The organism is Verrucosispora sp. WMMC514 (assembly GCF_027497295.1).
Lineage (GTDB): Bacteria > Actinomycetota > Actinomycetes > Mycobacteriales > Micromonosporaceae > Micromonospora > Micromonospora palythoicola.
This window is the reverse complement of sequence record NZ_CP114906.1, coordinates 1,889,776-1,946,295: the sequence shown is the minus strand read 5'-3', so window position 1 is coordinate 1,946,295 and position 56,520 is coordinate 1,889,776. Positions and strand designations below refer to the sequence as shown.

The window sequence follows — 56,520 nt, the reverse complement described above, 5'->3', positions numbered from 1 at the left end:
CGCGAGCGCGGCTACCAGCCCGAACCAGCGCGGGGTCACCACCCGGAGTCGGCGTACGGCTACCAGTCCGAGTACCCGCGCGGCGAACGTCCCGGCGGGGAGCCGTACGGCCGCCGGCACCGCGTGGAGGAGCCCGGATACGGTCCGGCGGGGCGCGACGCCGGCGCTGGCCGCTGGCGCTGATCCGGCGACCGTACGCCCGCCGTAGGCCCGCGCCGGATCGCGCCGTCACTTGTCGATGTCGCCCACCACGAAGAACATCGAGCCGAGGATGGCGATCAGGTCCGGCACCAGGCAGCCGGGCAGCAGGGTGGCCAGGGCCTGCACGTTCGCGTACGAGGCGGTGCGCAACTTGAGTCGCCACGGCGTCTTCTCGCCCCGCGAGACCAGGTAGTACCCGTTGATGCCGAGCGGGTTCTCCGTCCAGGCGTACGTGTGTCCCTCCGGCGCCTTGAGCACCTTCGGCAGCCTGGTGTTGATCGGTCCGGTGAGCCGATCGACCCGGTCCAGGCACTGTGCCGCCAGGTCGAGCGAGGCGTACACCTGGTCGAGCAGCACCTCGAAGCGGGCGTGACAGTCGCCGGCCGTCTTCGTCACCACCGGCACGTCGAGCTGGTCGTAGGCCAGGTACGGCTCGTCCCGGCGCAGGTCCAGGTCGAGCCCGGAGGCCCGGGCGACCGGACCGGACGCCCCGAACGCGGCCGCCTCGGCCGCCGACAGCACCCCCACGCCGACGGTACGGGCCAGGAAGATCTCGTTCCGGCGGATCAGGTTGTCCAGGTCCGGCATCCGGCGGCGTACCTCTCCGATGGCCGCCCGGGCCCGCCCGGTCCAGCCGGCCGGCACCTCCTCCTTCAGGCCGCCGACCCGGTTGAACATGTAGTGGATCCGCCCGCCGGAGACCTCCTCCAGCACCGCCTGGAGCGTCTCCCGTTCCCGGAAGGCGTAGAACATCGGGGTGATCGCCCCGATCTCCAGCGGATACGAACCGAGGAACATCAGGTGGTTGAGCACCCGGTTCAACTCGGCGAGCGCCATCCGCAGCCAGGTGGCCCGCTCGGGCACCTCCATGCCCATCAGCCGTTCCACCGCGAGCACCACGCCCAGCTCGTTGGCGAACGCCGACAGCCAGTCGTGCCGGTTGGCCAGCACGATGATCTGCCGGTAGTCGCGTACCTCGAACAGCTTCTCGGCACCCCGGTGCATGTAGCCGACGACCGGTTCGGCGGCGAGTACCCGCTCGCCGTCGAGCACGAGCTTGAGTCGCAGCACGCCGTGCGTGGAGGGGTGCTGCGGCCCGATGTTCAGCACCATGTCCGCGCCGAGCTGCTCGCCGCCGGTGCCCGCCACCAGCCCGGCGCCGGTGCCGACGGTCAGCTCGCGCAGCTCGCCCGTGGTCATGCCCGCCATCGTGCCATGAACCGCCGGGCCCGGCGGTGGTCGCCCGTCAGCCGTGCTGACCGTCAGGACGGTCGGTAGGGGCCGCGAGGGGTGGCAGCCGGTCGGTCGGTAGTCCGACCGGCTGCCACAGCCACCAGTGGCCGCCGAGGCCGGCCGGGTCGGTCAGCTCGGCCGCTGCCGACGCGGTGGCCAGTGCCCGCAGGTAGCCGGCCGGGTCGCTGGCGGCCAGGCTCAGCGGCGGTCGTCCGCCGTCGGCCCCGAGCGCTCGCAACGCCTCCCGTTGCGAGGTCAGCAGGTACGCACACCGGGCGACCCGCTCACCGGCGGCGGCGACGGAGTCGATGGCGACGTGCGCGGTGACGTCGCAGGAGCCGTCCGGCACCGGCGGCACCTGCCGCCCAGCCCGGTACCCGGTGAGCGACCCGTCGATCGGCCGCTCCGCGTGCAGGTGGCCGTAGTCCACCGCCAACGCCAGCCCCCGGTCGACCCGCCCCACGGCGTCAGCCCACGCCTCGTCCCTGGTCCGCCCGATCTCCGCCCGCCCCATCGGCGGTATGCGCGTGGGGGTGCGGTCCGTGGGGGTGCGGTCCGTGGGGGTGCGGTCCGTGGGGGTTTCCGGGCAGCCCGGCCGGCTCCGGGCGGTCAGGCTTGATCCCTGCGCCGGCCGGGCTGCCCGGAAACCCGACGTGGTCGGGGCCGACCCGTCCGTTGCGGTCTGCTGAGGGAGGTCCGGGTCGTCCGTGCGGGTCCGCGCCCCGGGAGTTCGTTCGGTCGGTGTGGGCCACCAGGTGGTCAGCCAGTCGAGGTCGGCGGGGTTGATCTGTTCGCCTGTCGTCTCCTCGCCCGAGGTGGGGTCGACGAGGAGGTAGTGCCATCGGTCGTTGACTTGGGTGGCCAGGTCGAGGGGGATGTTGTCGAGCCACTCGGTGGCCAGGAGCAGGCCGGTGACGGCGGTGGGGATCTCGTTCGTCCAGGTGATCTGGTCGGGAAGGTGCGCGGGGCGCGGGGCGAGTTCGACGGCGGTGAACCGTACCCGCCGAGCCAGCGGAACCGGCGCGGACCGCGACGGACCGACGGACTCCGACGAGACACCACCCCGGCCGGGGCGGACGGCGGCCGTGGTGGTCAGGGTTGCCGGGGAGCCCGCCCGCGCAGGGATCAAGCCTGACCGCCCGGAGCGGGCGGGCTCCCCGGCAACCCCCACGGAGAGTGCGTTGAGCAGTTCGCCACCCCCAGCCCCCACATCCACCACGTCGAAGCGGTCGGGGAAGCCCAGGGCGGCGTCGAGGTGGTGGATCAGGCGGAGCAGCGCCGAGGTGAAGACCGGTGAGGCGTGCACGCTGGTCCGGAAGTGGGCTGCGGGCCCGGCTCCGGAGACGAAGAAGCCCTCGGGCCCGTAGAGGGCCCGCCGCATCGCCTCGCGCCAGCGCATCGACATGGGGCCCTCCTCACACCGGTGAACGATTTCACACAACCTTGTTTCAGATCCGCTTCAGAGACGCATACTTGCCCCGACCGGTACCCCGTCTCGAGGACTGGATCGTGACATGAGCGCACGGCTGCGCACCCACTCGGCCGCCTCCCGGCGGCCCGCGACCTTGGCGTCGGCCAAGGCTGACACTTCTACCCTGCTCACGGTCGGCGTCATCGGCGCCGGGCGGGTGGGCGCCACCCTGGGTGCCGCGTTGGCCGCCGCGGGTCATCGGGTGGTCGCCGCCAGCGGGACGTCCGGTGCTTCCCGGGCCCGACTGGCGCTGCTGCTGCCGACGGTTTCCCGCCGCCCGGCCGCCGAGGTCGCCCGGGCCGCCACCGACCTGCTGCTGATCGCCGTACCGGACGACGCGTTGGCCGAGGTGGTGGCCGGTCTGGCCGCCGACGGTGCGGTGCGTCCCGGCCAGGTGGTCGCGCACACGTCGGGGGCACACGGCCTGGCCGTGCTGGCGCCGGCCAGCGCGGCCGGTGCCCGTCCACTGGCGCTGCATCCCGCGATGACCTTCGCCGGCACGCCCGACGACCTTGGCCGGCTGCCCGGCATCTCCTACGGGGTGACCGCGCCGGCCGACCTGCGCCCGCTGGCCGCCCGGCTGGTGGTCGACCTCGGTGGGGTGCCGGAGTGGATCGCCGAGGCCGACCGACCGCTGTATCACGCGGCGCTGGCGCACGGCGCGAACCACCTGGTGACCCTGGTCAACGAGGCGGCCGACCGGCTGCGCGACGCCGGGGTGGGCCAGCCCGAGAAGGTGCTCGCCCCGCTGCTGCGTGCCGCGCTGGAGAACGCGCTGCGCCTCGGCGACGACGCGTTGACCGGCCCGGTCTCCCGGGGCGACGCCGGTACGGTGCGGCGGCACCTGGCGCGGCTCGCCGGCACCGCACCCGAGTCGGTCGAGCCCTACCTTGTGCTGGCGCGGCGCACCGCCGACCGGGCCGTCGCGGCCGGCCGGCTGCGTCCGGCCGACGCGGCGGCACTGTTCGGCGTCCTGGACGACTACCGGAGCGGGGTGGCGGCGTGACCATCGGCGGGGAACAGGTGTCGAGCGGGGTGGAGCACGTGACGGGGCTGGTGCACACGCGTGCCGACCTGGCCGAGGCGCGAGCCGCCTGCACCGGGACGGTGGGGGTGGTGATGACCATGGGCGCGCTGCACGAGGGGCACGAGACGCTCCTGCGCGAGGCCCGGGCGCGGGCCGACCACGTGATCGTGACGATCTTCGTGAACCCGCTGCAGTTCGGGCCGAACGAGGACTTCGACCGCTACCCGCGTACCCTCGAAGCCGATCTCGACGTGTGTCGGCGGGCCGGGGCGGACCTGGTCTTCGCTCCCTCGGTGGGTGAGATGTATCCCGGCGGTGAGCCGGCGGTCCGGGTCAACCCGGGGCCGCTCGGCGAGGATCTGGAGGGGCTCAGCCGGCCGGGGTTCTTCCACGGCGTACTCACCGTGGTGCTGAAGCTGCTGCAGCTCACCCGCGCGGACCTGACCTTCTTCGGTGAGAAGGACTACCAGCAGCTGACCCTGGTCCGGCGGATGTGTCGGGACCTGGACGTTCCGGTCGAGGTGATCGGGGTGCCCACCGTCCGGGAACCGGACGGTCTCGCCCTTTCCAGCCGCAACCGCTACCTTTCGCCGGCCGAGCGCTCGGTGGCGCTGAGCCTGTCCCGGGCGTTGCGGGCCGGAGCCGAGGCCGCTTCGGCCGGCGGCGACGCCGCAGCAGTCCTGACGGCGGCACACGTCGCCTTCGGGGCCGGCGAGTCCGGCGCGCGGCTCGACTACCTGGTGCTGACCGATCCGGATCTGGAGCCCGGGCCGGTCCGTGGCCCCGCTCGGCTGCTCGTGGCGGCCTGGGTGGGCGACACACGGCTGATCGACAACGCTCCGCTCCGGCTCGACCCGGCTTCCTGACCACACGTACCCGCGAAAGGCGTCCCGATGTTCCGCACGATGCTCAAGTCCAAGATCCACCGGGCCACGGTGACCCAGGCGGACCTGCACTACGTTGGCTCGGTGACCGTCGACGAGGATCTGCTCGACGCCGCGGACCTGCTCCCCGGCGAGCAGGTGGCGATCGTCGACATCACGAACGGGGCCCGCCTGGAGACGTACGTGATCCCGGGCCGGCGGGGCAGCGGTGTGATCGGTATCAACGGTGCCGCCGCCCGCCTGGTCCAGCCGGGCGACCTGGTCATCCTCATCTCGTACGGGCAGATGGACGATGCCGAGGCCCGCGCGTACCGCCCTCGGGTGGTGCACGTGGACGCGGACAACAAGGTCGTCGACCTCGGCGCCGACCCGTCGACCGCCGCGCCCGGCACGGCCGGCGCGCCGGTGCCCAACCCGCTGTCGGTGTAGGGAACACTCGTCGGCCAGGATTCGCCGCTCGCGGGAGCCTTTCGTGCCGGCCGTGAGCATCGCGCCGCGATTCCGGTCTGTCACCGGAAGGTCATTTCTGGTTACCCTGGAGGCGCCGTCGGGGGACGGCCGCTGACTGGGGGAGGCGGCGCCATGCAGCGTGCGACGAGGACCCTGGTCACGGCCTTCATCATGGCGGCGCTGCTGGCCGGTTGTGGGTCGACCGGCGGGCTGGACGGCGACCTGGTCGACGACTGGGCCGCGTTGCCGCCGCCCGGGCCCTTCACCCCGGCGGTTGGGGTCTGTCACGAGGCCGACTTCGCCGAGGTGGTGCCGCTCGGGGCGTACGCGCCGGTGGACTGTGCCGCACCGCACCGGGTGGAGACGGTGCACGTCGGCGCCTTTCCCGCCGTCCGGAAGGAACCGCCGCCCACCGGTTCCGCCGAGCTGCGCACCGCCTTCGCCGACTGTGACAAGCGGGCCAACGGCCACGTCGGTGACAACTGGCGGGCCGGGCGGCTCCGGTTGGCGGTCGCGGTGCCGTCCGGGCCGGGCTGGGCCGCCGGGTCGCGCTGGTACCGCTGCGACCTGATGGAGGTCGACACGGTCGAGGCCGGTGCCAAGGTGGTGCCGCGGACCGGCTCGCTGCGCGACGTGCTCCGGACGGCGTCGGCGTTGCGACTGAGCTGCCAGCAGACGCGTACCGGTGGGAACGGGGTGGTGCAGACCCTGGTGCCGGTGGCGTGCACCGACCGCCACGACGCCGAGTTCGCCGGGGTCTGGTCGGCTCCGGACCGCCCGTACCCGACCAGCAGTGTGCAGTGGGCACCCTTCTACGCCGGGTGCCGCTCGGTCCTCGCCCGCTTCGCCGGTCTGCCGGACGACAATGCCCTGATCTTCCGGACCGACGTGGTGGTGCGGCCGCCCAGCGCCGGTCGGTGGCGGGTGGGCGACCGGGGGATCCGTTGCTATCTGTGGCTCAGCGACCGTCAGGTGACCGGAACACTCAAGGACGCCGGCCCGGCGGCCCTCCCGGTCCGGACGAAGTAGCCGGAACCACTCGTCCCGCCCCCGCCGCCCGAGTCGAAAGGCATTCGGGTTGACTGAGGGCATGGACCTACCGACCGTCGGCCTGCCGGCGCTGCCGAGCCGGCTGGCCGCCCCGGCACCCGGCTGGGTGGAGACCACCGACGTGATCGTGGTCGGCTCCGGGGTGGCCGGGCTGACCGCCGCGTTGCATCTGCGTAAGGCGGGACTGCACGTAACAGTGGTCACCAAGGTCGACATGGACGAGGGATCGACCCGGTGGGCGCAGGGCGGCATCGCCGCGGTGCTCGACCCGGCCGACACCCCGGCCATGCACGCCTCCGACACCGAGATCGCCGGCGTCGGTCTGTGCGACCCGGCCGCGGTCCGCGTGCTCGTGGAGGAGGGGCCGACCCGGCTGCGGGAACTGATGCGTCTCGGTGCCGAGTTCGACCGCAACGCCGACGGGTCGTTGATGCTCACCCGCGAGGGCGGGCACCGGGCCGACCGCATCGTGCACGCGGGCGGCGACGCGACGGGTGCCGAGGTGCAGCGGGCGTTGCACGAGGCGGTACGCCGCGACCCGTGGATCAGGCTCGTCGAGCACGCGTTGGTGCTGGATCTGCTCCGGGCCCCCGGCGACGGTCCGGGCGGGCTCGGTGCGGCGTGCGGGATCACCCTGCACGTGCTCGGCGAGGGTAGTGAGGACGGCGTCGGTGCGCTGCTGGCCCGCGCGGTGGTGCTGGCCACCGGCGGCATGGGGCAGATCTTCGCGGCCACCACGAACCCGGCGGTCTCCACCGGTGACGGGGTCGCCCTGGCCATGCGGGCCAGTGCCGCGGTCACCGACGTGGAGTTCGTGCAGTTCCACCCGACCGCGCTGATCGTGCCGGAGCACTCCCGGGTGCCCGGTGCCGGGCACGCCCAGCAGCCGCTGGTCTCCGAGGCGCTGCGGGGCGAGGGCGCGTACCTGGTGGACGCCGACGGCAAACGCTTCATGCTCGGCCAGCACGAACTGGCCGAGCTGGCCCCCCGGGACGTGGTCGCCAAGGGCATCCACCGGGTGCTGCTGGCCACCGGCGCCGACCACGTCCACCTCGACGCCCGCCACCTCGGCGGTGACTTCCTGGCCCGCCGGTTTCCCACAATCGTCGCGTCGTGCCTGGCCATCGGGGTCGACCCGGGAACCGGCCTGATTCCGGTGGCGCCGGCCGCGCACTACGCCTCCGGCGGGGTGCGCACCGACCTGCGCGGCCGGACCTCGATCCCCGGTCTGTACGCCTGCGGTGAGGTCGCCTGCACGGGCGTGCACGGCGCGAACCGACTGGCCAGCAACTCGCTGCTGGAAGGGCTGGTCTTCTCCCGGCGGATCGCCGACGACATCGCGTCCGGCCTGCCCGGGCAGGCCCGCCCGGCGGACACCGGGGCGTGGCGGGGTGAGGGCGGCTGGGTGCTGCCGGCCGAGACGACACCGGTGTTGCAGCGGGCGATGACCAGGGGCGCCGGAGTTCTCCGCTCGGCCGCGACGCTCACCGCGACCGCCGCCGAACTGGTCGAGCTGGGCGTCGCTCGCGGCACCCCGCGTACCGCCGACTGGGAGGCGACGAACCTGCTCACGGTGGCCGCCACACTTGTCGCCGCGGCCTACGCCCGCCAGGAGACCCGGGGCTGCCACTGGCGGGAGGACTTCCCGGTGGCCGACGAGCGGTGGCACGGCCACCTGGTCGGTGCCGTCGGCGGAGCGGGACGGTTGACCACCCGGTGGGAGGAGACGCGATGACCAGCGAGACGGAGCGGATGCTGCGCGCGGCCGGGCTGGACCCGGACCAGGTACGCCGGATCATCGAGAACGCGCTCGTCGAGGACCTCGGCCCGGACGGGCTCGACGTGACGAGTACCGCCACCATCCCGGCGGCACAGACCGACACCGCCGACGTGGTGGCCCGCGCCGACGGCGTGGTGGCCGGGCTGGCCGTCGCCGCCGCCGTGTTCGAGTCGGCCGCCGAGGCGACCGGTGTCGGGCGTACCGTCGAGATCTCGCTGGTGGCGCACGACGGCGAGCGGGTGGCCCGGGGAGACGTGCTGGCCACGGTGACCGGACCGACCCGGGTGCTGCTCACCGCCGAGCGGACCGCCCTCAACCTGCTCTGTCGGATGTCCGGGGTGGCCACGCACACCCGGGCCTGGGCGGACGCGTTGGCCGGCAGCAAGGCGATGGTGCTGGACACCCGCAAGACCACGCCGGGGTTGCGCGCCCTGGAGAAGTACGCGGTCCGGGCCGGCGGGGGCACGAACAAGCGGATGGGCCTGCACGACGTCGCCATGGTCAAGGACAACCACAAGTTCGCGGCGGGCGGCGTCGCCGCCGCGTACCGGCGGGTCCGGGAGGCGTTCCCCGACGTACCCGTGCAGGTGGAGGTGGACACCCTCGCCGAGGCCGTGGAGGCGGTCGAGGCCGGAGCCGACTTCCTGCTGCTGGACAACATGCCGCCGGCGGTGCTGGCCGAGGTGGCGGCCACCGTGGGCGATCGGGCCGAGCTGGAGGCGACCGGCGGGCTGACCCTCGCCGACGCCGCGGCGGTGGGTGCCACCGGCGTCGACTACCTCTCCGTCGGCGCGCTCACCCACTCCTCACCGATCCTGGACATCGCCCTGGACCTGCGCATGGAGTGAACCCGTCTAGGCTGCGTGCGTGCTGCTCTGCATCGACATCGGGAACACGAACACCGTGCTGGCGACCTTCGACGGCGACAAGCTGGTGCACTCCTGGCGGATCAAGACCGACGCCCGTTCGACGGCCGACGAGCTGGGTCTGATGTTCCGGGGCCTGCTCGCGGGCGACGCCGTCGAGATCACCGGCGTGGCCGCCTGCTCGACGGTTCCGGCCGCCCTGCGCTCGCTGCGGACCATGCTGACCCGCTACTACGGCGAACTGCCGAGCGTCATCGTCGAGCCCGGGGTGCGTACCGGGGTGCAGCTGGCCATCGACAACCCGAAGGAGGTCGGCGCGGACCGGGTGGTGAACACGCTGGCCGCGTACACCCTCTACGGTGGGCCGTCGATCGTCGTCGACTTCGGGACCACCACGAACTTCGACGTGATCAGTGGTCGGGGCGAGTTCCTCGGTGGTGCGTTCGCCCCGGGCATCGAGATCTCCTTCGACGCGCTCGCCGCCCGCGCCGCCCAGCTGCGCAAGGTCGAGGCGACCCGGCCCCGCTCGGTGATCGGCAAGAACACCGTCGAGTGCCTCCAGGCGGGCCTCTACTTCGGTTTCGCCGGTCAGGTGGACCGGATCGTCGAGCGGATGGCCGCCGAGCTGGGCGAGTTGAAGGCGGTGATCGCGACCGGTGGGTTGGCCTCACTGGTGCTCAACGAGTGCCGGACGATCACGCATCACGAGCCGATGATCACGTTGATCGGGTTGCGCATGGTGTACGAGCGGAACGTCTGACGCTTTCGGTCTTGCGGTGGGGGGTTTCCGGGCAGCCCGACCGGCTCCGGGCGGTCAGGCTTGATCCCTGCGCCGGTCGGGCTGCCCGGAAACCCTCGGTGGGGCAGCGTCATCCGTCCGGTGGGGCGGTGGGTCTGAGGTGGCAGGGCTTGTCGCGCCTGTTGCGGTTGCGGGTCTGTGCGCCGGTGTTCAGGTTCTCCGGGCGCGGGCTACGAGGGTGGTGTACGGGAGGGTGATGGTCTCCTGGGTGGCCAGGTCGGGGTGGGTGTGTAGGAGGGCGCGGACCTGGTGGTCGACCTCGGCTCGGCGGGCGGGGGTGGCGGTCAGGTAGTGGGAGCGGGTGCGGACCAGGCCGAGCAGTTCGTCGGGGGTCAGCGTGCTGGCGTGGGTGAACTCTGCCCACTCGGGGGCGGTGAAGGAGTCGCCGAAGTCGGTCACGCTCTGCCGCAGGTGCTCGACGGTGTCGCCGATCTCGGCGATCCGGCTCAGCTCGGCCACCCAGGCGCACGAGTCGTCCCGCAGGTTCCACAGCGGCGCGAATACCCCGCCGGGCCGCAGCACCCGGGCGATCTCCGCGTGTGCCCGTGGCCGGTCGAACCAGTGGTACGCCTGGCCGGTGAGGACGGCGTCGGCGAACCCGCCGGGCAGCGGCATCGTCTCGGCGCTGCCGGCCAGCGCGCGCACCTCGGTGTCGACCGACGTCAGCTGGGCCCGCATACCGGGGTCGGGCTCGACGGCGGTCACCCGGTGCCCCAGGGCGAGCAGGCCACGGGCCAGGATGCCGGTACCGGCAGCCAGATCGACAAGCCGCGCGGGGGCGTCGATGCCGTCGAGCGCCCACCGCAGTGCGGCCTGCGGATAGCGGGGCCGGTAGCGGTCGTAGTCGGCGGCGGCGGTGCCGAAGGAGAGGGCCTGCGTGGGGTCGGTCATGACCGGCAGGCTATCCAGTAACGGTCGCCGGGGCGGTTGAGTACGCTCGGGCCTGACCCCGCCCGAATTCTCCCGCCGAGGAAGCGTGCCGTGACCCAACAGAGCCCCGTGCCAGTCGACCCCGCCGACGACCTTCCCGAGCAGATGAAGGTCCGCCGGGAGAAGCGGGACCGGATGCTCGCCGAGGGTTTGCAGCCCTACCCGGTCAGCTACCCGCGTACCAGCACCCTGAGCCAGCTGCGCGAGCGTTACGGGGATCTGCCGACGGACACCGCCACCGGCGACCGGGTCTCGGTCACCGGCCGGGTGATCTTCGTACGGAACACCGGCAAGCTCTGCTTCGCCACCCTGCGCGACGGCGACGGCACCGAACTGCAGGCGATGCTGTCGCTGGACCGGGTCGGCGCGGATCGGCTGGAAGCCTGGAAGCGCCTGGTGGACCTGGGCGACCACGTCGGGGTCACCGGTGAGGTGATCACCAGCCGCCGGGGTGAGTTGTCGGTGCTGGCCGAGGAGTGGGCGGTCACCGCCAAGGCGTTGCGCCCGCTGCCGGTGGCGCACAAGCCGCTCAGCGAGGAGGCCCGGGTCCGGCAGCGCTACGTCGACCTGATCGTCCGTCCGCAGGCGCGGCAGATGGTCCGTACCCGGGCGACGGCGTTGCGGAGTCTGCGCGATTCGCTGCACGGCGAGGGTTACCTTGAGGTGGAGACCCCGATGTTGCAGTTGCTGCACGGGGGCGCGGCGGCCCGGCCTTTCGTGACCCACAGCAATGCGCTCAACACGGATCTGTATCTCCGAATCGCGCCGGAACTGTTTTTGAAGCGCGCTGTCGTCGGCGGCGTCGAGCGGGTCTTCGAGATCAACCGCAACTTCCGTAATGAGGGCATCGACTCTTCGCACTCGCCTGAGTTCGCCATGCTGGAGGCGTACGAGGCGTACGGGGACTACAACACGATGGCCGAGTTGACCCGTAATCTCGTCCAGCGGGCGGCGATCGCGGTCTCCGGATCGACGGTGGTCACCCACGCTGACGGTCGGGAGTTCGACCTCGGCGGCGAGTGGCGTTCGGTCACCCTCTTCGGTGTGCTTTCCGAGGCGCTGGGTGAGGAGGTCACGGTCCACACCGAGCAGGCGCGCCTGGTCGAGTACGCCGACAAGGTGGGCCTGGCCGTCGACCCGAAGTGGGGGCCGGGCAAACTGGCCGAGGAGCTGTTCGAGGAACTCGTGGTACCCGGCCTCGAGGCGCCGACCTTCGTGCGGGACTACCCGGAGGAGACGAGCCCGCTGACCCGGGCGCACCGCAGCGAGCCGGGCCTGGCCGAGAAGTGGGACCTGTACGTGCTCGGGTTCGAGCTGGGGACCGCGTACTCCGAGCTGGTCGACCCGGTGGTGCAGCGGGAACGGCTGGTGGCCCAGGCGCAACTGGCCGCCCGGGGTGACGACGAGGCGATGCGACTGGACGAGGACTTTCTCCGGGCGATGGAGTACGGAATGCCGCCGGCCGGTGGCATGGGAATGGGAATCGACCGGCTCCTGATGGCGCTCACCGGCCTGGGAATTCGGGAAACCATCCTCTTCCCGTTGGTCCGCCCTGAGTAGTCGTACGAAAACTTACCGCCTCGTTACCGCATCCTATTGACGCGACAAGCATCTGGCGGGTTATTGTGCTTGTGCAGTTGGCAGGAGCAACCCTGCTCGAAAGGAATGTGGCGTGGCCAAGCAGATCATTCACAAGCTGGTCGATGACCTGGACGGCGGGGACGCGGACGAGACCGTCAAGTTCGCGCTCGACGGTGTTCAGTACGAGATCGACCTGTCAGGTTCGAACGCAGAGAAATTGCGCGAGGTATTCGCCCCGTACATCGCCCACGGCACGAAGGTCGGTCGCGGCGGCGTGGTCGTCGGTGGTCGGGCCGCCCGTGGTCGCGGTGGTGCCACCGCCGACCGTGAGCAGAACAAGGCCATTCGGGCCTGGGCGCGCAAGGCGGGCAAGGACATCTCGGACCGGGGCCGGATCCCGCAGGAGATCGTCGACGAGTACCACTCGAAGGCCGGTCACTGAGACCAGGCACCAGGAGCGGCCATGACGCCGGCCCGGAGAGCTTCTCCGGGCCGGCGTCGGCGTCGGCGGGACTATTCGCGGCATGCCGCACGTTGTCCACAGCCGGTGGATGCCTTGTCCACAACCTGTGGATGGTGCCGTCCCCGGTCGGGGCGCCCCCGTGCGGCGTTCCCGGCGGTCCCGGCGACCGGGCCGAATTTCGCTCTGCGCGTACACAGACCATGCCCGGAACACCCGTTGAGCGTGGATGGTTGTGCAAAACGACGCGTACCGGGCCTACGACGCAGACACACGAGGTCAGCCGAGTCGGCTCGCGGCGATAGAGTAATGAGGCGCGGACGCCCGTCCCGGGCGCTCGCGTATCCGGCCCCGCCGAGAGTCTTGACCACCAAGATCGAGTGCGCACGGCACGTGAGGAGCACGAGGGCATGTTCGAGCGGTTCACCGACCGAGCGCGACGGGTTGTCGTCCTGGCCCAGGAAGAGGCCCGGATGCTCAACCACAACTACATCGGTACGGAACACATCCTGTTGGGCCTGATCCACGAGGGTGAGGGCGTCGCGGCCAAGGCCTTGGAGAGCCTCGGGATCTCCCTGGAGGGCGTCCGCCAGCAGGTGGAGGAGATCATCGGCCAGGGTCAGCAGGCGCCGAGCGGGCACATCCCGTTCACGCCGCGGGCCAAGAAGGTGCTGGAGCTGTCGCTGCGCGAGGCGTTGCAGCTCGGCCACAACTACATCGGCACGGAGCACATCCTGCTCGGGCTGATCCGTGAGGGCGAGGGCGTCGCCGCCCAGGTGCTGGTCAAGCTCGGTGCCGACCTGAACCGGGTCCGCCAGCAGGTGATCCAGTTGCTCTCCGGCTACCAGGGCAAGGAGCCGGCCGCCGCCGGTGCCGCCCCGGGTGAGGCCGCGCCGTCGACCAGCCTGGTGCTGGACCAGTTCGGCCGGAACCTGACCCAGGCGGCCCGGGAGGGCAAGCTCGACCCGGTCATCGGGCGGGAGAAGGAGATCGAGCGGGTGATGCAGGTGCTCTCCCGCCGGACGAAGAACAACCCGGTTCTGATCGGCGAGCCCGGCGTCGGCAAGACCGCCGTCGTGGAGGGCCTGTCCCAGAAGATCATCAAGGGCGAGGTGCCCGAGACGCTCAAGGACAAGCAGCTCTACACGCTCGACCTGGGCGCGCTGGTGGCCGGTTCCCGCTACCGCGGTGACTTCGAGGAGCGCCTGAAGAAGGTGCTCAAGGAGATCCGCACCCGGGGCGACATCATCCTGTTCATCGACGAGATCCACACCCTGGTCGGCGCTGGTGCCGCCGAGGGCGCGATCGACGCGGCGAGCATCCTCAAGCCGATGCTGGCCCGTGGCGAGCTGCAGACCATCGGCGCGACCACGCTCGACGAGTACCGCAAGCACCTGGAGAAGGACGCCGCGTTGGAGCGGCGCTTCCAGCCGATCCAGGTCGGCGAGCCGTCGCTGGCGCACACCATCGAGATCCTGAAGGGTCTGCGGGATCGGTACGAGGCGCACCACCGCGTGTCGATCACCGACGCGGCGTTGGTGGCCGCGGCGACGCTGGCCGACCGGTACATCTCCGACCGGTTCCTGCCGGACAAGGCGATCGACCTGATCGACGAGGCCGGTGCCCGGATGCGGATCCGTCGGATGACCGCGCCGCCGGACCTGCGTGACTTCGACGAGCGGATCGCGCAGGTGCGTCGGGACAAGGAGTCCGCGATCGACGCGCAGGACTTCGAGCGTGCCGCGCAGCTGCGGGACAAGGAGAAGCAGCTGCTGGGTCAGAAGGCGCAGCGGGAGAAGGAGTGGAAGGCCGGTGACCTGGACGTCGTCAGCGAGGTCGACGACGAGCAGATCGCCGAGGTGCTGGGCAACTGGACGGGCATCCCGGTCTACAAGCTGACCGAGGAGGAGACCTCCCGCCTGCTGCGCATGGAGGACGAGCTGCACAAGCGCGTCATCGGCCAGGAGGACGCGGTCAAGGCGGTCTCGAAGGCGATCCGGCGTACCCGGGCCGGCCTGAAGGACCCGAAGCGCCCGTCGGGCTCGTTCATCTTCGCCGGCCCGTCGGGTGTGGGTAAGACCGAGCTGTCCAAGGCGCTCGCGGAGTTCCTGTTCGGCAGCGAGGACGCGCTGATCCAGCTGGACATGTCCGAGTTCCACGACCGGTACACGGTCTCCCGGCTGGTGGGTGCCCCGCCCGGCTACGTCGGCTACGACGAGGGTGGGCAGCTGACCGAGAAGGTGCGGCGTCGGCCGTTCAGCGTGGTGCTGTTCGACGAGATCGAGAAGGCCCACCCGGACGTGTTCAACACGCTCCTGCAGATCCTGGAGGACGGTCGGCTCACCGATGGTCAGGGTCGGATCGTGGACTTCAAGAACACGGTCATCATCCTGACCACCAACCTGGGCACCCGGGACGTCGCGAAGGCGGTCTCCCTGGGCTTCCAGGCGTCGGAGGACTCGGAGTCCAACTACGACCGGATGAAGCAGAAGGTCAACGACGAGCTCAAGCAGCACTTCCGGCCCGAGTTCCTCAACCGGATCGACGACACCATCGTCTTCCACCAGCTGCGTCAGACCGAGATCCTGTCGATCGTCGACATCATGATCTCCCGCATCGAGACCCAGCTGCGGAACAAGGACATGGGCCTGGAGTTGACCGACAACGCCAAGAAGTACCTCGCGGCGAAGGGCTTCGACCCGGTCCTCGGGGCGCGTCCGCTGCGTCGCACCATCCAACGCGACATCGAGGACAACCTGTCCGAGCGGATCCTGTTCAACGAGCTGACCCCGGGTCAGATCGTGTTGGTGGACTGCGAGGGCGACCCGAACGACATCGACAAGTCCAAGCTCGTCTTCAAGGGCTCCGACCGCCCGGTGGAGGTGCCGGACGCCGTACCGGCCGACCTCGGCGGCAGGACGGCCCCCGCGGGCGCGGACGAGTAGGTTCGTCGGCCGAAGCGACGGCGGCCCGGTGGCGAATGCCACCGGGCCGCCGTCGTCTGTTCGGGCGTCGATGCATCCGCCCGACCGAGCCGTTTATCCGTTTTGTGGGTGATTGTCGTGACGGCGGTCACGGTTTGCCCGGGCATGGACCGGTCCGTGAGGCCGTTGTACGCAGGAGTAACCGCGACGACCGGCTGGTAGGGCCGACCCGGAAATGCCGGGCCCGCCCAGGTCGTTGCGAACCCGGAGCAGGCGTACCACGCCGCCTCCATCCGACGCGGTACTCGCAACCTCCCATCTCCTGGTGTCGTGTCGATCCCCCGAGACGGAAGGAAACGATCATGACTGGTCCGATCCGTAAGGCCGCCCTGACCGCCGCCGGTGCCGTCTGCGCCGGTGGGATGATCGCCGGCCCGGTGGGCGCCACCGCCGCCCCGGCGAGTTCCGACCCACTGGCCGCCGTGACCTCGCGAGGGCACGGCAAGGGCGAGCGGCAGCTGACGCTTCGTTACGAGGCCCAGCCGAACTTCTACTACTGCGGTCCGGCCGCGGTGCGTAACACCTTGAGCATCCTGAACAAGGACGTTTCCCAGGACGACCTGGCCCGCGAGATGGGAACCACCGAGCGGGGCACCGACTCGGCCTTCCTGATCACCGAGGCGCTCAACCGGAAGGCCGGCAAGGACGTCTACCGCACGGTGGAGATCCCCGGTCAGGCCGCCGACCGGGCCGAGACCGACCGGTTGCGGGACGACGTCGTCCGCGCCGTCGACAGCGGGCGGGGCGTCGTGGCGAACGTCGTCGGCACCGCCACCGACCTCGACGGGGGCAGCCACACCTTCGACGGCGGCCACTACATCGCGGTGACCGGCTACCGCGACGGCGGCGACCAGATGAAGATCGCCGACTCGGCCGACGCCAGCCGGGCCGAGTACTGGATCAGCACCGACGCGCTTGCCGACTGGATCGCCAGCCGAGGCTATTCCGCCTGATCCGCCAGCCCGACACCGAGGGCCGGCCCCAGCCGGGGCCGGCCCTCGGTGCGCGTACTCAGCCAGTCACCGGTACTGGAGGGCCGTCGCCGACCAACCGGAACGACGTCGCACCGATCGGCTCGACCAGACCGTCGTCGACGAGTCCGGCCAGTGCCCGCGCCCGCTGTACGTCGTCGGCCCACACCTGGTCCAGGCGCTGGTGCGGCACCGGCCCGCTGGCCTCCCGGAGCACGCCGAGCAGCAGGCCGCGTACCTGGCGGTCAGTGCCGGCGTACCGCTGTGGTCGGCGGGTCGGACCGGCTGGCGCGGGGCGCCCCGAAGCCCGCCAGGCACAGGTGGACTCGACCGGGCACACCCCGCAGCGAGGCGCCCGGGCGGTGCAGACGACCGCCCCCAACTCCATGAAGGCGGCGCTGGCCAGGGCGGCGGCGGCCGGTTCGGCGGGCAGCAGTTCCTCGGCGGCGACCAGATCGGCCGGACGGGTGGTCGGGCCGGCATCCGGTTCACCGGCCACCGCCCGGCAGACCACCCGGCGTACGTTGGTGTCGACCACCGGGTGACGCTGGCCGTACGCGAAGGCGGCGACGGCCCGGGCGGTGTACGTGCCGACGCCGGGCAGGGCGAGCAACTGTTCCAGCCGGTCCGGCACCGCGCCGCCGTGCCGCGCCACGATGGCCACCGCGCACTCGTGCAGCCGCACCGCGCGGCGGGGATAACCGAGCCGTCCCCACATGCGGATCGCCTCGGCCGGGCTCGACCCGGCCAGGGCGGCCGGCGTCGGCCAGCGCTCCAGCCACGCCTGCCAGGCGGGCACCACCCGGGCGACCGGGGTCTGCTGAAGCATGACCTCGCTCACCAGGATCGCCCAGGGGTCCGCCTCGGGTCGGCGCCAGGGCAGGTCCCGCGCGTGCTGCTCGTACCACCGGCTCACCCGGCCGGCGAATGTGGGTTCTGTCATCGCGTCGCCGATGATGTCACGCGCCACGGTCCCGCCGTTCGGACGGTCGGGCGGGCCGACAACGACGACGCGTGCCGATCGGGCAGAATGCCCGGATGAACGAGCTTGCGATCACCGTCATCGGCCGAGACCGGCCCGGCATCGTGGCTGACGTCGCCGAGGTGCTCGCCCGGCTCGGAGCCAACCTGACCGACAGCACCATGACCCGGCTGCGGGGACATTTCGCGATGACCCTGATCTGCGTCGGCCCGGCCGCCGCCGAGGTCGAGACCGCGCTGGCGACGCTGGCCGCCGACGGTCAACTGCTGGCGACGGTACGCGAAGTGACGCCGGACGGTGAGACCGCGCCTGCCGGCGAACCGTACGTGATGGCGGTGCACGGCGCCGACCGGATGGGCATCGTGGCCGCGATGACCCGGGCGCTGGCCGAGGCCGGCGGCAACGTCACCGATCTGAGCACCCGACTGGCCGGGACGCTCTACGTGGTGGTGGCCGAGGTGGAACTGCCCCCGGGTGCGGCCGAGGCGCTCACCGGCCGGCTGGCGGAGTTGGCCGCCGGTCTCGGGGTCGAGGTGACCCTCCGACCTGCCGAACCGGACGTGCTGTGAGCGGCACATCGGACGCGCCGGATCGGGACGCGCAGCCCGACGCGTACGTGGGCCTGGGTGACTGGGTTCCCGAGGTGGTCGGCGCCGGCCGCGTCATCCCGGTGGTCTGCGCACCGGACCCGGTGCTCAGCCGGCCCGGAGGCGAGGTCGACCCGACCGCCGATGAGACGGTGCGACTCGCCGCCGACCTGATCGCGACCATGCGGGTGTCGCCGGGCTGTGTGGGCCTGGCCGCCCCACAGGTCGGGGTGAGCGCGCAGATCTTCGCGGTGGACGTCACCGGGCATCCCAAGACGGTCACCGGGCACGGCGTCTTCGTGCTCTGCAACGCCCGGGTGGTCGAGGCCACCCGCTGGAAGGCGGGTCGGGAAGGGTGCATGTCGGTGCCGGACCTGACCGGTGACGTGAAACGTGCGAGCCGGCTGGTGGTGGAGGGTGCGCTGCCCGGCAGCGCTGAGACCGTACGCCTGGTGACGGACGGTTTCGAGGCCCGCGCACTGCAACACGAGATCGACCATTGCGCCGGGCTGCTGTTCCTGGATCGGGTGGCCGGCGCGCACGCGATCTACCAGCGCAAGGTCTATCTCTGAGTCGGGCCGGACGGTGGCCCTGAGTGACCGCCGCCGGTGCGTACCGTCGTGAATGGAGGGTCGGATCCGATGGCGCGGGTGAGCCCCGGCGCGTCGCTGCCGCCCGCCGCACCGGCCGCCGCTACGGTGGGGTCATCATGCGTCTGACGGTCGGCCCTCTGCCTCCCACCGTGTACTGGCGGCGTCGCGCCGTCGTACTCGGTGCGGTGCTGCTCTTCCTGATTGTCCTGTTCTACTCGTGCAACGGGCCCACCGGGGGCAACGACGCGACCGGTGACGGCAAGCCCGACCCGGGCGTGGCGACCGGCACGCCGGATCCGACCGGGTCGGTGCTGACCCCGCAGACCGGTTCGCCGCCGTCCGGTGACGCCGGGGCCGACCCTGCGAATCCAGGGGGCGAGGGCGAGACCGCCGACGCGGGGGACGAGCCGGAGAATGAACCGAGCCTCAGCAATGACCCGCCGGCGGCCGATCCCGTCGTGGACGAGGGCAACTGTGCGGACACCGAACTCTCGGTGACCGCCGTGGCGTCGCCGGCGGAGGCCGCCTCCGGGGCGTCCGTGGACCTGAGTTTGAAGATCCGTAACAGGTCCGACCGGACGTGCAGCCGGGACGTCGGCGCGACCGCTCAGGAGTTGTACATCAAGGCCGGTGCCGAGGTGGTCTGGTCCTCGGACACCTGTGGCACGGCCGCCGGGTCGGACGTGCAGTCCTTCACCCCGGGCTTCGAACGCTCCTACCAGGTCAGCTGGAACGGCAGGGGCAGCAGCCGGTGCGCCAACGGCGTGGCGAACGGGCCGGTGGTGCAGGCCGGAAGGTACGAGGTCTTCGCCCGGGTGGGCACCAAGCTGAGCCAACCCGCGAAACTCGTCATCAGCTAGGCCGCTCTGCCGGGCCACCGGCGCGGCCCCGGCTCGTTCGGGTGCGACCCGGTCAGACGTAGCGTTCCAGGATGGACGCCTCGGCCAGCCGCGACAGCCCTTCGCGTACGCCGCGGGCTCGTGCGTCACCGACGCCGTCGACCGCCTGCAGGTCCTCCACTGTGGCGCCCAGCAACCGTTGCAGGCTGCCGAAGTGCACCACCAGCCGGTCGACCACGGCCACCGGAAGCCGGGGCACCTTGGCCAGCAGCCGGAAGCCGCGCGGGCTGACCGCGGCGTCCAGCGCGTCCGAGGCCGCCGGATAGCCGATCGCCTTGGCGACCGAGACCAGGTCGATCAGCTCGGTGGCACTCAGCAGATCCAGCTCGACGAGCGCCTCGTCGAGGGTCCGGGGCTTGCGGCCGGTGGGCAGGTAGTCCCGGATGACGAGGGTGCGGTCGGCGTCCACGCCGGCCATCAACTCGTCAAGCTGGAGGGCCAGCAACCGCCCGTCGGTGCCCAGCTCGACCACGTAACCGGCGATCTCGTCGGCGATCCGGCGGACCATCTCCAGCCGCTGCACCACGGCCACCGCGTCACGCACGGTGACCAGGTCCTCGATCTCCAGGGCGGAGAGCGTGCCGGACACCTCGTCGAGGCGGAGTTTGTACCGCTCAAGCGTGGCGAGTGCCTGATTCGCCCGGGAGAGGATCGCCGCCGAGTCGTCGAGCACATGCCGCTGACCGTTGACGTAGAGGCTGATGATGCGCATCGACTGGCTGACCGAGATCACCGGGTAGCCGGTCTGCCGGGCGACCCGCTCCGCGGTGCGGTGCCGGGTGCCGGACTCCTCGGTCGGGATGGTGGGATCGGGCATGAGGTGCACGGCCGCCCGCACGATCCTGGTGCCGTCGCTGGAGAGCACGACCGCGCCGTCCATCTTGCAGAGCTCCCGGACCCGGGTCGCGGAGAACTCGACGTCGAGCGGGAAGCCGCCCGTGCAGAGCCCCTCGACCACCTTGTCGTAGCCGAGGACGATCAGCGCACCCGTGCGACCCCGCAGGATCCGCTCCAACCCGTCGCGCAGCGCGGTGCCGGGTGCCATCAGGGCCAGGTTCGCGCGCAGCGGGTCACCGGCGACGCCGCCCCCGGTCACGCTCACGCTGATGGGTCGGGCGGGCGAGCCCACGGCAGCGGTGCGGGCGTGGGGCGTCGCGCCGGCTGGCTTGGTGGTATCGCGGTCGATCGGCACGGGCACAGTCTACGGACTGCCCTGCGGTGGGTGCTCTCGCGGTTACTGTGATGTGTCACGATTCCGCCCGCCCTGCCCGACCCGCCCGGTGGCCGGCTCACTCCGCCGACGCCCGCGCGGCGGCCTGCAACGCCGAGCGGACGTCGGTGACCTCGATCACGCGCATCTGCTCCGGGCCGGCGCCGGTGCTGGTGGGGCCGCAGCCGGGCGGCACGAGGGCCAGCCGGAAACCGAGCCGGGCCGCCTCGGCCAGTCGGCGCGGTACCGCGCCCACCCGCCGCACCTCGCCGGTGAGGCCGACCTCGCCGATCGCCACCAGGTGCGGGGCGATCGCCAGGTTGAGCCCTCCGGAGGCGACGGCGAGGGCGACCGCGAGGTCGGCGGCGGGCTCCACCACCCGGATGCCGCCCACGGTGGCCGCGAAGACCTCCCGGTCGTGCAGGGTGAGTCGTTCGGTACGGCGCTGGAGCACCGCGAGCACCATCGCCAGCCGGGCGGAGTCCAGCCCGGAGACGGTACGCCGGGGCGAGCCGGCCACGGTGGCCCCGATCAGCGCCTGCACCTCGGTGAGCAGCGCCCGACGCCCCTCCATCGCCACCGTCACGCAGGTGCCCGGGACCGGCTCGGAGTAACGGGTCAGGAACAGCCCGGAGGGATCGGCGAGGCTGCTGATGCCGCCCTCGTGCATCTCGAAGCAGCCGACCTCGTCGGCGGCGCCGAACCGGTTCTTGACGCCACGCACCATCCGCAGTGAGGAGTGCTTGTCGCCTTCGAAGTGCAGCACCACGTCGACCAGGTGCTCCAGCACCCGGGGACCGGCGACCTGGCCGTCCTTGGTGACGTGGCCGACCAGCACGGTGGCGACGCCGCGTTCCTTGGCGACCGCGACCAGGGCGGCGGTGACCGCCCGGACCTGGGTCACCCCGCCGGGAACGCCCTCGGTGCCGGTGGTGGAGATGGTCTGCACCGAGTCGAGGACGAGCAGGCCCGGCTTGACCGCGTCGAGGTGACCGAGCACCGCCGCGAGGTCACTCTCGGCCGCCAGGAAGAGCTGATCGTGCAGGGTGCCCATCCGCTCCGCGCGCAGCCGTACCTGGCTGACCGACTCCTCACCGCTGACCACCAGCGAGGGGCTGCCCGCTCCGGCGGCCCACTGTTGGGCGACGTCGAGCAGCAGGGTGGACTTGCCCACCCCCGGCTCCCCGGCGAGCAGCACCACGGCACCGGGCACCAGACCACCACCGAGGACCCGATCCAGCTCGCCGACCCCGGTCGGTCGGGCCCGGGCCGGTGCCGCGCTGATGGTGGCGATGGGCCGGGCCGGCTCGGCGGGCATCCGGGAACTCACCACGCGGCCCGAGACGGTCGGGCCGGTGACCGTGCACTCGACCACGGAGCCCCACTCGCCACACTCGGGACAGCGTCCCACCCACTTCGGTGGCTGATGTCCGCAGGCGTCGCACTCGTACGCGGGCCGGGGCTCGCGAGCGGCGGCCCGGCTTCGCGAACCGGCGCCCGCCCGGGACGGGGTCGATCGGGAGATGCTCACCCGGCGACGCTAACCCCCGGGTACGACGACGGCACCGTCGGCATGGCCGCGGTGCCGTCGGAACTACCTGGATCAGCTCGGTCGGCGTGGCCGGCCCGCCGTGCTCAGTGGCCGCCTTCGCCCTCGTACTCGGTGTGCCGCTCGATGACCGGCGACGGCTGCGGCAGCGGCGTGAGCGGCACGGCGATCGGCGCCGGGCTGGTGACGGTCTCGCCGCCGAAGTCGAAGGTCAGCGTGACGCTCTGGCCGGCGAGCAGGGTCTCGTTCAGCCCGAGCAGCTGAAGCACCTGCTCACCCTCGGTGTTGAGCTGCACGTAGCTCAGCGGGGGGATCTCGATCCGGGCCGGCGCGGACGTGGGCGACCCCGTCGGGCTGGGCGACGGGGAGTCGTCCGGCGAAGGGGAGTCGTCGGGCGAGGGGGAACCCTCGGGAGACTGCTCCGGCGAGGGGGAGGTGGTCGGCGACGGCGAGCCGGTGGGCGACGGGTTGGTCGCGGCGGCGACCGTGGTGAGCACCACCTCCCGGGCGTCCGGCGAGCTGACCGTCACCGTGACCGGATCCGGCGAGTCGTTGTAGAGGACGACGTTGAGCAGCGCGTTTTCGCCGGCCTGATAGCCCTCGGCACCGGGGTAGGCCAGCGCGGCGGCGCGTACGGCGTACCGTCCGTCGCCGGCCTCGAGGTTGACGCCCTGGATCGACGGGACCTTGTTGGCCGTCTCGGAGATCTGGCCGGCGCCGCATCCGGACAGCAGCAGCCCGGCTGCCGCCGCGATCCCGGGCAGCAGCACGGCAGCCCGCCGGGAACCCCTGATCGAGCGCCTCACGTCGGTCCTCCTCGTCACGATCACACCCGGCTCGCCGGCCGGAACCGCTGGCCATGCCCGCGCAGACCGGGCTCCAGGGTAGTTGGCGCTGATCGTGGACCGCACGCCGACCCGGTGCGGCCAGCCGTCGGGGTGGAACTCAGACCAACCGACCGTTCGTGACCAGCAGGACGACGTCGATCAGGGCGACCAGCAGCACCGCGCGGAAGGCAGCCACCGGCCGGGCTCCGGCGTGCTCGCCGGTGCGGCCCGCGTACCAGGCCACGATGAAGATCACGACGGTGGCGGCGACCGCCGTGAGACCCACGCCGGTCGGCGGTCCGGGCGGCCCGAGCACGAGCGTGACGGTCGCCGCGATCAGCAGCCCGACAGCGGCCGCCCGGCTGCCCGCCGCGCCGAGCCGGTGCGGCAGCCCACGTACCCCGGTCCGGGCGTCGTCGGCGAAGTCGGGCAGCACGTTCGCGAAGTGGGCACCCGCGCCGAGCAGGGCCGCCGCGACGACCAGCCAGGCGGGGGGTGGCGGAGCGCCGGGCAGGGCCAGCACCACGAAGGCGGGCAGCGCACCGAAGGAGACCGAGTACGGCAGCACCGAGATCGGGGTGGACTTCAGCGGCCAGTCGTAGAGCAGCGCCGAGACCAAAGCGACGATGGCGCAGAGCGCCGCCGCCGGGTTCGTGGTCAGGGCCAGTGCCACGGTCGCGGCGGCGGCCACGGCGGCGGCCACCGCGACGGTACGCCGACCGAGCGCGCCGGCGGCCAACGGTTTGTCGGCACGCCCGACCATCGTGTCGCGGTCGGCGTCGAGCAGGTCGTTGGTCCAGCCCACGGTGAACTGGCTGGCCGCCACGGTGAGCACCACCGCGACGACGCCGCCGGGTGGATGCCCGACACCGACGGCGAGCAGACCGGCCACTGTGGTGACCGCCGCGGTCGGCTCCGGATGGCTCGCTCTGACCAGCCCTAACACCGTCGACGACATAACGGAAGTCTGGTCGTTACCGGGGAGTCGTGCCACGCTCGTTGCCATGCGTGACGCCGGCCTCGTGCTGCCCCGCAACGATCCGCGCCAGTACGACGACCTGGCGGACGAATGGTGGCGGCCGGACGGGGTGTTCGCCATGCTGCACTGGCTGGCCCGGGCGCGGGCCGCGCTGGTGCCCCCGGCGGCGCGACCCGGCGCGGTCCTGGTCGATCTCGGCTGCGGGGCCGGGCTGCTCGCCCCACACCTGGCCGGCAAGGGCTACCGGCATGTGGGGGTGGACCTGACCCGCTCGGCGCTGGCCCAGGCGGCCGCGCACGGCGTGACGGTGGTGAACGGCGACGCCACGGCGGTACCGCTGGTGGACGGCTGTGCCGACGTGGTCGCCGCCGGAGAGCTGCTGGAGCACGTCCCGGACTGGCGGGCGGCGGTGGCCGAGGCGTGTCGCCTGCTGCGCCCCGGTGGTCTGCTGGTGCTGGACACCCTCAACGACACCGCGCTGGCCCGGCTGGTCGCGGTCCGCATCGCCGAGCGACTGCCCACCGTGCCGCGCGGCATCCACGACCCTCGGCTGTTCGTCGACGACCGAGAGTTGGTCGCCGAGTGTGCCCGGCACGGCGTCGACCTGCGGATCCGTGGTGTCCGGCCCGGGGTGCCCGGGCTGCTGCGGTGGCTGCTGCGGCAGGTGACGGGCGCGGCGACCCCGGCCGGTCAGGCACCACGCATCGTGTCGACCGGGTCGAGGGCGGTGCTCTACCAGGGTCACGGGGTGCGCGACGGATAGCTGATCCAGGTGAGGGTATGGCAATGGCCGAAGAGGGGGTTCCATCCATGACCGAGCGCAGTGGAGCGTCGGCGGCGGCCCGGCGACTGGCGCCCCGGCTGGCGGCGCGCGCCACCACGCACGACCGGGACGGCTCGTTTCCGGTGGACGACTTCGCCGACCTGCGCGAGGCGGGGCTGTTCGGTCTGATGGTCCCGGCCGAGCTGGGTGGCGCCGGTGCCACCTTCGCCGGGTACGCGGCGGTGGCCACCGAGTTGGCCCGCGGCAACGGTGCCACCGCCCTGGTGTTCAACATGCACGCCTCGGTGACCGGTGCGCTCGGCGCGGTCACCGAGGAACTGGCCGAGGCGCTCGGCGTACCGGCGGAGGCGCTGGCCGCCCGTGACCGCCTGTTACGGGCGGCGGCCGACGGGGCGTGGTACGCGGTCGCGATGAGCGAGCGGGGCGCGGGTGCCCGGCTGTCCCAGCTCGCCACGGTCTACGAACCGGTCGACGGCGGCTGGCGGATCAAGGGCAGCAAGACCTTCTGCTCCGGTGCCGGCCACGCCGACGGCTACCTGGTGGCGGCCCGTAGCGCCGCCGACCCCTCGGTGGTCTCGCAGTTCCTGGTTCCGGCCGGAGCGGGGCTCACCGTCGAGTCGACCTGGGACGCTCTCGGCATGCGCGCCACCGCCTCGCACGACCTGCACCTCGACGTGACCGTCGGGACCGACCGGCTGCTCGGCGGGGTGGAGGGGCTGGCCCTGGTGGTGGCCCAGCTCATGCCGCACTGGCTGGTGGCCAGCTATGCGGCCGTCTACGTGGGGGTGGCCCGGGCGGCGATCGACGCGGCGGCGGAACACCTCAACACCCGCAACCTCGCCGGGCTGCCGGCGGTACGCGCCCGGCTCGGTCGTGCCGACGCCGCTGTGGCGGCGGCGGAGCTGGTGGTCGCCGAGGCGGCCCGACGGGTGGACGAGGCACCGGGTGACGAGGAGACCAACCGGTGGGTGTGGCGGGCCAAGCTGCTGGCCGGCACCACCGCGGCGGAGGTGGCCGCGTCCATGCTGGAGGCGGCCGGCACTTCCGCCACCCGACGGGGTCATCCGCTGGAACGCCTGTACCGCGACGCCCGCTGCGGGTCGCTGCACCCGGCGACCTCCGACGTCTGTGCCGACTGGCTCGGCATCGCCGCGCTCGGTGGTGACCCGGACCGGGACGGATCGAGTCCTCGTTGGTGAGCGTGAGGGAATCAGCTCGCGGGCCTGGCGGTCGTGGATCGGCGCGGGGTCGGCGGGCGTGAGATGTGAGCGTGCGAGAGGAAGGTGGGACCGTGTCCGTACCGGTTATCGCGGGCCTGGGCACGGCCCATCCGCCCTCGGCCGACCAGCGGGAGTTGTGGGAGAAGTTCTTCTCCCGGCACTTCTCCGGCTCCACCCGCGCCCTGGCGGAGCGGATCTTCGCGCATTCCGGGGTGACCCGGCGGCAGGCGGCGGTCAACCCGCTGCTTGAGGACGTCTCCGACTGGCCGACCGAGCGACGGATGCTCCGTTACCAGGTCGAGGCGTTACCGCTGGGCAAGGAGGCGGTCGGCCGGGCGTTGACTGCCGCCGGACTGGATGCCCGGGACGTCGGTCTCTTCGTCGTGTGCTCGTGCACCGGGTACGCCACCCCCGGGCTGGACATCCTGCTCGCCCGGGATCTGGGCATGGCCGCGACGACCCAGCGGATGTTCGTCGGTCACATGGGCTGCTACGCGGCGCTGCCGGGGTTGGGTGCGGTGGGCGACTTCGTCACCGCCCGGGGCCGTCCCGCACTGCTGCTCTGCGCCGAGTTGACCAGCCTGCACCTGCAGCCCTCCTCGGCCCGGATGGACACTCAGCAGATCATCTCCCACGCGCTCTTCTCCGACGCCGCGGTCGCCGCGGTGGTCGTGCCCGGCGGGCGGGGGTACGCCGTACGTGAGGTCGCCTCGGTGACCGACACGTCCACCGCCGACCACATGACCTGGGAGGTGACCGACACCGGTTTCCGGATGGGGCTGTCACCGAAGGTGCCGCAGGTGCTGTCGGCGCACGTCCGGGGGCTGGTCGACGAGGTGCTGGCCCGGCACGGCACCCACCGGTCGGAGGTGGACGGTTGGGCGGTGCACCCGGGCGGCCCGCGCATCCTGAACGTGGTGGAGCGGGAGCTGGGGCTGGCACCGGCGGCGTTGGCGGCGTCCCGGGAGACGCTCGACGAGCACGGCAACTGTTCCTCGCCGACGGTGCTGTTGATCCTCGACCGCCTGTTCCGGTCGGCACCGGCACCGCGCCGCGTGGTGATGCTGGCCTTCGGGCCTGGCCTGACCCTCTACGCCGCCCTGCTGGAACGGCACGCCTGACCAGTCGACAGAGTTACTCTCCAAGGATGGACGTCGATGCCATCCATCAGCTGCGCGGAGCCCTGCTGGCCGCCGTCGGGGTGGGGGTGCTGACCCTCGGCGGCTGGTGGTGGCAGGTGCAGGCACCGCAGGCGCGAAGCGACACGGGTGTCGTGCCGGGCGGGTCGTCGTCCGCCACGTACTGGCGGGAGAACCCGGTCACCGGCGCCGTGGTGCCCGAGCCGACCTCCTCGGTCCTGGTCGACCCGCGTACCGGCGCGGTGGTCGGCACGGACGGCCCACCGGTGGACGGCACCGTCACGAGTTCCGCCGTCGCGGACGGCTGGCGGGGCGCGACCGAAGCGGTCTGGACCGAGTCGGCACGGCTCAGCCCAGGCGGCGCGGTGGTGCGGCAGACCCGGCTGGAGCGCGGCGAGCGGCACCTGCTGTGGCTGCGCTGCACCGGCCCGGGTGAGCTGCTGGTGGCCGTCAGCGGGGCCCGGTCAGCGGCCCCGATGACGGTGGGCTGCGACGGTGGGCAGGTCCTGATGGAACTCACCGGCACCGGCGCGGCGGCCCGGTTGTCGTTCTCGCCGGCCGGGTCGCAGCCGGTCCAGATCGAGGCCCGGCTGGTCGTCCTGACCTGATCAGTCCCGGCGGGCCTGGGCGCAGGGCGGGATCAATCGGCCAGTCGGGACAGTTCGGCGTGGTGGTCGGCGACCGAGGTGACCTCGGGTACCACCAGGGTGATCCGGCCGGAACGGTCGGCGAGCACGGCCGTCACGCCGAGCTGGCCGGCCGGCAGGTGCAGGAACGCGCGGAGGCCGCCGGCCGGGTCGGCGAGTGCCCGCACCGATGTCCCCGGCGGTGCCGCCCGTGGCCGGGCGCCCGCCACGGTGACCACGTTCACCCCCGGCGGCACCGCGCTCGCCGCGTCGGTCACCTGCTCCGGACAGGCACAGCCGTCCACCAGCAGCACCACGACCGGCAGCAGCCCGCGTAGCGGCACCGGTGACTGCCCGCCGTCGACCAGGTCGAGCGCGGGCAGTTGGCGTCCGGTCAGCTGCGCCGGTGCCGGGTCGGGGGTCCCGGTGGCCGCCCCGGTCCGGCCGGCCCGGGGCCAGGTGACTGCGGCCAGGCCGGCGAGGGTGGTCAGGACGGCGACGATCAGCACCAGCACCGGGCCGGTGGGCGGACGCCAGCGGCGGCGGTCCGCAGCCGCCCGCCGCAGCTCGCGACGGACCTGTTCGGCCTCGTCGGCCAGTGCGGCCAGGTCGTCCGGGATGACCACCCGGCCCCACTCCGGCGGCAGGTCGGGCAGCCCGGGACCATCGGCGTCAGCCTTGCCCATTACGACCCCCTGGAACCTCGTGGGTGCGCGGACGCGGCACCCCTCAAGCGTCCCGCACCGGGCCGGGTACCGCTACCGCTGCCCGCGTCCGGCTGCGGCGGGATACCATGGAACGGGTGCGTAGCCCTTGATCTCCAGCGGGTGTGTTGCCGCGCCTCGGCGCTTGTTCTCCCGGATCTCCACGTCGACGACGGCGGTGTCCGGGGGTCATCCCAAGGTTACGCAACGTGTTCGAATCATCGTCTGGATGGTCTGTCAAGCCGAAGAAATACCTCTCACAGGGCCCCTGAGCTGCGCCAACGGTCAGGACAGCGGTGAGACATCGGTGCCTGAGCGTGTTACCCTAGACACAGCGAAAGGGGTTTCGAACCTATGGTTTTCAGTGTCGGCGAGACCGTTGTTTACCCCCACCACGGGGCCGCACTCATCGAGGCAATCGAGACTCGGGTCATCAAGGGCGAGCCCAAGCAGTACCTCGTCCTGAGGGTCGCGCAGGGTGACCTGACGGTCCGGGTACCGGCCGAGAACGCCGAGATCGTGGGTGTGCGCGAGGTGGTTGGCGAAGAGGGCCTCGGCAAGGTCTTCGACGTTCTCCGGGCTCCACACACCGAGGAGCCGACCAACTGGTCGCGGCGTTACAAGGCGAATCTGGAGAAGCTGGCCTCCGGCAACCCGCTGAAGGTCGCCGAGGTCGTCCGCGACCTGTGGCGTCGCGAGCGGGAGCGAGGGCTGTCCGCGGGTGAGAAGCGCATGCTCGCCAAGGCCCGCGACATTCTGGTCGGCGAGGTCGCGCTGGCCGAGAAGAGCACCAAGGACGAGGCGGAGACGTTGCTCGACAAGGTGTTGACGGAGGCCTAGTCCGCACCGCATCGTCGTACCCGATTCGTAGCGAACAAACCGTCGAGGACCGCGACGTGACCGCGCAGCTCAACCCGTGCGGTGACGTCGCGGTCCTCGTGCCTGCGGCCGGTGCCGGCGTACGCCTCGGGCCCGGTCGACCGAAGGCCCTTCGGTTGCTGGCCGGTGAGCCGCTGCTGGTGCACGCGGTCCGTCGGTTGTCCGAAGCCCCCTCGGTGCACAGCATCGTGGTGGCCGCGCCGGCGGCGGAGGTGGCGGCCGTGCGTGAGCTGCTCGCACCGGTCGCGCCGGTGACCGTGGTGCCCGGTGGCGCGGAACGGCAGGCCTCGGTGGCTGCCGCGCTCGCGGCGGTACCCGCCGGTCCCGAGATCGTCCTGGTGCACGACGCGGCCCGAGCGCTCACCCCGCCCGCACTCGTGGAGTCGGTGGCCGCGGCGGTCCGGGCGGGCCACCACGCGGTGATCCCGGTGCTGCCGGTCGTCGACACGATCAAGGAGGTCGACGCGGACGAGATGGTGCTCGGCACCGTCGACCGGGCCGCGTTACGCGCCGTGCAGACTCCCCAGGGATTCCGCCGGGCGGTGCTGACCGCCGCTCACGCCGCCGCCGGCGACGCCCTCACCGACGACGCGGGGCTGGTGGAGAAGCAGGGCGTGGCGGTGCACTGCGTGCCCGGTTCGGAGCACGCTCTGAAGATCACCAGACCGTTCGACCTGGCGCTGGCCGAGCACCTGCTGGCGACCGGGCGGTAGCGCGTACCCTCGGCTCATGATCGTTCCTCGGGTGGCCATCGGGACCGACGTGCACGCCTTCGAGGCCGGTCGGCCCTGCTGGGTGGCCGGTCTGCACTGGCCGGGGCAGGACGGCCTGGCCGGGCACTCGGACGCCGACGTGGCCGCCCACGCCGCCTGCAACGCCCTGCTATCCGCCGCCGGCCTGGGTGATCTCGGCACCAACTTTGGCGTCGGGCAGCCCGAGTGGGCCGGGGTCAGCGGGGTGGCCCTGCTCACCGAGACGGCCCGCCGGGTACGCTCCGCCGGCTTCGCCATCGGCAACGTGTCCGTGCAGGTGGTGGGGGTCCGTCCGAAGATCGGCCCACGTCGGGACGAGGCCCAGCGGGTGCTGTCGGAGGCGGTCGGCGCGCCGGTCACGGTCTCCGCCGCCACCACCGACGGCCTGGGCTTCACCGGGCGCGGTGAGGGACTCGCCGGGATCGCGGTCGCCCTGGTGTACGAGCAGCCGAGCGCCTAGGCTCGCCGCGATGTCCGCCGACCCGCCCGCCGCCGACGGCTACCTCGAACGTGCCACGCTCCTGGCCGAGCTGGGCCGCTACGACGAGGCCGCGGCAGAACTCGGCTTCGCGCTGGCGCTCGACCCGGCCGCCGCCGAGGTGTCGACCATGTTGGCCCGGGTGCACCTGGCGGCCGGCCGGCCGACCGAGGCGCTCGCCGCCGCCGAGGCCGCGGTGGCCGCCGCGCCGGGCCAGGTGCCCCCGCTCGTCGCCCGTGGGCTGGCCCTCGGCGATCTCGAACGGTACGCCGAGGCCGCCCGCACGGCAGACGAGATCCTGGCTCTGGGTCCGCAGGACGCGTACGCCCAGCGCAGCGCGGCGGCGATCCTGGCCGGCTCGCGCAACGGCCAGCCGGCGTTGAACGCGGCCTGGCGCGCGGTGGAGCTGGCCCCCGAGGAACCGCAGGGCCACCTGGTGCTGGGGTTGGTCGCGGCCAACATGCGAATGTACGACTTGGCGGAGCGGGCCTACCGGGAGGCGCTCCGGCTGGACCCGCGCCTGGCGGAGACGGCCGACGACGTCGGGGTACTGCGGCTGGAACAACGCCGGTGGAGCGCCGCGCTGGAGCGACTTGCCGAAGCGGCGGTGGCGAACCTGCCGCCGACCGATCCGCGCCGCGCCGACGAGGTGCCGGACGAATCGACCCGGCCGGACGCGGCCGGCGACGATCCGGACCGGCCCGGACGTGACCCGGACGAGCCGGGGCGTTCGGCTGCTGGCGACGTCGACGCCAGCCGTCCCGCCGGACCGGAGGACCGCCCGAGCCCGCCGGTGCCGGGCGCAGACGTACCCACCGGCGGGCCGGTGACCGGCCGTGCCGCAGACCCGGAGTGGGGGCGTGGCGAAGCCGGGCCGGGCGGGCCGGATCACCTCGGCACCGGGCCGGTCGTGGCACGCCGGCCGGTGCCGGCGGCACTGCGGCAGTTCGTGCTCTGGGGCGCCGGTTGGTCGGCGGTCGCCGCCACCGTGGTCGCCTGTTCGACCGCGACCGGCTCCGGATTCTCCCGGCTGCTGGCGGTGGTGGCGGCCGCTGGCGGCGGCGTCGTGCTCTGGCAGCAGGCGTCCCGGCTGCCCGGACTGACCCGGACCGTGCTGCCCGTGCTGCGGCGCACCGACCGTCCGCTCGTCCTGGTCGTGTACGCCGCCGCAGCGGCACCGGTGCTGATCCTGCTCTACGCCCTGACCGGCAGCCCGTGGCCGCTGGTCCTGGCCATCGCCATCGCCACCGCCGCCCGGTTGGCGATCATCGGCCGGCCGGTGGCCTGACCACCTCAGGGGCGGCGGGTCCAGGTCCAGGCGTACCCGTCGTCCTCGCACTCCGTCGCGGCGTCGCAGAGGTCGAGCGGGCGGAAGGTGTCGACCATGACCGCCAGCTCGTCGAAGAAGTCCACGCCGATGGCGCGTTCCGCCGCGCCGGGCTGCGGTCCGTGGGTGAAGCCGGACGGGTGCAGCGAGATGGAGCCCTGCTCGATGCCGGAGCCGCGCCGCGCCTCGTAGTTGCCTCCGGTGTAGAAGAGCATCTCGTCGGAGTCGACGTTGTGGTGGTGGTACGGCACCGGGATGGCGTCCGGGTGGTAGTCGACCTTGCGGGGCACGAACGAGCAGATCACGAAGTTCGGGCCGGCGAAGGTCTGGTGCACCGGCGGCGGCTGGTGGATCCGGCCGGTGATCGGCTCGAAGTCGTGGATGGAGAACGCCCACGGGTAGAGGTGCCCGTCCCACCCGACCACATCGAACGGGTGGTTGGCGTAGACATGTCGCGTCCACCCGCGCCGGTGGCGCACCAGCACCTCCACGTCGGTGCCGTCGACCAGCAGCGGGGTGTCCGGCCCCCGGACGTCGCGCTCGCAGTACGGCGAGTGTTCCAGGAACTGACCGCGTACGGAGAGGTAGCGCTTGGGTGGGCCGATGTGCCCGGACGCCTCCACGGCGAGCAGGCGGGTGGGGGTGTCACCGGTGGGCACCAGCCGGTGCACCGTCGAGGTCGGGATGATCACGTAGTCGCCGGCCACCGCGTCGAGCACGCCGAACGTGGACTCGACCCGCAGGGTGCCGGCCTCGACGTAGAGGCAATGGTCGCCGGTGGCGTCGCGGAATAGTGGCGAGGGACGGTCGGCCAGGACGTAGGCGATCCGCACGTCGTCGTTGGCGAGCAGGTACCGCCGGCCGAGGACCGGGTCCGCGCCGGTTCCGTCGAGCTTGTGGGTCCGCAGGTGCCGGGGCTTGAGCGGCAGGTTCGGCATCCGCGTCACGGCCGGCGGGGTGAACTCCTCGGCGGCGACGATCGCGGTCGGGGCGTACCGGTGGTAGAGCAGGGACGAGTCGGAGGAGAAGCCCTCCTGCCCCATCAGCTCCTCGGTGTAGAGGCTGCCGTCCGGCTGCCGGAACTGGGTGTGGCGCTTGCGTGGCAGCTCGCCGACGCTGCGGTAGTACGGCATCTCGCCCTCCCGGTCCGCTGTCCGTCCGATAATCGGACGCTGTTGTCCGCTTCTTGAAGCGTCCCGTACATTGTTGTCTCGTGTCAACGCAGCTGCCCACTCTTGTCGCCGGCCTGGTCGACGACGCCGCCGTCTTCCCGCCGGGCAGCGCGCCGCTGCCCGACGCCGTGGCGGCGCACCGGCGGCACCGTGCCGCGTGGTACGCCGACCTGGTCGGCCCGCTGCTGCTGCCCGCCTCGGCGATCACGGCGGGCGAGCTGAGCGGTCTGGTCGACCCCGGGGAGGGCTTCGCCGTCGGGCTGATCGGTGACACCGGTCTCGACCGACTGCCGTTCGCGCTGTCGTTGCTGCCCCCGCTCGGGGTGACGGCCCGACAGGTCGAGGTGCCCGTCGCGCGGCGGGGCGAGGATCCGCAACCTGGACTGACCGAGCTGGTGAAGCTGGCCGAGCGGCTGGACGGCGTCCCCGTCTACGCGGAGGTGCCGCTCACCTTCGGTTTGATGGGTGCCCTGGACTCGCTCGCCGACGCCCGTGCCCGGGGGATGTCGGTCGCCGCCAAGTTCCGCACCGGCGGACTGGCCGCCGAGCTGTTCTCGACGCCCGCCGAGCTGGCCGCCGTGATCTGCGCCTGCCGGGACCGGGAGCTGCCGTTCAAGCTGACCGCCGGGCTGCACCACGCGGTGCGGCACGTCGACCCGGAGACCGGCTTCACCCACCACGGGTTCGGCAACGTGCTCGCCGCGACCCTGGCCGCCGCCGAGGGCGCGACCGTCGCTGCCGTCGCCGAGCTGCTCACCGTGCGCGACGAGCGCCCGCTGGTGCAGGCGGTCGACGGCCGGCACGACGCGGCGCGCCCGCTGTGGGTGGGGTTCGGCTCGTGCAGCATCGTGGAACCACTTACCGATCTGATCCGGCTCGGGCTGGTGAACGGAGGCTTCGAGGCATGAGCGAGAGTCAGCCAGCGAGCTGGGTGCCGGGCGCGGCGGGTTCCGGGTACGGGGTACACCACCTGCCGTACGGGGTGTTCCGGGTGGGCGACGACGAGCCGCGCATCGGCGTACGCGTCGGAGATCTCGTCCTGGACCTGGCCGGCGCGGAGGCCGCGGACCTGGTGCTGGCCGGCGGCGCGCTGGGCCTTCCGACGCTCAACGCGTTCCTGGCGCTCGGTCGTCCGCAGTGGACCTCGGTGCGGGATCGGATCACCGAGCTGCTGACCGACCCGGCGCACCGGGCGGCGGTAGAGCCGCTGCTGGTGCCGGTGGACGAGGTGCGGATGGAGCTGCCCTTCGAGGTGGCCGACTACGTCGACTTCTACTCCTCGGAACACCACGCGTCCAACGTCGGCCTCATCTTCCGTCCCGGCCAGCCGCCGCTGCTGCCGAACTGGAAGCATCTGCCGATCGGCTACCACGGCCGGGCCGGCACGGTCGTGGTCTCCGGCACCCCCGTGGTGCGTCCACAGGGACAGCGACCCAGCTCGGACGGTCCGACGTTCGGCCCGTCCGCGCGGCTGGACATCGAGGCCGAGGTCGGGTTCGTGGTCGGGGTGCCGAGCCCGCTCGGCCGCCGGGTGGCCGCCGCCGACTTCGCCGACCACGTCTTCGGCGTGGTGCTCGTCAACGACTGGTCGGCACGGGACATCCAGGCGTGGGAATACCAGCCGCTTGGGCCGTTCCTGGGCAAGTCGTTCGCCACCTCGGTCGCCGCCTGGGTCACTCCGCTGGACGCGCTACGGGACGCGTTCGTCGCCGGCCCGACGCAGGACCCGCCGGTGGCCGACTACCTGCGCGACGAACCGCACCAAGGGCTGGATCTGCGGCTGAAGGTGCTCTGGAACGGGGAGCCGGTCAGCGAGCCGCCCTTCGCCGACATGTACTGGACCCCCGCCCAGCAGTTGGCGCACCTGACCGTCAACGGCGCCTCGCTGCGCACCGGCGACCTCTACGCCTCCGGTACCGTCTCCGGCCCTCGACGCGACCAGGTCGGCTCGTTCCTGGAACTCAGCTGGGGCGGCACCGAACCGGTCTCCGTGGGCGGGACGGAGCGCACCTTCCTGGCCGACGGCGACACGGTGACGATCACCGCCACCGCACCGGGCCCGGACGGCACCACCCTCACGTTGGGCGAGGTCACGGGCACCGTCCTGCCAGCGAACTGACCTGAACCCGACAGCTGTCCTTGATCGCACAGCGGGTGCGATCAAGGACCGTCACCGTCTTCGTTGATCGCCTCGGAATTCCGTCGCCATGCCGCGCCGGGCCGGCCGGTGCCCCCCTTTTCCGGTCGGCCCGGTCCCGGGTGGCGCAACGTCGAGACTGAGGGAGATGACGACGATGCACGATCTCGTGGACGCGGTCTGGCGGACCAGCAGCCGCTCCAACGACCAGGGTCTCTGCGTGGAGGTGGCCGACAACCTGGCCGCCGTCCGCGGTGTGGTGGGCATCCGCGACTCGAAGGACCAGACCGGGCCGGTGCTCGTGGTGAGCCCGCCGGGCTGGACCGCGTTCGTCGACGCGATCCGGGACGGCCGGTTCGTCGGCTGATGCCAGCAGCAGGGGGTCTCCGGCGGAGGATTCTCCGTACGGGGACCCCGAGCCACGCTCACGCCGCGTACCGTCGGTGCCACGGGAGGTGGCATGTCGACCGTTGCGGTCAACGGCGTGGTCGCGGCATCCGCGGCCGATCTGTGGCGGGTGCTCACCGACCTGTCCCGCCCCAGGTACGGTGACCGGCCCGTGCGACTGCTGACACCGGGTACGTTCGGCCCGGGTACGTCCTGGCGGGAGATCCGCAGTCGACCGGGCGGCGGCACGATGGCCGAGGAGTACGTCGTGCTGGCCGCCGAGCCGCCCCGGCGGCTGGTGCTCGGCTCGGCCGGTGACGGCGTCGACTACCGGATCACCTGGACGCTACGGGACATCCACCGTCGCGGGCGTCGCTACGCCTCCGTGACGGTGACGGTGCGGGCTCAGCCGGCCGCGGTTACCGGCCGCGCGCTGGCACTGTTGCTCGGCGGGTTGGCGGTGCGAGCCGCGGAGCGGGTGCTGCGGCAGGACATCGCCGCCCTGGCCGCCGCAGCCAGTGCCCGCCACGCCGACGTCGCCTGACCCGGCGCGCCGCGCGCCTCCGTAACGCCCGGACCCGCGCGGGCGGGGCGGCTCGGGGGCGGGGGCGAGCCCGGAGGCGGCTGGGTAGGGTGCCGTGCGGAGGTGCGGCATGGGGTGGGCGGCGGGTCGTCGGCGGGTCGTGGCGGCGGTGGCGGCGGTGGCTGTCGCCGCGGCGACCGGGGTCATCGCGTACCGGGTCCTGGCGCCGGCGGAGGTGAGCACCCCTGCTCGGGACGACTACCCGGCGCGGAGCATGCCTGACCCGGGGGTGACCGGTCGCCTGCCGGTCGCTCCGCTGATCGTCGACGGTCGGCTCCGGGTGTACGCCGCCCCTCGGCAGGTGTACGCCGACCAACCGGTCGACAGCCGCAGCCGACGTACGCCGTACTGGTCCTTCCGACGCTGGCCGGCGAGCCTGGACGCGGTGGTGGCGAGCGGGACGACCGTGGTGAGCCGGTGGTCGGACGGGCAACTCGTGGCGATCGACGCGCGTACCGGTCGGGTCGCCTGGCGGGCGGCGGGGCCGGAGCCGGCGGCGGAGCGGGTGGCCCGACGCACCGGCACGGCCGTGGTCTGGCGGCCGAGCGGGTTAGCGGTGAGCCGGACCACCGAGGGCCGTCACGTGGTCGTCAGCTCCGGCGACGGTGCGGTCCAGGCGGTCGACCTGGCCGATGGCGGACAGCTGTGGCGGGCGGCGGTGCGCTCCGGCTGCCGGGAGCCGGTGGGTGCCGGCTCGGGTGGTCGGCTGCTGACCGTGGACGACTGCGACGGGCCGGCGGTGGTCGAGTTCCGGGACACCGCGACCGGCGTGGTGACGGCCAGGTGGCGACCGCCGGACGCCGGTGACGAGCTGACCGCCGGGCTGCTCGGCTGCCGGCCGGACGGTGACGGCTGTGCCGCGCTGCGCACCGCCCGCCCCGGCGACGGGCCCGCCCAGGGTTGGTTGCTCGGCCCGGACGATCCGGTCCAGGTGCCGGCGCTCGACGGCCCGGGCACCGAACTGGTCGACGGGACGGCGGTGAGCCTGGTCGACGGGGTGCTCGTCGGCGAGGCCGTGCCCGGTGGCGTGGAACGCTGGCGGGTCGAGGTCGGCCCGGGGCGGTTGATCGCGGTCCAGCCCGGCCGGGTGCACGTGCTGACCGAGGCGAACGAGCTCGTCACGCTGGACCCGGCCACCGGTGCGCGGCTGTCCGGCTTCGTCCTCGACATCGGTTCCGACGGCACCGGCTGGGTGCCAGGCGACGCGTACGCGGCCGACGGCTTCGTGGTGGTGGAGCGGCTGCGCCAGCCGGTGGACCCCGACGCCGACGACCAGCGGTACTACCTCACCGCCGAATCGTTGATCGTCGCCGCGACGTGAGCGACAGCGACAACCATCAGCTCGACAAAACGGACATAAGTTACTTATAGTCTCACCGTGCGTCTTTTGGCAGCCCTGGTGGGCGTGATCGTCGTCCTCGTCGCCGCCGCTCCGGCGGAGGCCGCCGCCCCGTCCGGGCGGAGTGTCCAGTTGGCCAGGACCGAGGGAGTGGACATCACTGTGCCGGCCGCGGTCAACCTCGGCACTGCCTTCACCGGCGGGGTGTTGATCGGGCCGATGGGACGGGTCGAGGTGAGGGATTCCCGTGGCCCGGTCAACCCGAACACCTGGGTGGCGACGGTCTCCGCCACGATCTTCACCACCGGTGGGGGTGGGGCGCAGCGGACCATCTCCAACGCCTCGGTCTTCTACTGGTCCGGGCCGGCGGTGCAGAGCACCGGTGGCGGCACGCTGGTGCCCGGGCAGCTCACCCAGGCGCAGGCGGTGGCGCTGAACGTGACCCGGGAGGCGTTCCGCAAGACCTCCGGCAACGGCAACAACCGGGTCGCCTGGAACCCGAGCCTGCGGATCGTCGTGCCGACCGGCATCGTCGCCGGCACCTACACGGGCACGATCACCCACTCTGTCGCCTGATGGGTTATTTGTCCAAAATCTCCCTCTGCGTGCCGACCGCGCGCTCTAGCTTCGTCGACATGAGGAAGCCACTTCTTACCCTGACTGCCGCCGCGGCCGCCGTGGTGGCCCTGGCGGCACCCGCCGCCGCCGCACCGTCCGGCGACACCATCGTGACCTTCACGGTCTCCACCGCCAACCTGGACATCACCGTCCCACCGGCGGTGAACCTGGGGGCCGCCTTCGCCGGCTCCACCATCACCGGCGAACTCGGCAACGTCACGGTCACCGACAGCCGGTCGGCGCTGACCGCCACCTGGACGGCGACGGTGAGCACGACCGCCTTCACCACCGGCGGCGGCACACCGGAGGAGACGATCCTGCCGAACCTGGTCGAGTACTGGTCCGGCGGTGCCATCGCGACGACCGGTACCGGCACCTTCGTGCCCGGCCAGCCCACCCAGGCCGACGCGGTGGTCCTGAACGTGCCGAGGGTCGCCTTCTCGAAGACCTCCGGCTCCGGCAACAACTCCGCGACCTGGGCACCGGACATCCGGATCACCATTCCGGGTGGCGCGGTCGGCGGCACCTACACGGGGGTGATCACCCATTCGGTGGCATGACCGCGTCAGCGCCCTAGCCCTGGCCGTGACCGTCCTGGTCACGGCCGGGGTGCCGGCGTCGACCGCAGCCGGGGCGGTGCCGGTGCCCCGGGCGGTGACGCGCGCCGAACCGGCCCCGCCCGATGTCGTCGACCTGCCGGCGGCCGATCGCCGGGACGGCCGATCCAAGCCGCCGCAGCCGAGCGGCAGTGCCTCGCCGAGTCCCAGCGGCCCTGACGTGTCGGTCGGGGTGCGCCTGCTCGACGCACCGGTGAACCGCCGCGACGACTCCCGGGCGCACAAGTACATCGTCGACCACGTCAAGCCCGGCACCACGATCAAGCGGCGCATCATGGTCAAGAACTCCTCGGAGATCCACCGCAAGGTCGCGCTCTACGCCGCCGCGGCGGCGGTGACGAAGAAGGGCTTCGTCATCGCGCCGGACCGGACCGAGAACGAGCTGAGCAGCTGGATCCGGGTCGAGCCCGGCGAGGAGGCGCTGGCCGCCGGCGAGGAGGTGGAGGCGCTGGTCACCATCCGGGTGCCGCGCGCCGCCGAGGCCGGCGAGCGGTACGCGGTGGTCTGGGCCGAGATCTCGGGCACGGACGGCCAGCAGATCCGCAATGTCGGTCGCGCCGGCATCCGGGTCTACCTGTCGGTGGGTCCGGGCGGGGAGCCGCCGTCCGGCTTCGAGATCGGGCCGCTGAGCGGCCTGCGCGAGCCCGACGGCACGCCGATCGTCACCGCCGACGTGCGCAACACCGGCAAGCGGGCGCTCGACCTGGCCGGCGAACTCCGGCTCGCCGACGGGCCGGGCGGACTGTCCACCGATCCGGTCCGGGTCGAGGCCGCGACGCTGCCCCTGGGTGGCAGCACCACCGTCCGCGTCGCGCTGGACTCCCGCCTGCCCGACGGGCCCTGGTCGGCCAAGCTCGACCTGGCCAGCGGCTGGACCAAGCGCAGCGCCAGCGGCACGGTCAGCTTCGGCGGCGTGACCGTCCCGGCGGCGGCGAGCGCCGACCGGTCGAGCGCGGTGCTGGCCGGCGGACTTGTCGCCTCCGGGCTGGTGCTGGCGCTGCTGTTCGGCCTCGCCTACCGGCGGCGGTCGCACCAGCGGGAGCCGGTGCCGCAGGGGTAGGAGACTCCGGGCCGGTCCGCTGGGGGATGGCGGACCGGCCCGGTACGGCTCTCGGCGGGCCGGTCCGGTGGCCACCTCCGGCTCTCCGGTGCGCCCAGCGGCGGGCCCGGCTCAGCCCAGGGCGGCCTCGGCGGCCGCCAGGAAGGCGTCGTTCTCGGTCGGGGTGCCGATGGTGACCCGCACCCCGTCACCGGGGAACGGACGGACGATCACACCCCGCGACTCGCACGCCTTGCCGAACTCCACCGCCCGGTCACCGAGTGGCAGCCAGACGAAGTTGGCCTGGCTGGCCGGCACGCCGGGGACGAGCTTGGCCAACGCCTCGCCGACGCGCTCGCGTTCGGCCACCACCAGCGCGCACCGCCGGCGTACCTCGTCGGCCTGGGCCAACGCCGCCAGCGCGCCCGCCTGGGCGGCCATGCTCGTGGAGAACGGCGTGACGACCTTGCGGACCGCCGCCGCCACCTGCGGCTGGGCGACCAGGAAGCCGATCCGCAGACCGGCCAGGCCCCACGCCTTGGACAGGGTGCGCAGCACCGCGACGTTCGGCCGGTCGGCGTAGTCCAGGCCGTCCGGCACCTCCGGGTCGGTGACGAACTCGCGGTACGCCTCGTCGATCACCACCAGCACGTCGTCGGGTACGGCGTCGAGGAAGCGGTCCAGCTCCGCTCGGCGTACCGCGGTGCCGGTCGGATTGTTGGGATTGCAGACCAGGATCATCCGGGTGCGGTCGGTCACCGCCGCGGCCATCGCCGCCAGGTCGTGCCCGTGCCCGGCGTCGTTGGGCACCTGCACGCTTGTCGCGCCGCTGGTCGCCGCGATGATCGGGTACGCCTCGAACGAGCGCCACGAGTAGACGAGTTCGTCGCCGGGCAGGCAGGTGGCGCGGACCAGGTGCTCGGCCAGCGCCACCGACCCGCAGCCGGTCGCCACCCGGTCGACGTCCACCCCGTACCGCTCGGCGAGCGCCTGGCGGAGCGCGACCACGCCCATGTCCGGGTAGCGGTGCACGCCGGCGACCGCCTCGGCCACCGCCTCCACCACCCCGGGCAGCGGGCCGTACGGCACCTCGTTGCTGGCCAGCTTGATCGCCTCGGGCAGGCCCAGCTCGCGGGCCAGGTCGGCCGGGCTGCGGCCGGGCACGTAGTTGGGCAGCGCGTCCAGGTCGGCGCGGGTCAGCCGCACCGCCGCCTGGTCTCGTCCGTCGGTCATGAGGTCTCTCCCGGGGGGTTGGCGCGGTCGTCGGGGGTACGCGGAAGCTGAACCACCACGGTCTGCGCCCGCTTGTCGTGCAGCGCCTGCCGTAGCGGATGGTCGAACAGCGGTGAGAGCGCGTCGATCAGTTGGAGCAGCAGGCCGAGGCCGCAGCAGTACCAGAGCAGCGTGGGCAGGCCGAGAGTGTTCCAACGGCGCAGCGCCCGGCCGAAGCCCAGCGGCGCGTCCGCCTCGACCGGCACCGCCCGGACCCGTAGCAGCCGCTTGCCGAAGGTCTGCCCGCTGGCGGCCATCGACGGCACCTCGTACGCCAGCCAGAGCGCGGTGGCGATGAGCAGGATCGTCACCACCAGCGCGCCGGCCTGATCGCCGGCGGCGGGCAGCGGGTCGGTGGTGCGGTCCTGGGACTGCACCCGGCGCCAGAACTCGTCCAGCGGTGCGGAGAGTTCCTGCAGGTAGCGCCAGACGAACCAGCCGTTGACCAGGGCGTTGAGCAGGACGACGACGCCGAAGTCGATCAGCCGGGCCGCCAGCCGGGCGCCGAACGAGGCCAGCGGCAGGCCGTGCGGGCGAGGGGCCGGCGGACGTCCCGGCCAGGTCGGGTACGGCCAGCCGGGCGGTGGCCCCTGCGGCGGGTTCCCGCTCGGCCAGGTCGGTGGCGTGCCCGGCTGCCCCGGACCGCCGGACCAACCCGGCGTCCCGTCAGCCGACCGGCCCGTCGACGGGCCGGGCGGCCAGGTGGCCGGCGGGGTGCCGGCGGAGGGCAGTTCGGGCGCGGTGGGTGCCGGGGAGGTGGGCTCCGGTGTCGGCTCGGGCTCGGGCTGGGGTGGGCCCTCGGGTGGCGTGGCGTCCACCGGGATGGGCGCGCCGATCCAGCCCTCGCCGTCCCAGTACCTGCGGGTTTCCGGGTCGGCGGGGTCGACGTACCAACCGGGTGCCACGCTCACGGCGCGGCCTCGCTGCGCTCAGTCACCTCGACACCTTAACGACGACGGTCCCGGCGAACTTGTCGTGGAGGCACTGCTGCCAGGGCTTGTCCCACAACTGCCAGAGGCCGTCGACGTAGCTGCCACCCGGCACCAGGGATCCGCCGACGAACTGCACGAGGTACCGCTTGCCGGCCATCCGACGGTCGAGGGTGCGGGTCGGGTCGAGGGAGACCACCCGCAGCTTCATCACCTTCTTGCCGACGGTCTGCCCGGTGCGCTTCAGGTACTCGACGTGGTAGAGCCAGTAGATCGCCAGCATCAGCACGAACAGCCCGGCCTGGAGCAGCAGCATCGGCAACACGAGGTTGGTGAACACCGTGACGGAATCCGGTTCGACGAGTGTGCCGTCCGGGTTGGTCTGGCTGACGGTGGCGACCAGCCCAAGCCAGATGATCACGAAGACCGGCACGAAGAACACGATGAGGACCCCGGTCGCGATGGCCGTGTCGATCAGGTACGCCAGCAGTCGGTCACCGAAGTTCGCCAGCGGCTGCCCGCCCGGACCCAGCACCGGCGGTGGCGGCCCGGCAGCCCAGCCGGGCGGTGGCGGCCCGGCCACCCAGGGCGGCTGGGGTGCGTACCCCTGCGGACCCGGCTGTCCCGGCGGCGGCTGGGTGAGCGGGGTCCATTGAGCCGGAACCGGGGGTGGGTTGGTGGACGGCGCGACACCGCCGGCCGGTGGACCGCCGGCCGGCGGTGTCGGGTGCGCGGGAGGCTGGGTCACGCTCGACAGTGTTACAGGTTGCCGCGCTTCTCCTGCTCCCGCTCGATGGCCTCGAAGAGCGCCTTGAAGTTGCCCTTGCCGAAGCCGAGCGAGCCGTGCCGCTCGATCAGCTCGAAGAAGACGGTCGGCCGGTCCTGCACCGGCTTGGTGAAGATCTGCAGCAGGTAGCCGTCCTCGTCCCGGTCGACCAGGATCTTGCGGGACTTGAGTTCCTCGATGGGAACGCGTACCTCGCCGATGCGGGCCCGCAGCTCCGGGTCGTCGTAGTACGAGTCCGGGGTTTCCAGGAAGTCGACGCCGGCCGCCCGCATCGCGTCCACGCTGGCCAGGATGTCGTTGGTGGCCACGGCGATGTGCTGGGCACCGGGGCCCCGGTAGAACTCCAGGTACTCGTCGATCTGCGACTTCTTCTTGGCGATGGCCGGCTCGTTGAGCGGGAACTTCACCTTGCGGGTGCCGTTCGCGACGACCTTGCTCATCAGCGCCGAGTAGTCGGTGGCGATGTCGTCGCCGATGAACTCGGCCATGTTGGTGAAGCCCATGACGCGGCGGTAGAACTCGACCCACTCGTCCATCCGGCCCAGCTCGACGTTGCCGACCACGTGGTCGACGGCCTGGAAGAAGCGCTTCGGCTGGATACCGGCGTCGATCATCGGCTGCCGGTCCACGATCGGGCCGCGGGCGACGAAGCCGGGCAGGAACGGACCGGTGTAGCGGGACCGGTCGACGAGCGTGTGCCGGGTGTCGCCGTACGCGTCGATGACCGCGAAGCGGACCGTGCCGTGCTCGTCGGTCAGGTCGGTCGGCTCGGTCCGGCCGTTGGCGCCCTGCTGGACGGCGTGCGAGTAGGCCGCGTCGACGTCCGGCACCTCCAGCGCGATGTCGATCACGCCGTCGCTGTGCTTCGTCACGTGTTCGGCGCCGGGCGCGTCGGGGCGTACCGCGCCGGTCAGGACGAAACGGGCGGAACCGCTGGTCAGCACGTACTCGGCGTAGTCCCGGTAACCCTGCTCCGGCCCCCGGTACGCCACGCAGGTCATGCCGAACGCCGTGGAGTAGTAGTGCGCCGCCTGCTTGGCGTTGCCCACCATGAAGTGCACGTAGTCGAGGCCCTTGACCGGGAACGGGTCCTTGCTGGTGTCGTGGTCGACGGCGCCGACGAGAGCGTCGACGTCCACCTCCTCGGTCGGCTGGGGTCGGTCGATCGCCTGGGTCATGGTGGCCTCCCTCGCGTACCGGCCGGCCTGGTGGGCCGACGGGATCGTGTGCTGTGTGCCGAGCATCGCGGTGACCGGCCGCATTGGGCAACCCTCACGGCGTACGCTGGTCAGGTTGCACAAACGGTATGGTCCTTACGCATGAAGACTGGTCAGATTGCTCAGCTCGACGAGCTGGACGTGCGACTCATCGAACTGCTCGCCGAGGAACCCCGGATCGGCGTGCTGGAGTGCTCGCGCCGGCTCCGGGTCGCCCGGGGGACCGTCCAGGCGCGGCTCGACAAGCTGGTCGGTCGGGGGGTCATCGCCGGGTTCGGGCCGGACCTCGGCCCGGCCGCGCTGGGCTTCACGGTGACCAGCTTCGTCACCCTGGAGATCAGTCAGCGGCACGGGCACGACCCGGTCACCCGGCACCTGGCGGCGATCCCCGAGGTGCTGGAGGCGCACACCATCACCGGCTCGGGCGACCTGCTCTGCCGGATCGTGGCCCGCTCGAACACCGACCTCCAGCGGGTGATCGACCAGATCGTGGCGTACGAGGGGATCACCCGCGCCTCCACGATCATCGCGCTCGCCGAGCAGATCCCCTACCGGGTCCTGCCACTGCTGCGCTCGGCGGTGCGGTGAGTCAGGTCAGTTCGCCGCGAGCGTGTCGCCCAGCGGGGTACGGCGGTAGCGGACGGACCGGCCGGAGCGGACCCGGGTGATCAGGCCCGCGTCGCGCAGCACCGACAGGTGGTCGCCGACGCCGCCCAGGCTCATCCCGAGCTGCCCGACGAGCTGGCTGGTGGTGGCGGGCACGGCGAGCGCCCGTAGCACCGCCGCGCGGGACCGCCCGACCAGCCGGTCCAGCGCGTCCTCGGGCCGGCCCGGGTCGGGCGGGCCGAGCAGCTCGGCCACTCCGGAGGCCCGGTAGACGATCGCGAACGGCCATGGCGGCTCGACGTAGTTGATCATCATGCCGAAGACCGTGGGGATGAAGAGCAGGCCCCGGCCGTCCAGCGAGTAGCTGCGGGGGTCGCGGTCGGCCACCTCGATCGCGCCGAGGCCGCCGCCGGAGACCCAGCGCAGCCGCGGGTCCAGGTCCGCCACGGCGGCCCCCCAGCCGTACGCGAGCAGGCGGCCCGCGCGATGTACCAGGTCCCGTTCCAGCACCGCCCGCAGTCGCGGCCAGTCCGGCTGCACCAGGGCGGTCCAGGACGCCTCGATCGCGTCGGCCACCCGGTCCACGACGTCCGGCGCGTCGTAGATGCGGCGGGCGTACGCCGGTGGGGTGGGCAGTCCGACGAGATTGCGGGACAACTCGGCACGGGCCTGCCCGAGCGGCGTGGCCCGGACCACGGCCAGCTCGTCGGCGAAGGTGCGACCGGTGCCGGCGGGCGGCGGCTGGATGAAGTCGGCGTTGTAGCCGCCCCGGCGCAGCAGCGCCATCAGCGCGCCCACCGCCGGGCAGTCCCGGCGCAGCCGCTCGAACACCGGTCGGGTACGGGCCACCCAGGGCGCCAGCCCCGGCACGGCGTGTTGGCCGGTGTGCAGCCGCAGCGCCCAGACCGCCTCGCCCAGCGGCGAGATGGCGTACCGGCTGGCCGCCACGTCCGCCGGGGTGACCTCGATCCGCATCGTCCGACCTTTCGTTCTCCAGCGAAAGGATAGTGGGCTCCGGTGCGGGCCCACGAGGCTGGCTGGCGTGAACGACACACGCACGGGCGGGCCGGCCCTGGCCGACCGGCCAGCCACGTTCCGGGACGTCTTCGCCGTCGCCGAGTTCCGGGTGATCTTCGCCAGCTACGGGATCTTCATGATCGGCGAGACGGTGAAGATGCTCGCCCTCTCCGTGCTGGTGTACGAGCGCACCGGCTCCGGTCTGCTGGCCGCGCTCGCGTACGTCACCGGGTTCCTGCCGCACGCGCTGGGTGGGCTGTTCCTGCTGGCCCTGGCCGACCGGTGGCCCGCCCGCGCGGTGATCGTCGGCTACGACCTGGTGCGGCTGGCCACGGTGGCGGTGCTCGCCACCGGTGTGCTCGCCCCGTCGGCGATGCTCGGCCTGGTCGCCGTCGTGGCCCTCTTCGGTCCGGTCAGCAGCGCGTCCCGCACCGCGTTGTTGCCCGATATGCTGCATGGCGACCGGTACGTGCTGGGTCGTTCGCTGCTCACCGTGGCCGCCGGGGGTACGCAGGTGGCCGGTTTCGCCGTCGGTGGTCTGCTGCTCGGACTGGTCGGCCCGTACGGCGCGCTCTGGTTGACCGCGGTGACCTGTGGTTTCTCCGCCCTGCTGGTGCGGTTCGGGTTGACTCCTCGTCCCGCCCGCGTCGGCCGGACGGGCGGCGGCCCGAGAACCGGCGCGTTCCGGGAGACCCTGCGGGTAAACCGGCAGCTCCTGGCGGATCGTCGGATCCGTGGCCTGCTGCTCGCCCAGTGGCTGCCCGGCTCGCTGCTGGTCGGCGCCGAGGGAGTGGCGGTGCCGTACGCGGCCGACCTCGGCCCGGGTGCCAGCGCCGGCGTCCTGCTGATGGCCGGTGCGGGCGGCATGCTCGTCGGTGACCTGCTGGTGGGGCGGTTCGTGGCACCGGCCCGGCGGGAACGTCTGACGCCGTGGCTCGCGCTGCTGCTGGGCGTACCCATGCTGGTGTTCCTGGCCCGGCCGGCGCTGCTGCCGGCGGCGGCCCTGTTCGCGGTGGCGACCGCGGGGTTCGCCTACCAGCTCGGGCTGGCCCGGCGGTTCCTCGACGCGGTACCCGAGGCGCGTCGGGGGCAGGCGTTCGGACTGGTCAACACCGGCATGATGGCGGCGCAGGGGTTGGCCGCCGCCGGGGCCGGCGCGCTCAGCGAGGTGCTCTCCCCGGGGGTGGTGATGGCCGGCGCGGGGGCCGCCTCGGCGATCGCGACGCTGCTCCTGTGGCCGATCCTCGCGGTGCCGGCGGTGCGGCCAACGCGATCTTCCCGGCGCGACACGCGGGGTGGTGCGGGCGGTGGCGAGCATGGCTGGCTACCGTGTCCCGGTGGCGAAGGGGAGCGGCCTCGGCGTACGTAGCTGGCTGCTGCTCGGCCTGATCACGGTGGTGGTGCTCGCCGCTACCGGAGTCTGGAACCCGTTCCCCACCATGTGGGACTGGGTCAACCGTCCCCAACCGATCTCCCAGCCGGACGTGGTCTGGCAGCAACGTATCGGTGGCACCCCGCGCAGCGTCACCATCGCCGGGCAGAGTGTCGTGATCGAGCAGCGCACCCGGGTGGAGGCCCGCAGCCTGGCCGCCGGCACGCAGCTGTGGGAGCGCAAGGCCGACTGGAGCGCGGTCACCGGCGCCGGGCAGGAAGCCGTCGTCGTCGTGGGCAAGCTACTGGTCAAGGGGTACGAGGTGCTCGACCCCGGCACCGGGGTGACCCGCCGCCGCGACGACGACGCGGTGGCCGTCTGGACCTACCGCAACCTGCTGCTGGACGCCCGCTGCGTGGCGGCCACCGACTGCACGCTGAGTGCCTGGGACCCGCGCGGCACGACTCCGCTGTGGACCGCCTTCCTGCCCGGAGTCAGCACCGGCCTGCTCGCCGACAACCCGAATCTGCTCGACACCCGGCGACTCGGCGGCAACCGGATCGACGGCGAGGTGGCCGGCCCGGAGGCGGTGCCGCCGCTGCTCGGCTTCCCGGTCGACGGCCGGGTGCACGTGGTGGACACCGCCACCGGCCGGGTGCTCCAGAACGTCGAACCCGGTCGGGAGGAGCGGCTCGCCGTGATCGGCGGGCGCCTGCTGCGGATCACCGCCCGGTCGCAGGACGGTAGCTGCTACTACGCCATCTCCGGTCGGGACTCGGCCACCGGCCAGGAGGCGTGGCAGCAGTCGGGACTCAACCTCCGCACCGCCGACAGCGCCGGTTGCGTGCAGCGGGAGGACCCGTACGGCGCCCGCAACGTGCTGCTCGGCGTGTCACCCGACGGCCGGGAGGCGGTCCTCGACGCGTACGACGGTCGGTTGTTGCTGGTCACCGCGAACGGCGAACGAGTGCTCGCCGTCGACGACCGGTACGCGCTGGTCCGCACCGCCGACGGTGGCGCCGTCTCCGCCCGTGAGCTCGGCGCCGAGCGCACCCGGTGGCAGCGGCCGGCGGGAAAGAAGGCGGATGCCGCCCTCACCCCGTACGCGGCGATCGTCGCCGACGAGAAGCCGAACCGGCTGGTCGCGCTCGATCCGCGTACCGGGCGGGAACTGGTCGTGCTGCGTACCTCGGCGAACGCCCTCGCCGTGGGCCCCGCCGGCATGGTGATCGGGGAGGGCCGGGAGATCGGGTACGTCCGCTTCGGCGCGACAGCCGGCGGCACGCCGGGCGAGGCCGACGGGGCCGACCCGGGGCCCGCCGGCAGCGGTTCGGTGCCGCAGCCGCAGGACAGTTGCGGTCCGAAGAACGAGCTGTGCGCCGCACCTGACCCCGGCAAATGATCCGGCCCCCGGTGGGTGGGAAGGACCAGACCCTCTGCCCTAGGCTTTGCCGTCATGAGCGAGCGGCAGCGAGCGAATCATCGGTGCGGTGCGATGGTGCCTCACGGCGGCACGGAGCGAAGCGGAGTGCCGTCGTGAGCGAGCGGCAGCGAGCGAATCATCGGTGCAGGGCGATGGTGCCTCACGGCGGCACGGAGCGAAGCGGAGTGCCGTCGTGAGCGGTGCCGATTTCGCGTACGCCCCGCTGCTGCCGACCGGTCCGGACCAGACGGACTACCGTTTGGTCACCGACGAGGGCGTCGACGTGGTCAACGGCCCGGGCGGGCGCCGGTTCCTGACCGTCGAACCGGCCGCGCTGACCGCGCTGACCGCCGAGGCGATGCACGACATCGCGCACTTCCTGCGTCCCGCCCACCTCGCCCAGCTACGGTCGATCATCGACGACCCGGCGGCCTCCCCGAACGACCGGTTCGTCGCGCTGGACCTGCTGCGTAACGCCAACATCGCCGCCGGTGGGGTGTTGCCGATGTGCCAGGACACCGGCACCGCGATCGTGATGGGTAAGCGGGGCCGGCACGTGCTCACCGACGGCACCGACGCGGAGGCGATCTCGCGGGGCGTGTGGCAGGCGTACACCCGGTTGAACCTGCGCTACTCACAACTCGCCCCGCTGACCATGTGGGAGGAGCGCAACACCGGCAGCAACCTGCCCGCGCAGGTCGAGTTGTACGCCGAGGACCCGGACGGCCACCCGGACGCGTACAAGTTCCTCTTCATGGCCAAGGGCGGTGGCTCGGCCAACAAGTCGTACCTCTACCAGGAGACGAAGGCGCTGCTGAACCCGACGCGGATGATGCAGTTCCTGGAGGAGAAGCTGCGGCTGATCGGCACCTCCGCCTGCCCGCCGTACCACCTGGCGGTGGTGATCGGCGGCACCAGCGCCGAGTACGCCCTCAAGACCGCCAAGTACGCCTCCGCGAAGTATCTCGACGCCCTGCCCACCGCCGGCTCGATGACCGCGCACGGCTTCCGGGATCTGGAGCTGGAGGCGGAGGTGCTGGAGTTGACCCGCAACTTCGGCATCGGCGCGCAGTTCGGCGGGCGCTACTTCTGCCACGACGTGCGGGTGGTGCGGCTGCCCCGGCACGGCGCGTCCTGCCCGGTGGCCATCGCCGTGTCCTGCTCGGCCGACCGGCAGGCGGTCGCCAAGATCACGCCGTCGGGGGTGTGGCTGGAGCGACTCGAAACCGACCCGGCTCGCTTCCTGCCGGAGGTCACCGAGGCGCAGCTGGACGCGACCGAGGTGGTTCGCGTCGACCTCAACCGGCCGATGGACGAGATCCGCGCCGAGTTGTCCAAGTACCCGGTGAAGACCCGGCTGTCGCTGAGCGGCCCGCTGGTGGTGGCCCGGGACATCGCGCACGCGAAGATCGCCGAGCGGTTGGACGCGGGCGAGCCGATGCCGCAGTACCTGCGCGACCACGCCGTTTACTACGCCGGCCCCGCCAAGACCCCGGAGGGCTACGCCTCCGGCTCGTTCGGCCCGACCACCGCCGGCCGGATGGACGCGTACGTGGCGAAGTTCCAGGCCGCCGGTGGCTCGATGGTGATGCTGGCCAAGGGCAACCGGTCGGCGCAGGTGACCCGCTCCTGCGAGCAGCACGGCGGGTTCTACCTCGGCTCGATCGGCGGCCCGGCGGCCCGGCTCGCCCAGGACTGCATCAAGCACGTCGAGGTCCTGGAGTACGCGGAACTCGGCATGGAGGCGGTCTGGAAGATCGAGGTGGTGGACTTCCCCGCCTTCATCGTGGTCGACGACAAGGGCAACGATTTCTTCGCCGAGGTCACCAAGCCGGTTCTCACCATCGGCCGCCACTAGGCCGGACCGCGTCCGAGACGCTGCTGCCACTGCTCGGCTGCGGCTGTCCGGCGGCTTCGTCGCATCCGACGGAACCACGTTCGACATCGGTGCGCCCGGCCCGGGACGGCCGGGCGCACCGCCCCCGTCGATCGCACCAGTAGATGCAACCAACGAGATTGTGCGGCCCGCCACTGTCGATCCACTCTCAGATCGCTATCAGGCAGCTACGCCGCTCGGTATCGATGGGGTTACTCTGCTGAAAGTTGCCACCATCACGGGGTGGGAGAGTGATGCGTTTTCAGATCCTGGGGCCACTGCGGGTCGGCGGCGGCGAAGCCACCGTCACGGCAGGTCGGGATCGGGTGGTGCTCGCCGTTCTGTTGCTGCGGGCCAATCGCATCGTCCCCGTCGGGGAACTGGTCGACGCGATCTGGGAGGAGAACCCGCCAGTCACCGCCCGGGCCCAGCTGCAGACCTGTGTGTCACGGCTGCGGCAGCGTTTCGCGAGGCTCGGTCTGCCGGCCGACACCATTGTCACCGATCCGGTCGGCTACGGCATTCGGACCGACGCTGGTGAGCTGGACACGGAGGTCTTCGCCCGGGGGGTCGAGGCGGCTCGGGCCGCGGTGGCCGGCGGGGCGTTGAGCGACGCGCGCCGGCGGTTCCGAGCGGCGCTGGGGCTGTGGCGCGGGCCGGCACTGAGCGGTATCCCGAACTCATCGGTGCGACGTCGGGCGCAGGCCCTCGACGAGCAACGGCTGGCGGTGCTGGAAGAGTGCGTGGACGTAGAGCTGCGGCTCGGGCATGCGGCGACCCTGGTCGACGAGTTGACCGAGGAACTGGAGCGGCATCCGCTGCGGGAGCGGCTGCGCGGCCAGCTCATGCTGGCCCTCTCCGCCGTCGGCCGGCAGGCCGACGCGCTCGGCCGGTACCGGGAGGGCCGACGCCTGTACGCCGAGGAACTCGGCATCGAGCCGGGTGCGGCGCTGCAGGATCTGCACCAGCGGGTGCTCGCCGGAGACCTCGCCGTTGCCGGGTCCGAACGCCGTGCCACCACCGCGGTCCGCGCGCTGCCCCGGGCGATCGACGATTTCACCGGGCGCGCGGAGACGGTGGCTCGGCTGATCAAGGAGATCGAGGATGGCGAAACCCGGATCCAGCTGATCGACGGGATGGCGGGCAGCGGAAAGACCACGCTGGCCGTGCATGTGGCGACCCGGGTGGCCGAGCGCTATCCGGACGCCCAGCTCTTCATCGATCTGCACGGGCACAGCGAGCGGGCGCCGTTGAGCCCGTCCGCGGCCCTGACCACGCTGCTGCGACAGCTCGGCGTACCCGCCGAACGCATCCCGGTCGACCCGGACGACCGGCTGGCCATCTGGCGTACCGAACTGGCGGACCGGCGAGCGCTGGTGCTGCTCGACAATGCCGCCAGCGCGGCGCAGGTGGCACCGCTGTTGCCCAGCGGTGCCGGCTGCCTGACCCTGATCACCAGCCGCCGTCGGCTGGTCGGTCTCGACGAGGGTCGGCCCTCGTCCCTGCCGGTGCTCGACATCGACGAGGCGATCGAGCTGCTCGGTCGGGTCGCCGGTGACGACCGCGTCGCGGCGGAACCGGCCGCCGCCGTCGAGGTGGTGCGCCGCTGCGGTCATCTCCCACTGGCGATCAGGCTGGCCGGCACCCGGCTCGTTCACCGGTCCAGGTGGCGGATCGCCGACCTGGCCGAGCGGCTCGGCGGCAACCGTGACGCGTTGGCCGAGCTGGCCCTCGGGCATCGCTCCGTCGGCGATGCCTTCGCCCTGTCGTACGCACAGGTGTCAACGGCGGCCCAGCGCACCTTCCGGCTGCTGGGACTGCATCCGGGTGTACGGGTCGACAACACCACCGCTGCCGCGCTGACCGACGTGCCGTTGGCCGAGGCCCAGGACCTGCTGGACGAACTGGTTGACGCCCACCTGATCGACGAGCCGGTGCCGGGCCGCTACCGGTTGCACGACCTGGTCCGCGAGTACGCCCGGACGCTGTTGGCCGATCCGGCCAACGGGGCGGAGCGGCGGGATGCGCTGCGGCGTCTACTGGATCATCACCTGCACGTGGCGGCGGCCATCGGCCGGGAGAGCGAGTCGCCCGGCAGCCGCACCACCCTCAGCCTGCCCGACCCACCGCGACCCGATCTGGTGGCGATCTGTGTCGAGCAGGGCCTGGCCTGGTTCGACGAGAACCGATCCGCGCTGGTGGCCCTGCCCGGTCTGGCGGAAGTGGAGTTTCCCGAGCGCGCCTGGCAGCTGGCCCGGGCCAGCTGGCGGCTTCTCTACAACGGCGGGCACCTCGACGAACTGGTCGAGACGCACACGGTGGGGCTCCGGGCGGCCGAGACAGTCGGTGACGAGTCGGCGCAGGCGCTGATGCTCAACTACCTGGCCTCCGCCTACTTCCGCCGGGCCGACTTCCGGCAGGCCGTCCAACTGTTGGAGCGGGGCGTCGAGCTGTGCCGGCACAGCGGTGCGGGGCACCTGCTACGCAGCCTGGTCTGGAATCTCGGCATCAACAGTTGGGCCGGCGGTGACACGCGTCGCGGGATCGAGTACTTCCGGGAGGCGGCGACGCTGCTGCGCGGTGTCGACCGGTTGGCCGAGCTGAGTGCCCTGCTCAACAACATGACCTATGTGCTGTGCATGTGGGGACGCTACGACGAGGCCCTGCGGACCGGCCGAAGTCATCTGATGCTCGCCCGCGAGATCGGTGACCGCCGGCAGTTGGCCAACGCGATAGGGCATGTCGGCATGGTCCGGCACCGGCTCGGCCACACCGGACCGGCGCGCCGGCTGTTGCGGACGGCGTTGCGCCTGCAGCGGGCCGGAAAGAACCGCTTCGACGAGGGTGAGATGCTCAACGAACTCGGCGTGATGGAGCGTGAAGCGGGGCGTCCGGACGAGGCGGCGGCGCTGCACCGGCAGGCGTTCATCGCCATCAGCGAGGCCGGTGACCTGGCTGGCCAGTGCGCGTCCCGAAATCTGTTGGCCCGCGCCATCCTGGACCAGGACGACGTACGCACTGCCCAGGATCTGTTCGGTCGCGTCCTGGTGGACGCCACCCGAATCGGTCACCGGTTCGAGCAGGCCCGGGCGCTGGACGGCCTCGCCCGGTGTCTGCGGGACAGTGACCCGGCGGCCGCCCGCTCACACTGGGTTCGGGCCCTGGCGCTGCTGCGTCAGGTCGAGTCGCCCGACGCGGACGAGGTGCAGCGGCTGCTCGCCGAGCTGGAGTGAGCTGGCTGCCGTGAACATCTGCACGTCCGCAGCCGGCGCGGCAGGATGTAGGAGTGACGACTCCAGAGGCGACGGGTTACCGGATCGAGCGCGACTCGATGGGCGAGGTGGAGGTGCCGGCCGAGGCGCTGTGGCGGGCCCAGACACAGCGGGCGGTGCAGAACTTCCCGATCTCCGGCCGGGGCATCGAGCCGGCCCAGATCCGCGCCCTGGCCCAGATCAAGGGCGCGGCGGCCGAGGTCAACGGTGACCTGGGCGTGATCGACGCGAATGTGGCCGCGGCGATCGCCGCCGCCGCCGCGCACGTGGCCGAGGGCGGTTACGACGACCAGTTCCCGGTGGACGTGTTCCAGACCGGCAGCGGCACGTCGTCCAACATGAACACCAACGAGGTGATCGCCACCCTGGCCGGTCGGGAGCTGGGCAGCGGCGTCCATCCCAACGACGACGTCAACGCGTCGCAGTCCAGCAACGACGTCTTCCCGTCCTCGATCCACCTGGCCGCCACCGAGGCCGTGGTACGGGATCTGCTGCCGGCGCTGACCCACCTGGCGGGTGCGTTGGAGGCGAAGGCCGAGGAGTTCGAGACCGTCGTCAAGGCCGGGCGTACCCACCTGATGGACGCCACCCCGGTGACGCTCGGGCAGGAGTTCGGCGGGTACGCCGCCCAGGTCCGCTACGGCATCGAACGGTTGGAGGGGGTACTGCCGCGCCTGGCGGAGCTGCCGCTGGGCGGCACGGCGGTCGGCACCGGCATCAACACTCCGCTCGGTTTCGCCGCCCGGGTGATCGAGAAGCTGCGGGCCTCGACCGGGCTGCCGCTGACCGAGGCGCGCAACCATTTCGAGGCGCAGGGTGCCCGGGACGCTCTGGTCGAGACGTCGGGGCAGTTGCGTACCGTCGCCGTCGGGCTTTACAAGATCGCCAACGACATCCGCTGGATGGGTTCCGGCCCGCGCGCCGGCCTGCGTGAGCTGCGCATCCCGGACCTCCAGCCGGGCTCGTCGATCATGCCCGGCAAGGTCAACCCGGTGGTCTGCGAGGCGGTCCGGCAGGTCTGCGCGCAGGTGATCGGCAACGACGCGACGGTGGCCTTCGCCGGCTCGCAGGGCGACTTCGAGCTGAACGTCATGCTGCCGGTGATGGGCCGCAACATCCTGGAGTCGATCCGGCTGATCGCCGCGTCGAGCCGCCTGCTCGCCGACCGGTGCGTGGTCGGCCTGGTCGCGGACGCCGAGGTCTGCCTGTCGTACGCCGAGGGCTCGCCGTCGATCGTCACCCCGCTCAACCGTCACCTCGGCTACGACGAGGCCGCCTCGATCGCCAAGGAGGCGTTGGCGAAGCAGATCTCCATCAAGGAGGTGGTGATCTCGCGCGGTCACCTCGACTCCGGCAAGCTCTCCGAGACCCAGTTGGAGGAGGCGCTCGACCTGCTCCGCATGACCCACCCCTGAGCCCGGCCTGTGCCTGCGCCGCCGCCCTGCGCCTGCCCTCTCGGTCCACTTGATCGACTCCGATTACGGTATCTCGGCCTATCCGGGCGGCCGGTGACCGCAAGATGCCGCAACCCGAGCAGATCAATCGTCGGCGAAGCGACGCCGGGGTGCCCAGGCGAGGAAGCGGGCGAACAGCGCCGCCGGATCCGGGCCGTCCTGCGGGCTCAGGCGGTACAGGTCGGCGGCCGCCTCGTGCAGCACCGCGCAGAGGTAGACGCTGAGCGCGATCCGGTCGTCGGCGTACTCGGCGACGAGATCGAGCCGCGCGGCGGCGCACGGCCAGGGCGCCGCGCAGACCCGGCAGAGCCAGAGCGGCCGCAACGGCAGGTGTGCCCGGCGCGGCGGGGCCGTCATCCTCGGCCACCAACACCCGGACGAGCCGCCCCGAACGCGGCGCGAGGTCCGGTCCGGGGTGCGGTCCGAGTCCGGTCGGGGAAGCGTTCCGGGGCGCTGCGGGGTGCGGTCCGGGGGGTAACGGGCGTGGTCCGGGACATGGCGCGGCCTTCCTGTCGAGCTGAGTCGTGCGCGTCATCGCCCCGGCGGTGGGACCGCCCGGCCGGGGGAGCGGGCGGTCCCACCTCGACGCCGCACTCGGGGGAATGAGCGGCGAGCGTCGCTGCGCACAGTCTGCTGAGCACACCGTTACGGTCGGAAGGGTTTGGCCGTACTGTCCGAGGCCCACTGTGACCGGGCCGGGTTGCCGGTGGCGGTGCGCTGTAGTCGATCGACCGATTGTTGGAGGGCGGCTGGAAATGGCGGGTGGGCAGCTGACAGCAGCGGCGTTCCTGGTCTCGGAGCTACGTCGGGCGCGAGCCAGGCGAGGCTGGAGTCAGGAAGAACTGGCCAGGGCGGTCAACTACTCGCCGTCGATGGTCAGTGCGGTCGAGCTGGGTCAACAGCCGCCCACCCCGAAGTACCTGCAACAGTTCGACAAGGCCCTGGACACCGGTGGCCTATACGGCCGAATGCTCACCCACCTGGTAGCCCTCGACAAAGCCCAGGTCTGGTTACGCGGCTGGCGCGCCATCCTGGCGGAGTCATGGGCCCTACGCTGGTTCGAACCGCTTCACGTGCCTGGCCTGCTGCAGACGGAAGCGTATGCGCGAGCGGTCTTTGAGTCCGACCCGCTGCTGGATCCCGGCGAGATCGAACGGCGGCTGGCTGACCGGTTGAGCAGC

53 protein-coding genes and 1 pseudogene (2 of these 54 cut by a window edge) are annotated in these 56,520 nt (G+C 72.3%); 38 read left to right on the top strand and 16 right to left on the bottom strand.

Annotation, left to right across the window (positions count from 1 at the left end; all coding sequences use genetic code 11):
- Positions 1-183: the 3' portion of a hypothetical protein gene (locus O7597_RS08910; RefSeq protein WP_281582431.1), read on the top strand. 1,440 nt of this gene lie to the left of the window's left edge; the window shows 183 of its 1,623 coding nt (coding positions 1,441-1,623); its start codon lies off the left edge, out of view; its stop codon occupies positions 181-183.
- A gap of 45 nt (positions 184-228) precedes the next feature.
- Here O7597_RS08910 and O7597_RS08905 read toward each other — a convergent pair whose 3' ends face one another.
- Together O7597_RS08905 and O7597_RS08900 are read right to left on the bottom strand one after the other, a co-directional pair.
- Positions 229-1,410, bottom strand: coding sequence for an NADH-quinone oxidoreductase subunit D (locus O7597_RS08905; protein ID WP_281582430.1), 1,182 nt, complete (start codon positions 1,408-1,410; stop codon positions 229-231).
- A gap of 37 nt (positions 1,411-1,447) precedes the next feature.
- Complete coding sequence (locus tag O7597_RS08900) at positions 1,448-2,839, bottom strand: SAM-dependent methyltransferase (RefSeq protein ID WP_281582429.1); 1,392 nt, start codon at positions 2,837-2,839, stop codon at positions 1,448-1,450.
- 109 nt (positions 2,840-2,948) lie between these two features.
- On the opposite strand from O7597_RS08900, the gene O7597_RS08895 reads away from it, so the two are divergent.
- The 7 genes from O7597_RS08895 to O7597_RS08865 all read left to right on the top strand — a co-directional run bounded on the left by O7597_RS08895 (position 2,949) and on the right by O7597_RS08865 (position 9,722).
- A complete protein-coding gene (locus tag O7597_RS08895; protein ID WP_269738549.1) occupies positions 2,949-3,911 on the top strand; it encodes a DUF2520 domain-containing protein in 963 nt (320 codons plus the stop codon).
- Between the two features lie 38 nt (positions 3,912-3,949).
- Positions 3,950-4,798 (top strand): pantoate--beta-alanine ligase, encoded by an 849-nt coding sequence (gene panC, locus O7597_RS08890; RefSeq protein WP_281583218.1) that lies wholly within the window; start codon positions 3,950-3,952, stop codon positions 4,796-4,798.
- A 27-nt stretch (positions 4,799-4,825) separates the two neighbouring features.
- The gene (gene panD / locus O7597_RS08885) at positions 4,826-5,245 is read left to right on the top strand and encodes an aspartate 1-decarboxylase (RefSeq protein WP_164448617.1); all 420 of its coding nucleotides are present in this window, start codon (positions 4,826-4,828) and stop codon (positions 5,243-5,245) included.
- A gap of 153 nt (positions 5,246-5,398) precedes the next feature.
- Complete coding sequence (locus O7597_RS08880; protein WP_281582428.1) at positions 5,399-6,295, top strand: septum formation family protein; 897 nt, start codon at positions 5,399-5,401, stop codon at positions 6,293-6,295.
- Positions 6,296-6,356: 61 nt separating this feature from the next.
- Complete coding sequence (locus O7597_RS08875) at positions 6,357-8,051, top strand: L-aspartate oxidase (protein WP_281582427.1); 1,695 nt, start codon at positions 6,357-6,359, stop codon at positions 8,049-8,051.
- Positions 8,048-8,944, top strand: a complete 897-nt coding sequence (gene nadC / locus O7597_RS08870; RefSeq protein WP_269738545.1) for a carboxylating nicotinate-nucleotide diphosphorylase — start codon at positions 8,048-8,050, stop codon at positions 8,942-8,944. Before O7597_RS08875 ends, nadC begins: the two co-directional genes overlap by 4 nt.
- A gap of 19 nt (positions 8,945-8,963) precedes the next feature.
- Entirely contained in the window at positions 8,964-9,722 is a 759-nt protein-coding gene (locus tag O7597_RS08865) for a type III pantothenate kinase (protein ID WP_164448613.1), read from the top strand.
- Positions 9,723-9,911: 189 nt separating this feature from the next.
- Here O7597_RS08865 and O7597_RS08860 read toward each other — a convergent pair whose 3' ends face one another.
- Positions 9,912-10,652 carry a class I SAM-dependent methyltransferase gene (locus O7597_RS08860; protein WP_269738544.1) on the bottom strand — a complete coding sequence of 247 codons (741 nt, stop codon included), beginning with the start codon at positions 10,650-10,652 and terminating at the stop codon, positions 9,912-9,914.
- A 90-nt stretch (positions 10,653-10,742) separates the two neighbouring features.
- Between O7597_RS08860 and lysS the strand changes: the two genes are divergently transcribed.
- The 4 genes from lysS (at position 10,743) to O7597_RS08840 (ending at position 16,669) form a co-directional block, all read left to right on the top strand.
- Positions 10,743-12,251, top strand: coding sequence for a lysine--tRNA ligase (gene lysS / locus O7597_RS08855; RefSeq protein ID WP_269738543.1), 1,509 nt, complete (start codon positions 10,743-10,745; stop codon positions 12,249-12,251).
- Positions 12,252-12,363: 112 nt separating this feature from the next.
- A complete protein-coding gene (locus O7597_RS08850; protein ID WP_093409819.1) occupies positions 12,364-12,714 on the top strand; it encodes an Lsr2 family protein in 351 nt (116 codons plus the stop codon).
- 428 nt (positions 12,715-13,142) lie between these two features.
- On the top strand, positions 13,143-15,677 hold the full coding sequence (locus tag O7597_RS08845; RefSeq protein ID WP_269738751.1) for an ATP-dependent Clp protease ATP-binding subunit: 2,535 nt from the start codon (positions 13,143-13,145) through the stop codon (positions 15,675-15,677).
- A gap of 338 nt (positions 15,678-16,015) precedes the next feature.
- Positions 16,016-16,669: a C39 family peptidase gene (locus tag O7597_RS08840; protein WP_269738750.1), complete on the top strand. Its 654-nt coding sequence runs from the start codon at positions 16,016-16,018 to the stop codon at positions 16,667-16,669.
- 58 nt (positions 16,670-16,727) lie between these two features.
- Here O7597_RS08840 and O7597_RS08835 read toward each other — a convergent pair whose 3' ends face one another.
- On the bottom strand, positions 16,728-17,630 hold the full coding sequence (locus O7597_RS08835) for an A/G-specific adenine glycosylase (protein WP_269738542.1): 903 nt from the start codon (positions 17,628-17,630) through the stop codon (positions 16,728-16,730).
- 95 nt (positions 17,631-17,725) lie between these two features.
- Between O7597_RS08835 and O7597_RS08830 the strand changes: the two genes are divergently transcribed.
- The 3 genes from O7597_RS08830 to O7597_RS08820 all read left to right on the top strand — a co-directional run bounded on the left by O7597_RS08830 (position 17,726) and on the right by O7597_RS08820 (position 19,709).
- Entirely contained in the window at positions 17,726-18,238 is a 513-nt protein-coding gene (locus tag O7597_RS08830; RefSeq protein WP_281582426.1) for an ACT domain-containing protein, read from the top strand.
- Positions 18,235-18,828, top strand: a complete 594-nt coding sequence (locus tag O7597_RS08825) for a peptide deformylase (RefSeq protein ID WP_269738540.1) — start codon at positions 18,235-18,237, stop codon at positions 18,826-18,828. The genes O7597_RS08830 and O7597_RS08825 overlap by 4 nt, the downstream gene beginning before the upstream one ends.
- Positions 18,829-18,965: 137 nt before the next feature.
- Positions 18,966-19,709: a hypothetical protein gene (locus tag O7597_RS08820; protein ID WP_269738539.1), complete on the top strand. Its 744-nt coding sequence runs from the start codon at positions 18,966-18,968 to the stop codon at positions 19,707-19,709.
- A 52-nt stretch (positions 19,710-19,761) separates the two neighbouring features.
- Here the strand turns inward: O7597_RS08820 and disA are convergent, their stop codons facing one another.
- The 4 genes from disA to O7597_RS08800 all read right to left on the bottom strand — a co-directional run bounded on the left by disA (position 19,762) and on the right by O7597_RS08800 (position 24,340).
- Positions 19,762-20,940, bottom strand: coding sequence for a DNA integrity scanning diadenylate cyclase DisA (disA, locus tag O7597_RS08815; protein WP_269738538.1), 1,179 nt, complete (start codon positions 20,938-20,940; stop codon positions 19,762-19,764).
- Between the two features lie 97 nt (positions 20,941-21,037).
- A complete protein-coding gene (gene radA / locus O7597_RS08810; RefSeq protein ID WP_269738749.1) occupies positions 21,038-22,483 on the bottom strand; it encodes a DNA repair protein RadA in 1,446 nt (481 codons plus the stop codon).
- A 110-nt stretch (positions 22,484-22,593) separates the two neighbouring features.
- Positions 22,594-23,313, bottom strand: a complete 720-nt coding sequence (locus O7597_RS08805) for a hypothetical protein (protein ID WP_269738537.1) — start codon at positions 23,311-23,313, stop codon at positions 22,594-22,596.
- 139 nt (positions 23,314-23,452) lie between these two features.
- On the bottom strand, positions 23,453-24,340 hold the full coding sequence (locus tag O7597_RS08800; RefSeq protein WP_269738536.1) for a UbiA family prenyltransferase: 888 nt from the start codon (positions 24,338-24,340) through the stop codon (positions 23,453-23,455).
- Between O7597_RS08800 and O7597_RS08795 the strand changes: the two genes are divergently transcribed.
- The 4 genes from O7597_RS08795 to O7597_RS08780 all read left to right on the top strand — a co-directional run bounded on the left by O7597_RS08795 (position 24,339) and on the right by O7597_RS08780 (position 28,064).
- Positions 24,339-25,076: a methyltransferase domain-containing protein gene (locus tag O7597_RS08795; RefSeq protein ID WP_269738535.1), complete on the top strand. Its 738-nt coding sequence runs from the start codon at positions 24,339-24,341 to the stop codon at positions 25,074-25,076. The genes O7597_RS08800 and O7597_RS08795 overlap by 2 nt on opposite strands.
- A gap of 47 nt (positions 25,077-25,123) precedes the next feature.
- On the top strand, positions 25,124-26,296 hold the full coding sequence (locus tag O7597_RS08790; protein ID WP_269738534.1) for an acyl-CoA dehydrogenase family protein: 1,173 nt from the start codon (positions 25,124-25,126) through the stop codon (positions 26,294-26,296).
- 92 nt (positions 26,297-26,388) lie between these two features.
- Entirely contained in the window at positions 26,389-27,438 is a 1,050-nt protein-coding gene (locus O7597_RS08785; protein ID WP_269738533.1) for a 3-oxoacyl-[acyl-carrier-protein] synthase III C-terminal domain-containing protein, read from the top strand.
- A 26-nt stretch (positions 27,439-27,464) separates the two neighbouring features.
- Positions 27,465-28,064 (top strand): hypothetical protein, encoded by a 600-nt coding sequence (locus tag O7597_RS08780; protein ID WP_269738532.1) that lies wholly within the window; start codon positions 27,465-27,467, stop codon positions 28,062-28,064.
- 32 nt (positions 28,065-28,096) lie between these two features.
- Here O7597_RS08780 and O7597_RS08775 read toward each other — a convergent pair whose 3' ends face one another.
- The gene (locus tag O7597_RS08775; RefSeq protein WP_269738531.1) at positions 28,097-28,768 is read right to left on the bottom strand and encodes a hypothetical protein; all 672 of its coding nucleotides are present in this window, start codon (positions 28,766-28,768) and stop codon (positions 28,097-28,099) included.
- Positions 28,769-29,140: 372 nt separating this feature from the next.
- On the opposite strand from O7597_RS08775, the gene O7597_RS08770 reads away from it, so the two are divergent.
- From O7597_RS08770 to O7597_RS08755, 4 genes and pseudogenes are all read left to right on the top strand, one after another.
- Complete coding sequence (locus O7597_RS08770; RefSeq protein ID WP_007073334.1) at positions 29,141-29,626, top strand: CarD family transcriptional regulator; 486 nt, start codon at positions 29,141-29,143, stop codon at positions 29,624-29,626.
- Positions 29,627-29,682: 56 nt separating this feature from the next.
- Positions 29,683-30,378: a 2-C-methyl-D-erythritol 4-phosphate cytidylyltransferase gene (gene ispD, locus O7597_RS08765; protein ID WP_269738530.1), complete on the top strand. Its 696-nt coding sequence runs from the start codon at positions 29,683-29,685 to the stop codon at positions 30,376-30,378.
- 16 nt (positions 30,379-30,394) lie between these two features.
- Positions 30,395-30,877, top strand: a complete 483-nt coding sequence (ispF, locus tag O7597_RS08760) for a 2-C-methyl-D-erythritol 2,4-cyclodiphosphate synthase (protein ID WP_269738529.1) — start codon at positions 30,395-30,397, stop codon at positions 30,875-30,877.
- A 10-nt stretch (positions 30,878-30,887) separates the two neighbouring features.
- Positions 30,888-31,502: pseudogene (locus tag O7597_RS08755) on the top strand (tetratricopeptide repeat protein); the annotation flags it as partial.
- 686 nt (positions 31,503-32,188) lie between these two features.
- Here O7597_RS08755 and O7597_RS08750 read toward each other — a convergent pair.
- On the bottom strand, positions 32,189-33,355 hold the full coding sequence (locus tag O7597_RS08750; protein WP_269738528.1) for a homogentisate 1,2-dioxygenase domain-containing protein: 1,167 nt from the start codon (positions 33,353-33,355) through the stop codon (positions 32,189-32,191).
- A gap of 80 nt (positions 33,356-33,435) precedes the next feature.
- Here O7597_RS08750 and O7597_RS08745 point away from each other — a divergent pair, with 80 nt between their 5' ends.
- From O7597_RS08745 to O7597_RS08710, 8 genes are all read left to right on the top strand, one after another.
- Positions 33,436-34,302: a hypothetical protein gene (locus O7597_RS08745; RefSeq protein WP_269738527.1), complete on the top strand. Its 867-nt coding sequence runs from the start codon at positions 33,436-33,438 to the stop codon at positions 34,300-34,302.
- Positions 34,299-35,513: a fumarylacetoacetase gene (gene fahA / locus O7597_RS08740; RefSeq protein WP_269738526.1), complete on the top strand. Its 1,215-nt coding sequence runs from the start codon at positions 34,299-34,301 to the stop codon at positions 35,511-35,513. Before O7597_RS08745 ends, fahA begins: the two co-directional genes overlap by 4 nt.
- Positions 35,514-35,688: 175 nt before the next feature.
- Positions 35,689-35,898, top strand: coding sequence for a DUF397 domain-containing protein (locus tag O7597_RS08735; protein WP_164448677.1), 210 nt, complete (start codon positions 35,689-35,691; stop codon positions 35,896-35,898).
- A 93-nt stretch (positions 35,899-35,991) separates the two neighbouring features.
- Positions 35,992-36,462: an SRPBCC family protein gene (locus O7597_RS08730; protein ID WP_269738525.1), complete on the top strand. Its 471-nt coding sequence runs from the start codon at positions 35,992-35,994 to the stop codon at positions 36,460-36,462.
- Between the two features lie 109 nt (positions 36,463-36,571).
- On the top strand, positions 36,572-37,822 hold the full coding sequence (locus O7597_RS08725; RefSeq protein WP_269738524.1) for a PQQ-binding-like beta-propeller repeat protein: 1,251 nt from the start codon (positions 36,572-36,574) through the stop codon (positions 37,820-37,822).
- Between the two features lie 57 nt (positions 37,823-37,879).
- A complete protein-coding gene (locus O7597_RS08720; RefSeq protein ID WP_269738523.1) occupies positions 37,880-38,416 on the top strand; it encodes a hypothetical protein in 537 nt (178 codons plus the stop codon).
- A 59-nt stretch (positions 38,417-38,475) separates the two neighbouring features.
- Entirely contained in the window at positions 38,476-39,018 is a 543-nt protein-coding gene (locus tag O7597_RS08715) for a hypothetical protein (protein WP_269738522.1), read from the top strand.
- Positions 39,019-39,043: 25 nt separating this feature from the next.
- Positions 39,044-40,135, top strand: coding sequence for a hypothetical protein (locus O7597_RS08710; RefSeq protein WP_269738521.1), 1,092 nt, complete (start codon positions 39,044-39,046; stop codon positions 40,133-40,135).
- Positions 40,136-40,246: 111 nt separating this feature from the next.
- Here O7597_RS08710 and hisC read toward each other — a convergent pair whose 3' ends face one another.
- From hisC to hppD, 4 genes are read right to left on the bottom strand one after another with little or no spacing between them, the layout of a single operon-like run.
- On the bottom strand, positions 40,247-41,347 hold the full coding sequence (hisC, locus tag O7597_RS08705) for a histidinol-phosphate transaminase (RefSeq protein ID WP_269738520.1): 1,101 nt from the start codon (positions 41,345-41,347) through the stop codon (positions 40,247-40,249).
- On the bottom strand, positions 41,344-42,297 hold the full coding sequence (locus tag O7597_RS08700) for an RDD family protein (RefSeq protein ID WP_281582425.1): 954 nt from the start codon (positions 42,295-42,297) through the stop codon (positions 41,344-41,346). Before O7597_RS08700 ends, hisC begins: the two co-directional genes overlap by 4 nt.
- 22 nt (positions 42,298-42,319) lie before the next feature.
- Positions 42,320-43,063 (bottom strand): RDD family protein, encoded by a 744-nt coding sequence (locus O7597_RS08695; protein ID WP_281582424.1) that lies wholly within the window; start codon positions 43,061-43,063, stop codon positions 42,320-42,322.
- A gap of 11 nt (positions 43,064-43,074) precedes the next feature.
- On the bottom strand, positions 43,075-44,280 hold the full coding sequence (gene hppD / locus O7597_RS08690; protein WP_164448590.1) for a 4-hydroxyphenylpyruvate dioxygenase: 1,206 nt from the start codon (positions 44,278-44,280) through the stop codon (positions 43,075-43,077).
- 141 nt (positions 44,281-44,421) lie between these two features.
- Between hppD and O7597_RS08685 the strand changes: the two genes are divergently transcribed.
- Positions 44,422-44,907, top strand: coding sequence for an Lrp/AsnC family transcriptional regulator (locus O7597_RS08685; protein WP_281582423.1), 486 nt, complete (start codon positions 44,422-44,424; stop codon positions 44,905-44,907).
- Positions 44,908-44,913: 6 nt separating this feature from the next.
- Here O7597_RS08685 and O7597_RS08680 read toward each other — a convergent pair whose 3' ends face one another.
- The gene (locus O7597_RS08680; RefSeq protein ID WP_281582422.1) at positions 44,914-45,900 is read right to left on the bottom strand and encodes a helix-turn-helix domain-containing protein; all 987 of its coding nucleotides are present in this window, start codon (positions 45,898-45,900) and stop codon (positions 44,914-44,916) included.
- Positions 45,901-45,967: 67 nt separating this feature from the next.
- Here O7597_RS08680 and O7597_RS08675 point away from each other — a divergent pair, with 67 nt between their 5' ends.
- From O7597_RS08675 to O7597_RS08655, 5 genes are all read left to right on the top strand, one after another.
- The gene (locus O7597_RS08675; RefSeq protein ID WP_269738516.1) at positions 45,968-47,311 is read left to right on the top strand and encodes an MFS transporter; all 1,344 of its coding nucleotides are present in this window, start codon (positions 45,968-45,970) and stop codon (positions 47,309-47,311) included.
- On the top strand, positions 47,259-48,716 hold the full coding sequence (locus O7597_RS08670; protein ID WP_281582421.1) for a PQQ-binding-like beta-propeller repeat protein: 1,458 nt from the start codon (positions 47,259-47,261) through the stop codon (positions 48,714-48,716). Before O7597_RS08675 ends, O7597_RS08670 begins: the two co-directional genes overlap by 53 nt.
- Before the next feature lie 214 nt (positions 48,717-48,930).
- Complete coding sequence (locus O7597_RS08665; protein ID WP_281582420.1) at positions 48,931-50,595, top strand: fumarate hydratase; 1,665 nt, start codon at positions 48,931-48,933, stop codon at positions 50,593-50,595.
- A 272-nt stretch (positions 50,596-50,867) separates the two neighbouring features.
- Positions 50,868-53,846, top strand: coding sequence for an AfsR/SARP family transcriptional regulator (locus O7597_RS08660; protein WP_281582419.1), 2,979 nt, complete (start codon positions 50,868-50,870; stop codon positions 53,844-53,846).
- A gap of 53 nt (positions 53,847-53,899) precedes the next feature.
- Positions 53,900-55,300, top strand: a complete 1,401-nt coding sequence (locus O7597_RS08655; protein WP_281582418.1) for a class II fumarate hydratase — start codon at positions 53,900-53,902, stop codon at positions 55,298-55,300.
- Positions 55,301-55,423: 123 nt separating this feature from the next.
- Here the strand turns inward: O7597_RS08655 and O7597_RS08650 are convergent, their stop codons facing one another.
- On the bottom strand, positions 55,424-55,696 hold the full coding sequence (locus O7597_RS08650; RefSeq protein WP_281582417.1) for a hypothetical protein: 273 nt from the start codon (positions 55,694-55,696) through the stop codon (positions 55,424-55,426).
- Between the two features lie 398 nt (positions 55,697-56,094).
- Between O7597_RS08650 and O7597_RS08645 the strand changes: the two genes are divergently transcribed.
- A protein-coding gene (locus tag O7597_RS08645; RefSeq protein WP_281582416.1) for a helix-turn-helix transcriptional regulator crosses the window boundary here: on the top strand, positions 56,095-56,520 show its 5' portion. Its footprint extends 387 nt past the window's final position; only the first 426 of its 813 coding nucleotides appear in the window; the start codon lies at positions 56,095-56,097; its stop codon lies beyond the right edge, outside the window.

Excerpts from the sequence above, each read along its gene's own strand:
- O7597_RS08670 (WP_281582421.1), top strand. The coding sequence starts at position 47,259 with ATGGCTGGCTACCGTGTCCCGGTGGCGAAGGGGAGCGGCCTCGGCGTA.
- fahA (WP_269738526.1), top strand. The coding sequence starts at position 34,299 with ATGAGCGAGAGTCAGCCAGCGAGCTGGGTGCCGGGCGCGGCGGGTTCC.
- O7597_RS08860 (WP_269738544.1), bottom strand. The coding sequence starts at position 10,652 with ATGACCGACCCCACGCAGGCCCTCTCCTTCGGCACCGCCGCCGCCGAC.
- O7597_RS08875 (WP_281582427.1), top strand. The coding sequence starts at position 6,357 with ATGGACCTACCGACCGTCGGCCTGCCGGCGCTGCCGAGCCGGCTGGCC.
- O7597_RS08830 (WP_281582426.1), top strand. The coding sequence starts at position 17,726 with ATGAACGAGCTTGCGATCACCGTCATCGGCCGAGACCGGCCCGGCATC.
- O7597_RS08800 (WP_269738536.1), bottom strand. The coding sequence starts at position 24,340 with ATGGCAACGAGCGTGGCACGACTCCCCGGTAACGACCAGACTTCCGTT.
- O7597_RS08845 (WP_269738751.1), top strand. The coding sequence starts at position 13,143 with ATGTTCGAGCGGTTCACCGACCGAGCGCGACGGGTTGTCGTCCTGGCC.
- O7597_RS08685 (WP_281582423.1), top strand. The coding sequence starts at position 44,422 with ATGAAGACTGGTCAGATTGCTCAGCTCGACGAGCTGGACGTGCGACTC.
- O7597_RS08905 (WP_281582430.1), bottom strand. The coding sequence starts at position 1,410 with ATGGCGGGCATGACCACGGGCGAGCTGCGCGAGCTGACCGTCGGCACC.
- O7597_RS08895 (WP_269738549.1), top strand. The coding sequence starts at position 2,949 with ATGAGCGCACGGCTGCGCACCCACTCGGCCGCCTCCCGGCGGCCCGCG.
- O7597_RS08780 (WP_269738532.1), top strand. The coding sequence starts at position 27,465 with ATGGACGTCGATGCCATCCATCAGCTGCGCGGAGCCCTGCTGGCCGCC.
- O7597_RS08775 (WP_269738531.1), bottom strand. The coding sequence starts at position 28,768 with ATGGGCAAGGCTGACGCCGATGGTCCCGGGCTGCCCGACCTGCCGCCG.
- O7597_RS08795 (WP_269738535.1), top strand. The coding sequence starts at position 24,339 with ATGCGTGACGCCGGCCTCGTGCTGCCCCGCAACGATCCGCGCCAGTAC.
- O7597_RS08735 (WP_164448677.1), top strand. The coding sequence starts at position 35,689 with ATGCACGATCTCGTGGACGCGGTCTGGCGGACCAGCAGCCGCTCCAAC.
- O7597_RS08820 (WP_269738539.1), top strand. The coding sequence starts at position 18,966 with ATGCGTCTGACGGTCGGCCCTCTGCCTCCCACCGTGTACTGGCGGCGT.
- ispF (WP_269738529.1), top strand. The coding sequence starts at position 30,395 with ATGATCGTTCCTCGGGTGGCCATCGGGACCGACGTGCACGCCTTCGAG.
- O7597_RS08650 (WP_281582417.1), bottom strand. The coding sequence starts at position 55,696 with ATGACGGCCCCGCCGCGCCGGGCACACCTGCCGTTGCGGCCGCTCTGG.
- hppD (WP_164448590.1), bottom strand. The coding sequence starts at position 44,280 with ATGACCCAGGCGATCGACCGACCCCAGCCGACCGAGGAGGTGGACGTC.
- nadC (WP_269738545.1), top strand. The coding sequence starts at position 8,048 with ATGACCAGCGAGACGGAGCGGATGCTGCGCGCGGCCGGGCTGGACCCG.
- O7597_RS08835 (WP_269738542.1), bottom strand. The coding sequence starts at position 17,630 with ATGACAGAACCCACATTCGCCGGCCGGGTGAGCCGGTGGTACGAGCAG.
- O7597_RS08715 (WP_269738522.1), top strand. The coding sequence starts at position 38,476 with ATGAGGAAGCCACTTCTTACCCTGACTGCCGCCGCGGCCGCCGTGGTG.
- O7597_RS08725 (WP_269738524.1), top strand. The coding sequence starts at position 36,572 with ATGGGGTGGGCGGCGGGTCGTCGGCGGGTCGTGGCGGCGGTGGCGGCG.
- O7597_RS08880 (WP_281582428.1), top strand. The coding sequence starts at position 5,399 with ATGCAGCGTGCGACGAGGACCCTGGTCACGGCCTTCATCATGGCGGCG.
- O7597_RS08750 (WP_269738528.1), bottom strand. The coding sequence starts at position 33,355 with ATGCCGTACTACCGCAGCGTCGGCGAGCTGCCACGCAAGCGCCACACC.
- hisC (WP_269738520.1), bottom strand. The coding sequence starts at position 41,347 with ATGACCGACGGACGAGACCAGGCGGCGGTGCGGCTGACCCGCGCCGAC.
- O7597_RS08900 (WP_281582429.1), bottom strand. The coding sequence starts at position 2,839 with ATGTCGATGCGCTGGCGCGAGGCGATGCGGCGGGCCCTCTACGGGCCC.
- O7597_RS08770 (WP_007073334.1), top strand. The coding sequence starts at position 29,141 with ATGGTTTTCAGTGTCGGCGAGACCGTTGTTTACCCCCACCACGGGGCC.
- O7597_RS08790 (WP_269738534.1), top strand. The coding sequence starts at position 25,124 with ATGACCGAGCGCAGTGGAGCGTCGGCGGCGGCCCGGCGACTGGCGCCC.
- O7597_RS08660 (WP_281582419.1), top strand. The coding sequence starts at position 50,868 with ATGCGTTTTCAGATCCTGGGGCCACTGCGGGTCGGCGGCGGCGAAGCC.
- O7597_RS08730 (WP_269738525.1), top strand. The coding sequence starts at position 35,992 with ATGTCGACCGTTGCGGTCAACGGCGTGGTCGCGGCATCCGCGGCCGAT.
- O7597_RS08680 (WP_281582422.1), bottom strand. The coding sequence starts at position 45,900 with ATGCGGATCGAGGTCACCCCGGCGGACGTGGCGGCCAGCCGGTACGCC.
- panD (WP_164448617.1), top strand. The coding sequence starts at position 4,826 with ATGTTCCGCACGATGCTCAAGTCCAAGATCCACCGGGCCACGGTGACC.